The sequence below is a fragment of the Winogradskyella sp. genome (assembly GCF_013213835.1).
Taxonomy (GTDB): domain Bacteria; phylum Bacteroidota; class Bacteroidia; order Flavobacteriales; family Flavobacteriaceae; genus Winogradskyella.
This window is the reverse complement of record NZ_JABSSU010000001.1, coordinates 113,675-171,345: the sequence shown is the minus strand read 5'-3', so window position 1 is coordinate 171,345 and position 57,671 is coordinate 113,675. Positions and strand designations below refer to the sequence as shown.

The following is a 57,671-nucleotide window of genomic DNA, read 5'->3' as shown; positions in this document are numbered from 1 at the left end:
AAAGTCTGATTCCAAATACCACCAACGTTATTTCCCCATATATATTCAACCAATAATGGATGATCTATAAACGGATTTCTATTTTTCTGCCAATTATAAACCACATTATTTCGATTCATTTCATAATCATCTGGTGGATCATTTCTGTGCCAATCTAACAAGGTTGTTAAATCCCCTAACTGGCCTGTAGTACTAGGAAAACCATCTACAATCTCTAATCCATTGTATCTTATTTCTAAAAACAACACACTGCGTGCAACATCACCTCTAAAGCTACCTAAAGTACCTGATGGTCCTACATATTGTCCATAGTGTTGATTACCTCTTGAGCTATTTTCTAAAGCATCGGCAGCTCTAATGGCATGCGCATCGGAATTGGCGTGTCTTAAAGAATCTACCTCTGTGGTCCAAAAATTATCTATGCCATTTGCAAATTCATCAGCTTCTATATCATTAAATCCACCTCGTGATCTTGGAAAGGTGTGTTCCCTATTCCATTTACCAGTATTACTGCTACCGGATTGAATGTCTAATTTCGCTCTTCCTTCTTCAGAATATACTAACCAAACCTGGTTGCTATTCTCTGGGTTTTGATCCGCCTCTAACAATATATCTATAACATCAGCATAAGTTTGTGCTCTTACAACATTTGGATCAGCAATTAAGTCCTCCAAAGCCTGACGCAAAGCAAGATCTGAAAGGCCATCTAAACTATCATAATAATCGTTTGGTTGCGTACCTTGAACCAATCCATTAGTCGGATTGATAGGTGTTCCCCAAGCTGCCATTGTAAAATCATTATCTACTACTCTAACTTCAATAAAGTTGTTTCCAGCTACTACAGGCTCAACTAAATTTTCAAAATGAATTTGAATCACTTCATCACCTTCATCAAGCGTATCATCAACTAAAGTAATTGTTGTAGTTATTGAAGTTTGACCCGTTGGAATAGTTAAATTAATATTACCTGAGTAATCACTACCATCAAAACCTTCATTTTCTAAACTAAATGTGAAAGATACATCTGAAACCACAGTATTATCAGTAGTAAAAGTAATATCAAAGGAATCTCCTTCATTATATTGACTTTCTTGGACTGATATATAAATTGGAATAATTTCTATGCCAGAACCGTCATTTTCTCGTCTAGGTGTAGGCGTTGCTGCTGAATAGGTTTCCACTCCCATACCATCGACAAAACGCTGTATAGATTTTAAGTTTGAATTCGTTCCGTTATCGTTGTATTGATTGGTTTCACCTAATAACGCCATTAAGGCTGTGTCATCAGCGTCATTTGTATCATACACTAAGGCATCTATTAAATTTGTTTGAGTTGCAAGTGTACCTACCGGAAAATCCCATGTATTTGCTTGATAAATACCAACTGCATCGGCCCCATTCTGTATAACACTCTCTGCAAGTAAAACTTGTGGATATGGTGATACTTCAAGACCACCTAAGACTAATAGCCCGTTATTATCTGTAACATAACCATCTAAATCTATGGTCATGTAACTTGCGTCTCCACCACTACTCGATCCATTAAAAAATACAAGTATGTAACCGTCTGTTGAGAAATTTGGTGTCTGAGATTTCAGTTCGATAAACTCGGCAGTATCAGTACTTGGTGTATCAGGATCTAATTCATTAATCACTAAAACCTGAGAAGACAAGCAATAAGAGATTAAAAAAACGAATAAAAGTAAGGGTTTCTTCATTTTTTAAATTTTCAACAAATATACATGTAAAAAACGCTAATAAACTTATCTCAAATCAAATACAAAAATCATATCAAAAAAAACTATGATTTATATCATACTAATCTGTTGTTAAAAAGATGAAAAGTCGATTTTTAGCAAATTTATGAATGAAATCCCTCTACAATTTTAAAATCACTAGTCAAAACACCCTACAATTATTACATTTTATAACCTTTTAAAGTCATTTATATTATTTTTATTAACCTTAATGAAGAAAGGTCACAAATTATTGTAATACATACGATCTTTTTACTTATATATTCAAATTCAAATTCATAGAATTCAAATAATTTGTTTGGAAGAATATTTACTCTCGATATATATTGAAAACTCAATCAAACAAATAGTAGTAAATAATTAACCTCTAAACCAAAAAATTATGATGACATTAGCTAAACTGATCATTGAACTAATTGTTTCAATGTTCTAAAAAAACAATCAAAAAACAATCAATCAAAAAACAATCAATCATAAAGTAAGACTTAGTCTAGAATAAGTTTTACTTGTTTTTTAATCCTTTTCATTTGATATAGACTTGTATAAAAAAAGAGAGTCACTTCAATTGAGCAACTCTCCTTAATTTCTAATATATGTTTTAGTGTTCTTTAGACCTTTATCACCTCTTTAAGGTAAAATGAGCTTTAAACTCTTTCTGTTGGTTTGATACTGGGTCTACATACTCTATGGTGAACCAATAATCACTAGTTGGCATCAGATTACCATTGTAAGTACCGTCCCAACCTGCACCTAATGGACTAATCTGCTTGAGTAGTTTCCCATATCTGTCAAATATATAAATTTTAGCCGTGGATAGAAGGCCTCCTCCATAAATATTCCAAGTCTCATTCATACCATCACCATTTGGTGTAAAATACAATGGATAATCAATCACCGTTATCATGGCCGTTGCAATACCACAACCATTCTTATCTCTTGCCTCTACCGTATGCTCTCCTGCCGATACGTTACTAAACAAGCCACTGTCTTGCCAAGTACCGCCATCTAAACTATACTCATACTCTCCAATGCCTGTAGCCACTGCTTCTATAACGTGATTATCTGCAAATGCTTGTGTTAACCATGTTAAACTTAAGTCTGGACGTCGGCTCTCTATCACTGTCGTCTCTTGAGTAAACGTACAATTCGTCGCTGTAGAGGTCGTCTGGTCTGTTGCCGTTACACTATACACACCGCCTTGGGTTGGCATATAGCTTGATCCCGTGGCTCCTGCGATTACAGTACCGTCTAATGTCCACTCAAAGGTGTAATCTACCTCAGATAAGCCTGTCTCTAATATCAGCTCATCGGTAAAGGTCGTATCATCTCTGTCAATACATAAGATATATGTCTCTGCCAGACTAAAGTTTGGTAATGGGTTCACCTGTAAGGTCAACTCTGCAACTTCATAACAGATAGAACTGTCTTGTTGGTTATCTAAAGTACCATCGTTGTTTAAATCTACTGCATCTGCTTGTCCGTCTCCATCGATATCTATCGCTGTGATGATACCATCTATTGTCGTACTTAATACATCTGAGATATTGTCCCCATCTACGTCTACCAAATCAAACACTCCATCCATGTCTGTGTCATAGGTGTCTATCGTACCATCTGCATTTAAATCTAAGCCTGCAGTGATATCTAAAGCTGCTAAGTCTAAGTTAATGCCTATGACCTCTAAGGTATTGTTATCTACTCTAGCATAGATCACCTGTGGATTGGTTACATTCTCATAGGTGTCTGGTAATGGATTCACACCTAAGTCTGCATCTTCTGCCGTGGCGTAATAACTCACAATGTAATTCAATGGGTCTTGGCCATCTAACACCTCTGTATTCTGACTCGATAAGATAAATTGTGTACTGTCATTACTCGGATCAGCATCACCATCAATAGCATCATCACATTCCTCATATAGGATTGGCTCCATATCTGGGTTCGCCTGTGCCGCTTCTTGTACTTCGATATTAAAACGTTGTGTCGCTATATAACAGCCTGTTGTGTTGTTTGTGATTCTCACAAAGATCTCTTGTGGATTACTAATGTTCGTATATGGACTCACCAGTGCATTGATGTTGTTTGGATCTGCCGATGACGCATCTGCTAAACTCACATGATATGTTACTGTGAATAGTGTTGGATCTTGTCCATTCAATACTTCTGCATCCTTGGTCGTTAAATCAAAATTATCAAAACCATCTGTGTTTAATTCACATTGAATAAAGTCTGTCACTGCTACCACTTCTGGTAATGGATGGACTTGAATCGTGAAGTTTACTATAGCATAACAGCCCGTAACATCATTGGTCACTCGAACATAAATCTGCTCTATCGCTTCTGTATTGGTGTACTGTGTCTCATCTGCTATAGCATTTTCATTGGCATGAGCATCTTCCTCTGTCGTATGATAACTTGCACTTACTCCTAATTCACCATTTAATATCAATAACTCATTCTCTGTTAAATCAAACACCTCTTGCTCGTCACCTGGATTGTTATCATCACACAACTCTATCGCTGGGATGTTATCTGTCGTTGGTGTTGGGTTTGGTAACACTCTAATGGTCATAATCGTATAATCTACACAACCGGTATCTGTATCGGTAACCACAACATACAAGGTCTGTGGATTCGCCGGTAGATTGTTCACTGACGTATTGGTATAAGCTGTCGGATCTGGTATCGCATTCATCTGTGATTGTGCATCGGCATCTGTCTCATAATATGTCACTATCCAACTAGAATTACCTCCGGTGATCTCTACATCCTTAACCGTTAAGTCAAATACCGTTTGTTCATCACCTGGTACTTCACCAAAATCATCACACAGCTCTAATGGACTTGGTTGTATCGCTACTGGTGGTAAATTAACTTCTAAGTCAAACATACCCGTATCATAACACATTGTTGTTGGGTTATATAACCTTACATAAATGGTCTGTGGGTTGGATGTATTTGTGTAGTTCCCTTCATTAATGATAGGGTTATTGCCACTCTCTGCATCGGCTGCAGTAACGTGATAGGTTAAATCTAATGCTGTGGCATCTTGTGTCCCTAAGATCTCTGATTCCTTATCATTTAAGTTAAACTGTGTGATACCATCATTATCATCATCACATTCAACCAATGGCTCCATATCTGTTGGTACCTCTGGTGCTGGTACTACTATAAGTTCTAATGTGTTTTGTGTTAAACTAAAACAACCTGTATTGATATTCGTAGAACGTACGTAAATCACCTGAGTATTGGCTTCTATATTCGTATATAAGCCGGTAATAGCATTCTCTCCCTGTTCAGCCTCTTCCTCTGTCTCATGATAGGTAATCACAACATCTAATTCCCCATTGATAATATCTTGGGTACGCTCTTCTAAATCAAACACAGCAAAGCCATCATTGTCATCATCACAGACCTCAAGTGGCTCTGGATTTGGCTCTGGTGATGGGATAGGATTCACTCTCAAAGTTAACGTAATAGTACTGTAGCAGCCTGTTAGGTCATTCTCCCCTCTTACAAACACGGTTTGTGGGTTGCTAGTGTTTGTATATAAACTTACTATTGGGTTTGATGCAGCATCTGCATCAATCTGAGTCTCATAATACGTTAATGTAATACCATTCTGTCCTGCTAAAATCTCTGAGTTAGCCTCTTCTAAGGTAAAACCTTCTTGCTCATCTCCTGGATTATCTACATCACATAACTCTAATGGACTTGGTTGCGTCAATACTGGTAGTGGGTTAACAATCAATTCTAACTCAACAACCTTATAACAGCCTTCTACTGTATTACTATCTTCTACACGGATCCATATCGTTTGGTTAAAATCGTCTGTATTGAAGTAAGCTGCTGGATTAGCTATCGCATTGGCTGGTAAATCTGCATCTTCTGGGGTGACATAATACGTTACTGTATATTGTAACGGGTCTAATCCGTTCAATACTTCTTCTGCTTTTGTCGTTAAATCGAACATCGCAAATCCATCCGCTGAGATATCATCACAAACTTCTAATGGTGTTGGTGTTTCAATCTGTGGGCTTGGCTCTACAATTAATTGTAGTTCCACTATCGTTGCACAGTCCGTCGCTATGGTTGAACTCTCTACTCTTGCATAAAGCGTTTGGGTGTTCACTACAATATTACTGTATAATACACTCGTATCTATAGCATCTACATTATTATCTGCATTGACAAAGGTCTCATGGTAAGTCACACTTAAATCTGCAATGCCTCCAGTGATCTCTGCGTCTCTTGCGGTTAAATCAAAAATCCCAAATCCATCATTGTCAGGATCACAAAAACGTAGCGGCTCTGGATCAAAAGCTACAGGTGCTTGCTCTACAGATAACTCTAAAGTGGTCACATCAAAACAGCCCGTATTGATGTCTTCTACTCTCACATGTACTGTTTGTGGATTACTCACATTAGTATATGGAATCGCCAGTGGATTAGTGCCTGCTATGGCTTCTGCTGCATCAAAATAATAACTCACCGAATAACTCGGGTTATTGCCACTAATCTCTATATTCTTAATGCTTAAATCTATCTCAGTTAATCCGTCTGGTGTACCATCGTCACACACTTCTAATGGTGTTGGTACTACTAAAGCTGGTAATGGATTGACCGTAAAGGTCACATCTGTAGAACTTGGACAAGTGCCCGTAGTGGTATGGGTAACCGTATAAGTCGCTCCTGGTTGACCTCCAGTAATCGTTCCTGTAACTGCATCTATAACCACACCATCCATAGGATCAGGATTAAAACTGAATATACCTCCAGGCGTAACTACCATGTCTACAAAACCACCTTCGCATGTAGGAACTATACTGAAGGTTGAGTCGTCGACCGGTAATGTTGTAAAAGACAACTCTAAAGACGCAGAACATATACCAGATGTTGTATAACTAATTGTGTAAGTCGTATTTGGATCTGCACCTGTTAACTCACCAGTTACAAGATCCACAGTACCTGCACCACCTGAAATAAGAACAAATTCGCCACCAGGTGTAGCAATATTACTTACAATAGCACCTGTACAATCAGGTGTAACTTGAAAACTCGGATCATCAGTTATAGTCACCGTTACATCTTGTAATAAACTTTGCTGACAATCACCATTAGTAGTATACTCTACTGTATAGGTAGCACCGGAAGTACCATTAGTTATGGTTCCAGAATTAACATCGATAACCGCTCCATCCATAGGATCTGGATTAAAAGCAAATGTTCCACCTAAATCCCCGTTGACATTAGCAGTCGCTCCATCACATGTTGGTGTTAACTGAAAACTAGGATCATCCAATGTTAAAACCGTTAAATCCTGGATGACAGAATCTGGACAAACCCCAGAAGTTGTATAATCAATACTATAAGTAGCGCCTGGTGTTGCACCTGTTACAGTACCTGTAGAAGGATCAATCACAGCCGCATCAACAGGTGTAGGATTAAAACTAAATGTTCCTCCAGATGTTCCAGTAATATTTATTGTTCCACCATCACAAGTTGGAGTTATTTCAAAAGTTGCAACATCTTGTGTAAGTACTGTAAATGTCTGAATTAATACATCTGGACAAACACCATTAGTCGTATATTGAATATCATATGGTAAACCTGAAACTGCCCCAGTTACCAAACCAGTTGCAGGATCAATTGTAACCCCAGGTCCAGGAAAAGCAGTAAACTCAAATGTTCCGCCCACAGTACCTGTAATATTCACTGTTGCACCATCACAAGTCGGTGTAATATCAAACGTAGGAATATCCCGATCTAAAACGACTAGATTAAACGCTGGGGTCGCTGAAGCATTGAAACAACTGGAATCACCAACACTTTCAATTCTCACATAAATTTCTTGAGGATTTACTGTATTAGTATATAAAACAGGTAAAACACCTGTTCCTGCAGTTGCATCAGCTGCACTTAAATGATAGGTCACATTAAATGCTGTTGGTGACTGAGCACCCAGAATACCAGCAGTTTGAGCACTTAAATCAAATTCTTCTACATCATCATTTGATGGGTCATCACATAGTTCTAAATCAAATACGGTATTTATATTAGGTTGTCCTGAAACATTAAGTGTAAAAGGTAGGACTTCATAACATCCAGAATTTAAATATTCTACTCTGATGTATATGATTTCTCCATCTGTCCCTGTATAACTGTCAAGCCCACCCAACGCACCTATATCTGCATCAGCATCAGCTTGTGTATTATGATATGTTACAACTAAATCTGCAACGTTTGTTGCCGAAGCAGTAACTATTGCTGTATTTGAGTCTAAGTCGAATAAATAAGGTGGAGAACCTGTATCGCAAACAAATAAATCATTAGGTAATTCAGTAACAATCTCAGGTAAAACATCTATACAAACTTCTTCAGTATACTCACAACCAAAATCATCTACAGCTCTATAGGTATAACAATACTGACCCGCATCTGGTGGTGTCACTGTTATTATATTACCTGTTGTATCTGTAATTGTTGGATCTGCATCCCAAGTTTCTGAGGTTATTGTTGGGGTAAAAGATAATTCTGGTGGTTGAATTGTTGGGTCAAAATTCAAAAACCATTCAAAAATATAACCATTATCAATCGATAAATTATCAACAATTCTAATACACCAATCACCATTTAAGGGGCTACCTACTAATCCATTAAAACTTTCAAAAGGTAAATAAGTTCCAGGCACCCATGAGTTATTCGGTGGATTGGTTCCATTAGTTTCTGTTGGGGCATTTGCTAATAACACGGCCGCAGACATAGAAAAACAATACTGCTCGCCAGTTCCTGGCGTGGTAGAACCATCATCATTAGCACCACCAAAATAAGTTCCTCCACCGGCTTGGTCAAATAATCTAATTTCTTGACCATTTGGACTTGCTATGAAAATATCTAAATCACCAGAATACGAATGTTCCATATTTACACAAACTTCAATCAACTGATTCGGATCAGTTAAAGTTTGGTTAGAATCAAAACAATCAACTGTTATACAAGTCGTATACTCAGCTCCTGAGCCATCTGGTAGAAAGGTTGTTCCACTGACAGGTGGTGTACAATCGTTAATAAAAGGTGTGGCGTTAACAACTCCTTCTATTGTTGTACTCTCACCATAACATAAAGTTGTCTCTGCTGCCTGAGTTCCAGTGAAATCTGCTGGTGTACCTACTTGAACCACTTGATTAATTAGGTTTGTGTTTGCACAACCTTCAGGGTCAATACTAAAATTAGCATCTCTAATATTTAAATTCACTATGTAAACACCAGGAGTATCATATGAAAAGGTAGCTGTCTGTCCGTCTACTGTAGTTCCATTACCTAAATCCCATTCATAAGTTGCGCCTGTGCCATCAAATTCAAAAATACCACTTCCCGTTAATGTAATATCTTCGTTAGGACAAACTCTAATATATCCTTCTGGTGTCGGCATAGGGTCGAATGTGTCTATTTGGGAATTGATAGTTTGACATGGTGTTAAACATGAGACTGTTGCAGCCCATCCAGATCCAGCACCTGAACCATCAGAAACAAACTCTATGGTTAGACAACCACTAGCGTTTTCAGTAGTAGCTTGGGCGAAGCCTGGACCTGCAGGTCCGGAAAATTGACCGAATGGTGGAGCAGCGGTTGAATCACCATTATATATTGTCATAATGTCGACATTCAATTGAGTAACGAATGATGTAAAGTCTAATTGAACCTTTTGGCCTGCTTCTTCAGGGCAAATGGTAATTACGAAGTTTTCATCATTACCATAATTTCCAAATTCGCCTCCTGAATCATAAAAGACACCGCCACATGCATTAACGGTAGTGTTATCCATAATAATTTCTTGCGCAAAAAGAACTGAAGAAAATACTAAGGCTACTGTAGTAAATAAATACTTCATATTTAGGGTAGTTTTTTTATTCATGTTGAGATTTTATAATGATATAATAATCTGTATTATCCACTTTTACCATGGATGCTTCTGTAGTGTAAAATTGGAAATTATATTTCAATGGATTAAAATTCTGTGGTTCAAAAACCTTATCTCTTTTTATTGTTGGAACATATTTGTTAAAAAGAGAAATTTCTGAAAGCAAAGGGCATTCCTTCATTTCGTTAGCATCCGTAATCCTTTTAAAAATAACTCTGTTTCTCAATATATGTTTTATTGCTCTAAGTCTATTTTCATTACTAAAAACATATTTGTTTGCGAATTCACCATAAACTTCAATGATCTGTGCTCTTTCCTTTGTAGTAAGAGGAAGATCAACATTATCGTCGTATTTGGCTAAAGGAATGGGTTGCTTTTTTATTTTCTGCTGCCCAAAAACAACAATAGGCATCATTATTACAACGAGAATAGTCAGTAATTTCTTCATGGCTTAACCGTAATTTTATAAGTTCGGAAAATTAAGAAAATTTTATAATAACCGCTGTTAATTTATCAATGATATTGGTTTTTCAACGGTTTTACTTATATAACAGATAGGATAATAAAACTCCTACCCTACACATACTGTTTTTATTACTTATCTTTGCAATTCTATTTTTATATGAACACATAAAATGTAAAAAAATGAAAAGCAATGGCACTTTAAATGATATTGATTTTATAGGCGATAATCATATTGGAACTTCTAGCGACACACCAATGCGAGAAGATGCTTTTGATTTATCTGACAAAGAAAAGATTAATATTATCATTGATGATATGAAGCATATAATGGAAACATTAGGTCTAGACTTAACGGATGACAGCCTCAGTGGTACACCGAAAAGAATAGCAAAAATGTTTGTTAACGAAATTTTTAGCGGTTTAGACCCTGAAAAAAAACCTAATGCCGCTAGTTTTGAAAACAAATATAAATACGGTGAAATGCTTGTTGAAAAAAACATCACTGTGTATTCAACCTGCGAACATCATTTTTTACCTATTGTTGGTAGAGCGCATGTTGCTTATATTTCTAATGGAACGGTTGTTGGTCTTTCTAAAATGAATCGTATTGTTGATTACTATGCAAGACGCCCGCAGGTTCAAGAAAGACTTACCATTCAAATTGTACGAGAACTTCAAGAAGCTCTAGGAACCGAAGATGTAGCATGTATAATCGACGCGAAGCATTTATGTGTGAATTCTCGAGGAATAAAAGATATAGAAAGCAGTACGGTGACTTCAGAGTTTGGCGGAAAATTCAAAGAAGATGAAACACGACGTGAACTGCTTGACTACATAAAATTAGACACAAAATTCAGCTAATTTTCATTCAATTATATCTAGTTTTGTAATGTAATTGTTATAGACTTATAAACAGACCAACAATGCCACTTTATAAAGATCAAATTATTAAAATCTACAACTCCTTAACAGGTGAAAAGGAAGTTTTTAAACCAATAACCGAAGGTAATATTGGTATGTACGTATGTGGCCCAACAGTATATAGTAATGTTCACCTTGGAAACGTAAGAACATTCATGTCTTTTGATGTTATCTTCAGATACTTAACCCATTTAGGTTTTAAAGTACGCTATGTGCGTAACATTACAGATGCCGGACATTTAGAAAATGACGCTGATGAAGGTGAGGATAAAATATCTAAAAAAGCGCGCTTAGAACAATTAGAACCTATGGAAGTTGTGCAGCGTTATACTGTGGACTTTCATAATGTGTTAAATACTTTAAATTTTTTACCACCAAGTATAGAACCTACTGCTACAGGACATTTAATTGAACAAATTGAAATTATTAAAATGATTATTGATAATGGGTTTGCTTATGTTGTAAATGGTTCGGTATATTTTGATGTGCATAAATACAACGAAACCCATGAGTATGGTGTATTAAGTAAAAGAAAATTAGAGGATTTAATTAATAACTCGCGTGAGTTACAAGGTCAAAGTGATAAAAAGAATCCGCAAGATTTTGCATTATGGAAAAAAGCAGATTCTAGACATATTATGAAGTGGCCTTCGCCATGGGGAGACGGTTTTCCTGGTTGGCATATCGAGTGTACAGCAATGAGTACAAAATACTTAGGTGAACATTTTGATATTCATGGTGGCGGAATCGACTTAAAATTTCCGCATCACGAAAGTGAAATTGCTCAAAATGTGGCAGCAAGAGGTATTGCCCCAGTAAATTATTGGGTACATACTAATATGCTACAACTTAATGGTCAGCGTATGTCTAAGAGTACAGGAAACACTGTTAATCCGCACGAGTTACTTTCTGGAAACAATACGTTTTTTAGCAAAGCTTATTCGCCAAGTGTAATTCGTTTTTTTAATGCACAATCTTCCTACAGAAGTATTTTAGACCTAACCGATGATGGCCTTAAAGCAAGTGAAAAAGGATACCATAGACTTATGGAGGCTATTAACACTTCAGATTCCTTAAAGGCTAGTAGCACATCTACATTTAATGTTTCGGAATGGAGACAAAAGTGTTATGACGCTATGAATGACGATTTTAATTCACCTATCTTGGTGGCACATCTATTTGAAGGAGCTAAATTGATTAATCAAATTAAAGACAATAAAGCATCGTTGACAGCTGAAGATTTAAATTTATTAAAAACTACCTTACACGATTTTAGTTTTGAGGTCCTCGGTTTAGTGAATGAAACTAAAGAAGATTCTAGCGCAGACAAACTATCTGGTGCTGTTGACATTTTAATAAAAATGAGAAATGAGGCACGCCAAAATAAAGATTTTGCTTTATCAGATAAAATAAGAGATGAACTAGCTGAAGCTGGAATTCAACTTAAAGACAGCAGAGAAGGCACAACCTTTACAACTAATTAATATTATATTTAGAAATAAAAGTCCTTTGAAAAATATCTTAACGTATCCTTTTGTACTACTTATTAAGTTTTATCAAAACTTTATTTCTCCCTTTACTCCTGCCACTTGCAGATACCAACCCACATGCTCTCATTATGCAAAAGAAGCATTAGAAGTTCATGGTTTATTAAAAGGTGGAAGACTGGCTATTAAAAGGATTTTTAGTTGTCATCCTTGGGGGGGCAAAGGTTATGATCCTGTACCTAAAAAGGATGACAACTAAAAATTTTCCCTCGCGCGCCAGCTCGCCCATTCTCTAAAAATGTACACCGTACATTTTCTTAACGCTCTGTCGCCTTGGGTGGCAAAGGTTATGATCCTGTACTAAATAAGGTCATTAATATTACGTTAACTTCATTTTCAATGCCATTCAAAATAGTATATTTACGACTTAATTGATTTTGACATGTTTTTACTAGAAATAGAGTGGAATCCTATTAAATATATTGATTTAGGTTTTTTCAAGCTTCACTTTTATAGCCTAATGTGGATCGTTGCCTTTGTAATTGGTTTTCAAATTATGAAACCTGTTTTTAAAAAAGAAGGAGAAAAAAACGATGCCTTAGATGCTTTGTTTATTTATTCAGTTTTAGGAATTATGATAGGTGCTAGATTAGGACATGTGATCTTTTACCAACCAGAACTTTTTAAAGATGATTTCTTTAGTGTGTTTTTACCATTCAGTTTTAAAGATGGTTTTAGGTTTACGGGATTTGCTGGTCTTGCAAGTCATGGAGCGGCAATTGGTATGATTATCTCTATGTATTTGTACAGAAAAAAACACCTAGCACATCGATCTTGGATTTGGATATTAGACAGAATCGTAATACCGGTTGCTATGGGAGCCGTATTTGTAAGAATTGGAAATTTCATCAACTCTGAAATTATTGGAAAGGCTACTGATTCTATTTTTGGGGTAAGATTTATTCAAGAACACTATAACGAATATGAAGTTTCTAAAATAACAGGCATCAAAAACACTCAAGACGCTTATAAAGCCTTGGAAAACAATCCGAAATATTCAGAATATATAGACGCTATTCCTTATTTACATCCTACCCAATTGTATGAGGCATTCTGCTATATTTTTGTGTTCCTCATTTTGCTATATTCCTATTGGAAAACTAACAAGGCTGAGCAAAGAGGATTTCTATTTGGATTATTCCTAGTACTACTTTGGACCGTTAGATTCTTTGTTGAATTTGTAAAAGAAGCTCAAGTTGAAGGAAGAGATGACTACGTTTGGTTTATGAATACAGGTCAAGTTCTTAGTGTACCATTTATACTCATAGGACTATATTTTATGTTTGTTTTTAAAACAAAACCAACCTCATGAAAGCATTATTTAGGTTTCTAATTATTATGATGGGACTAGTGGTCATCTTCAGCTGTAAAGATGAAACACCAACTAACACCATTACAGATAAAGTTGTACCTAAATTCACTAAAGAAGGTATTCTAACCTTAAGAACTGCTACTTCAGATTCTATTATCAAGATATTAGATATAGAAATAGCAGATAATGAATATGAGACCCAAACTGGCTTAATGTATAGAACAAGTCTTGCCACCAACCAAGGTATGCTATTTGTTTTCCCTGACGAACAAATGCGTAGCTTTTACATGAAAAACACAAAACTTCCACTTGATATTATTTACATCAATGCTGCTAAAGAAATTGTAAGTATTCAAAAAGATGCTAAACCATTTGATGAAACTTCTCTACCGTCAGACGCACCTGCAAAATATGTTTTAGAAGTTTACGCAGGTTTAACTGAAGAATGGCAGCTAAAAAAAGGTGATAAAATAATTTATGATGTATTGTAATGACTTTACCTATTACGCATTATGTAAAGACTAAATTAGGGCATGAGATTGGTGTCAAAATTTTCAAGCCAATCACACCAATCGATAAAAGCATCATTATTTCTTCTGCGACTGGAGTTCTTCAAAGATATTATTCAAAATTTGCTAATCATTTTTCAAGTTTAGGTTATACCGTTTATACCTTTGATTATTATGGTATCGGTGAATCCAAGAGGAAGCCTTTAAAGGAAATTGACACAGATCTTAAGTCTTGGGGCGAAAATGACCAAGCAGCAGTTGTTGACTATGCAAAACTAAAACATCCATACGATAAACTTATTTTAGTCACGCATAGTATTGGTGGTCAAATCCTAAGCTTTAACAAAAGTCTAGATAAAGTTGACGCCATTGTGACTGTAGCTTCTCAAAGCGGTTATTGGAAGCATTGGAAAGGCTTTGAACGATTTAAACTATATGTTTTTTGGAACGCCTTAATTCCCGTTTTTACGCCGATATTTGGATATTTTCCTGCTAAAAAATTGGGTCTGTTTGAGAGCTTACCAAAAAATATGGTGAAACAATGGAGTGCTTGGGGCAAAAAGCCAGATTACATATTAAGTGAGTTGAAACATGAAAACACCATGTTTGCTGTTTATGATAAACCAATGTTAATTCTTAGTGTACCTAAAGATGAGTATGCCTCCAAATCTGCAGTGGATTGGCTAGCTCAACAATTTATTAACGCTAAAATTGATCGACGTCATCTGGTTCCTGAAGAATTAGGTATTCCAAATATTGGACATTTTGGCTTTTTTAGAGAAGCATTTAAACCTTCGCTTTGGAAAATGACTGAAGAATGGATAGAAAACCATTCCTAAAAAGAAGGCATAAAAAAAGGGCATATCCCAAATATGCCCTTTTTTAAATTGTCTAATAATCCCATACTAATTTTTATACCGCTTATAAGAAGTATTTTATAGACAAGATAAAATTACACAACTTCTATTTGATAAAAGTTATCATATGTCAACAAAACTAATTTGACCTGTTTTTTTATGCACTATATTAACATACATCAATAATAATTATTCATTTCTAATACTTCCTAAAACAAAAAAGCCTTTCTTTTCAGAAAGGCCTTTATATTTAATCTGTCGTAACTGCTTAAGCTTCTTCCTCTTCTTCTTTCACTTTTTTCTTAAGCGATTCTGCAGCATCACCTTTTTTAGCTGTATCATACATTAAAGGCGTTGCAATGAACATAGAAGAATATGTACCTACAATTACACCTACGATTAATGCAAATAATAGACCTCTTAAAGACTCTGCACCAAATGCGAACATTGCTAACAATACCACTAATGTAGTTACAGAAGTATTTAATGTTCTACTTAAAGTACTGTTAAGCGATGTATTAATAGTTTTTCCAAATTCCCAAGATGTATGCTCATTTAAGAACTCTCTAATTCTATCAAATACAACCACGGTATCATTTAATGAGTAACCAATTACAGTTAAGATTGCTGCAATAAATGCTTGATCTATCTCCATACTAAATGGCATAAATTTCCATGCGATTGAGAAGATTCCTAATACGATTAATACATCATGGAATACTGCTGCAACTGCACCAAGTGAGAATTGCCACCTTTTAAATCTAAATAAGATATAAAGGAATACTACTACTAAAGACCCTAATACTGCCCAGAATGATGACTTTTTAATATCGTCAGCAATAGTTGGACTTACTTTACTAGATAACATTTTTCCAATCTTAGCATCACCAGAACCATCTTGGAACTCAGTATATGTCATTCCGCTTGGTAAATAAGGTTTTAATGCTTCAAAAAGTTTAGACTCTACTTCTTGATCAGCCTCAACCGAGTTATCATTTACTTTATACTTCGTAGAAATCTTTAATTGATTATCTGCTCCAATCGTTTTTACTTCAGCACTTCCAAATACTGACTTATCATTTAAAATACTTGTTATTTCTTCAGTACTTACTGCTTGCTCAAAACGCACTTGGTAGGTTCTACCTCCAACAAAATCGATACCTTGATCTAATCCTGTCGTAAATAAAGATCCTAAACTCGCTAAGATTAATGCTCCTGAGATTACATACGCAATCTTACGTTTCTTTAAGAAGTTGATGTTTACATTTTTAAATAAACCTTTAGTCATTGCTGTTGAGAAATCTAATTTCCCTCCTTTATTTACATACCAATCAATTAACAAACGTGTGATAAATATTGCTGTAAATAATGATGTTAAAATACCAATGATTAGAGTTGTAGCAAAACCTTTAATCGGACCAGTACCAAACACAAAAAGGATTAATGCCGTAAGACCAGTTGTAATATTTGCATCTAAGATTGAAGATAACGCATTAGAGAAACCATCTTTAATAGATTCCTTTTGCGACTTACCTTTTGCAATTTCTTCGCGTATACGCTCAAAAATAAGTACGTTAGCATCAACCGAAATACCGATTGTTAATACAATACCTGCAATACCTGGTAACGTTAATACTGCACCTAAACTTGCAAGTACACCAAATATTAATAAGATATTTAATAGTAAAGCGATATCTGCAGCAACACCTGCTTTACCGTAGTAGAATATCATCCATAATAATACAAATGCTAATGCAATAAGGAATGATTTCATACCACTATCAATCGCTTCTTGACCTAAAGATGGACCAACCTCATCAGCTTGAATTATCTCAGCGGATGCAGGTAATTTACCAGCTCTAAGTACGTTTGCTAAATCCACAGCTTCAGTCAATGAAAAGGCACCTGAAATTCTAGAATTTCCACCAGATATACCTCCAGCTTGACTTACACCTGGTGCAGAATACACAACATCATCAAGAACGATGGCAATATTTCCATTTTCTTGATTTGCCTTTTTAGTCATCTCCTCCCAGATTTTCGCACCTTTAGCATTCATTTGCATACTAACAGCCGGTCTACTGATTTCGTCATAATCTTGTCTAGCATCAGTAATAACAGAACCGCTTAACTGAGGCACACCATCTCTGTTTCCTTTAATAGCATACAACTCTGCAAACTCAGAATCTTTAACCTGAACTCCCCACACAAACTTAGCATAGCGCATTTCAGGAGCCATTGTAGCTCTATTTGAAGGTGCATTTAAAGCTTCTAAAACCTTCTTTTTATCTTTTGCTAAAAAGATTCCTATTACCGGACCATTACCAGGACCTTGAATACCTAATGGGTTTGCATCAGCAACATTTGTAGAATCACTTTCAATCTGACCAGTTAAATCATCAATAACGCTTGCTGCATCATCTTGCTCTTCAGTATCTGCTACTGTTTCTTCAGTTTGTTCAACGTCTTCATCAGCTTTAGCAGCCTCTACCATTGTTTGGTTCACCTGAATGATATAAGGAAACAATTCTTCAACCTTATAAGTCTCCCAGAATTGTAATTGTGCAGTTTTAGTGATGATATCTACCACACGCTTCTTATCCTTAGCACCTGGCAATTCTATTAAAATACGACCAGAATTCCCTAAACGTTGTATGTTTGGTGAGGATACACCAAAACCATCGATACGATTTCTTAATACTTCAAATGCCGAAACTATTGATTCGTCAATCTTTTTCTCTAAGACAACCTTTACCTCATCATCAGTCATATCAAACTTTACATCGTCACTCAAATCACGATTAGCAAAGATATCTGGGGACGCTAATTTTGTATCACCTTTAATTGCGTCAAACGCTCTAAAGAATGATTGTAAATATGATTCTTGCGCATCCTTTTGTAATTCTTCAGCATCATCTAATGCTTTATTGAAGACTGGATCTTTTGAATTATTAGCCAGACCTTTTAATATATCTTTTACAGATACTTGAATAATAGCATTAATACCACCTTTAAGATCTAGACCTAATTTCATGGCATTCTCCTCTACCTCAGAATACGTATATTGAGAAAAGCCTAAATTATATACCTCAATTGGTTCTAACTTATCGTCAACTTCTATTTTATCAGTTTTTAATGAATCGATATAATCTATCTCAAACTGAGTTCTTAAATCTTGATAATCTGCTACAGATTCATCATACTTAGCTACAGCTGCTTGCTTAGCCTCATCGTCAATTTGGTTAGCCTTAAAAGTAAAGGACAATTGGTAAATACTTACCAAACCAAATAATAACGCAAACAGTTTTACTATTCCTTTGTTTTGCATTGTTATAGTTATTTAATGTCTAAAAATTTAACGCGCAAATATATGTTTTACGCCTATATCAGACAATTGATTTATTTATTAAAATTAATTTGTGTTTTGCTTTTTTTGATTGAATGAAAAGCTATTTCGAAGTTTCTTGAATTATTTTAGATATAATTCAATTAAGATAAGGGTCCAGCTCGTATTTCTGGAATTTTATAGTGTAAATTATCACTTACGATCGAAGGATTATAGTTAGCTTTTAGAGCTACATGTTCAATAAGATTTGAAAGTTGAAGACTTATCGTTACCGCAAAAGTTTTTACTTTAGGTTTGTTAAATCTATCACTCTTTTGATTTAACTCCACAACCTGAACACCATCAAAATCCCAATCTGTATTGATGTCTTTTTGGATTTCAGAAATATTCAGTTTGTACTTTTTAAGCGTTTCTTTTGGAAGTCCTTCCGGTACTTGATCATTCTGATCTACACACACCTTATAACCTTCTTCATTTAAAAGCTGTGTCTGAATATATTGAACATCTGAATCGCTAAAGTAAACGATTTTCAACTTGCCTTCACTTGGCTGTTGAACTTGAATATTGGTAACACCTACATTTTCTAATCTCGATTGTATGACCTCAATCGCTCTATTAGTGTCTTGTTTTGATAAGTCTAATTCTGAAAACTCTAGAAGAATTTGCTGATTTGGTACAACTCTATTTTCTAACTGTCTCCCGAGGAAGATCAATAAGACAAGTAGAATACCAAAATACAATTTTGTTTTCATCGGGCAAATATAGAAAAAATAAAGACTGAAAGCATTAATTTACTTGTAATATCAATTATATACTATAACTCTTTGTAATCTTCAGGTGGTGTCATATCAAACTTATCATCAGAAACTTCGACAACTTCTAAATCTACCACCTCAGTAATTCTTTTCAATTCATTCCCAAATTGATTCATCTCCATTACCATATACATTGGAAAACCATCAATCTTTTTGTACAATTCTAATTGTTCTCCTGAAAAAACGGGTTCAATTTCTGGTGTCACAAACATTTCCATTCTAATCTTGTTACTGTCTTGGTCAATGGTGACTATATACTGTTGACATTCATAACCTAAAACGACTTTGGTCTCAGAACCTACTTCTACAGAAATATTTTTTAAAAGTTCATCAAGTCTGTCATTATCAAGCTCATTTTTTGTAAATAATTTACCCGACGGACCATTAATAAATGAAATAGACTTCATAGTATTAGCATCAACGATGCCAATAATATTGCCTACAATTGGACTTGTTATCTCCACTCTAGATTTTCCATTTTTAAAATAAGTCTTTATTGGCGTATTATCATACTTATCAAACTGCTCTTGAACTTCTGGAATACTACTGTAAATGGTTTGTTTCGAAGTTATAACACCTTCATTTGTGCGTGTTGGTTTATCATTACATGAGACAATGATTATTGAAATTAGATAAATGAATGTGAAATTTATTAGTTTCTTCATGAGTTGATAATATTTGCTCAAAATAATCATAAAAAAAGAGACCGTATAACTACGGTCTCTTTTTCTATTAAATGTTTAAGAAGTTATTAAAACTCCAACAAACTATTAGTCTTTTTAACGCCTTCAGCACTTTCTGCTAAGTGTGCTTTTTCTGCATTGCTTAATGGTACATCTACAATCTTCTCAATACCATTTTTACCAAGGATTACTGGCACACCAATACAAAGATCACTTAATCCGTATTCACCATCTAATAATGCAGAACATGGATACATTTTCTTTTGGTCGCATGCAATAGCTTGAACTAAACCAGATACTGCAGCACCAGGCGCATACCAAGCAGAAGTTCCTAATAACTTAGTTAATGTGGCACCACCAACTTTAGTATCTTCTTTTACTTGATTTAAACGCTCTTCTGAAATGAACTCAGATACATTTATACTGTTTCTTGTTGCATGAGATGTTAATGGCACCATACCTTTATCGCTATGTCCACCAATTACCATTCCGTCGATATCACTGATTGGCGCTTCTAAAGCTTCTGCTAATCTATACTTGAAACGCGCAGAATCTAAAGCTCCACCCATTCCAATAATCTTATGTTTAGGTAAATCTGTTGTTTTATGCACTAAATACGTCATGGTATCCATTGGGTTACTTACCACAATGATTATAGTGTTTGGCGAATGCTCAACTAAGCTAGCAGAAACAGACTTAACGATACCTGCATTGATACCGATTAACTCTTCACGTGTCATACCTGGTTTTCTTGGAATACCAGAAGTTATTACACAAATATCACTATTAGCTGTTTTAGAATAATCGTTTGTACTACCTGTAATTTTAGTATCAAAACCATTTAAGGATGCACATTGCATTAAATCCATGGCTTTACCTTCGGCATAGCCTTCTTTGATATCTAGGATTACAACTTCTGAAGCGAAGTTCTTAATAGCAATATACTCAGCACAACTTGCACCTACGGCTCCAGCGCCAACAACAGTTACTTTCATTTATATAAAATTTAATTAGTTTAAAAACGATTACAAAATTAAGGTTTTAAGCTTTAAATTCCATGATTTATGTCATACTAATAACAAATAAAAAAGCGTCCCAAATATGAAACGCTTTTTACTTTTATATGCCGTTGATTTAAGCATCAATATTGGCATAAATGGCATTCTTTTCTATAAATGCTCTACGTGGCGGTACTTCATCACCCATAAGCATTGAAAACACACGATCAGCTTCTCCACCATTTTCAATTTGAACTTGACGCATAGTTCTAAACTCAGGATTCATAGTTGTATCCCAAAGTTGTTCTGCGTTCATTTCTCCAAGACCTTTATAACGTTGAATTTTTGATCCATCTCCAAATTGCTCAATAATTCCATCACGTTCTTCATCTGACCACGCATATTGCTTTTTCGCTCCTTTTTTAACTAAATATAAAGGTGGTGTTGCAATGTAAACGTGACCTGCTTCAATTAATTCCTTCATATATCTGAAGAAAAATGTCAAAATTAACGTTGCAATGTGACTACCGTCAATATCGGCATCACACATAATCACAATCTTATGGTACCGTAATTTTGAAAGATTAAGAGCTTTACTATCTTCTTCTGTTCCAATTGTTACGCCAAGTGCAGTAAAAATATTTTTGATTTCTTCGTTTTCGAACACTTTATGCTGCATTGCTTTTTCAACATTAAGAATCTTACCTCTTAATGGCAAAATAGCTTGAAATGCTCTATCACGACCTTGCTTAGCAGTTCCACCTGCAGAATCTCCCTCAACAAGGAATACTTCACATTTTGCAGGATCTTGCTCAGAACAATCACTTAATTTCCCTGGCAAACCTCCAATGCTCATTACAGTTTTACGCTGCACCATTTCACGAGCTTTCTGAGCTGCGTGACGTGCTTGAGCTGCTAGAATCACTTTTTGAACTATCGTCTTAGCATCATCAGGATGTTCCTCTAAGTAATCCGTTAGCATTTCAGAAACTGCCTGACTTACAGATGCAGACACTTCTCTGTTTCCTAACTTGGTTTTTGTTTGGCCTTCAAACTGAGGTTCTGCAACTTTTACAGAAACAATAGCAGTTAATCCTTCACGGAAATCATCACCAGAAATATCAAACTTCAATTTGTCTAACATTCCTGAACCATCAGCATATTTCTTTAATGTATGTGTTAAACCACGACGGAAACCAGAAAGGTGTGTTCCACCTTCATGAGTATTAATATTATTTACGTAAGAATGTAAATTCTCAGCATAAGACGTGTTGTATATCATGGCTACCTCAACAGGAACACCATTTTTCTCTCCTTCAAACGCAATAACGTCTTTCATTAAAGGTTCTCTGTTACCATCAAGATACTTCACAAACTCAGTTAAACCTTCTTCAGAGTGGAATGTTTCAGTAATCACATTCCCTTCTTCATCTTTATTGCGCATATCAGTCATTACGATGGTAATACCCTTATTAAGGTATGCCAACTCACGCATACGACTTGCTAAAGTTTCATAGTTATACTCTAAAGTCTGCTGAAAAATCTGTGGATCTGGTTTAAATGTTACAACGGTACCTGTGATATCAGAATCACCAACAGTTTTAACAGGATATAAAGTCTTTCCTCTTTCGTATTCTTGTTCCCAAATTTTTCCTTCTCTATGAACCGTTGCCTTTAAGTGTTCAGAAAGTGCATTTACACAACTTACACCAACTCCGTGAAGTCCACCAGAAACTTTGTAAGAATCTTTATCAAACTTACCTCCAGCACCAATCTTGGTCATTACAACCTCAAGTGCAGATACGCCTTCTTTTTTATGTAATCCTACAGGAATACCACGACCATTATCTTCGGTAGTAATAGAATTATCTTCGTTAATGGTAACTTTTATAGTATCGCAATGACCCGCAAGTGCTTCATCGATAGAGTTATCTACAACCTCGTATACCAAGTGATGTAAACCTCTTACACCGACGTCTCCAATATACATTGAAGGACGCATGCGTACGTGCTCCATACCTTCTAAAGCCTGAATGCTATCTGCAGAATATTGCTTTTTATTTTCTTCGCTCATCTAAATAAATATTGATAATTTTAGTATTTCATAAAAAAAAGGTGCTTTATAGCAACCCTTTTTCGACTATTCAAAGATACGATTATTAAAACGCATTTTAAAGCGTTTTAAGCAAATTATCACATAATTATCAACAATTTTATTTAATTATTAAAATCGCTTAAACAAGCTAAAAACAGTTAAATTTTAAATTTTGACTATAAAAACTATTCCAGCCTAAATGATTTTTAACCAAAACGGCTTAAATCGTCTTATTTTGGGTTGAAGACTTTACTTTTTCATATTGATAAGCTGATTTAGACCAAGAAAAGTTGAAACTTTATCCCATTTCCCGATTAAAAGTATGATTAACACATAAAAAGTATTCCAAATTATAATTAAAGTAATGAACGAAGACCAAGTTTCAAACCTCACACTTTCTGGAATGAAAAAAATACTAGAACCATCATTAAGGTTTGATATTAAATGAATGGTAGCCCAATTATTTCCTAAATGTAATCCTATCGGAAAATAGATTGTTTTCGATTTTAGTAGTGCTGTTGCAAATAACAAATGACCAATTGGAATAGTTATTCCTAAAAAAACAATCATAGGTATGTTTTGAAGAATAGTTCTATCTAGAATATGAACTAACATAAATATTATTCCGAAAACAACATTGGCAATTACCACATTTGACACCTCAATTGTTTTCTTAAAAAGGTAACCTCTAAATAGAAACTCTTCTATAGCTACAGTTGGTAAAAGTGTGTATAACCCATAAAGCAATGCATTATAATTGATTTCAGAAGTTGTTAATTCAAAGACTTCACCTGTATATAAAGCTCTCAAATACTTCACTAATAAAAATGCCACAGCACCTATAATAATGCCTAATGGCAGAAAAAGTAGATTGCGAATAGACAAATTAAAACCTAACACATTTAAGGACTCATTATCAGTTTTAAATAAAATCCATGTGACAGTAATCAATAAAATAATTGAAACGTAAGGAAAGTAACGTTTTAAAAAAGGAGTATCTATAAATCCGCTAACAAATAGAGCTAAAAAGAATAACACTACAGCAAGAATATACTTAGATGTATTAGGGTATTTGGTAAAAACTGATTTCATAATAGACAGTATTTAGCTTAGCTAATGTTGCATTAGCTATATATTAAAGTTGAAATAATTGAGTAATAAGCCTACTTAGACTTTAAAAAAGCAATAGACAATGGATAATGACAAGTATGAGCACTTATGGCAGACATTACATTTTTTATTGTAAGTACAATACCAAATAGAAAAATTGCACCTGTTAGGAAATAATTATAACCAGGAATGACAAAAAACAAAAGCAATGACACCACAATCATGAGATTTAGCGTACAATGAAAGTTAAAAACCTTTCTGCTATGTTCTTCATAGATAGAACTATCATCTGATTTACTCGTCCAGACAAATAATGGAATTAAAACATTAGCAAATGGTATAATGAATCCAAAGAAAGGTGCGCCATGAATCCAAAGCATCCAATTCCGAGAAACCTTTTCTTCTTTTGGATTATCTAGTACAATTAAATCTTCTACTTCAATATCTAAACCTTCAGCCAATAATTTTACGGTTTGCAAATGCGGATTAACTTCACCCTTTTCTATACGCTGAATCGTACGAACACCAACAGTTGTTTTTTCTGAAAGTTCATCTTGCGTGTACCCTTTTAGCTTTCTATGGTAAACTAAATTTTCTTTAAGTGTTTGTTGTTTCATATTTCACCATTTTTGTTGGCACAAATCTAAAGCGTAATCTTGGTTTTCTTCACGCCACTTAAATGTCACCTATCTGTCACTTGCAGGCTTTACAAGGGTTTAGAAATACTTTAAGCCAAAGATATTGATTTACTTCTTAAATTTCTGAAAACAAAAAAGGTTAGCATAACGCTAACCTTTTTTTCAGAATTAAAATCTATTTATTAAAAATAGTAAGTTTTAAGATGACGCTATGCAGCGGTATTAATTCGACTTACAATATCTACTTCGACTGCGTCTCGCAGAGATTGAGTCTCATTAATAGGCATCTTCATGCACTTTGGCAACTGCACGACCTGATGGATCGTTCATGTTTTTAAATGCTTCATCCCATTCTAAAGCGATTTTAGTACTACATGCCACACTTGGTTCTTGCGGTACACTTAATGCAGCTGCATCACTAGGGAAATGTCCTTCGAAAATGGTTCTATAATAATATTCTTCTTTGTTTTGTGGTGTTTGTATTGGGAAACGGAAATGTGCATTTGCCATTTGTTCATCCGTTACTTCTTTTTCAACAACTTCTTTTAAAGTATCTATCCAAGAATATCCAACACCATCACTAAATTGTTCTTTTTGTCTCCAAGCTACGCTTTCTGGCAAGTAGTCTTCAAAGGCTTTACGAACTACCCATTTTTCCATACGTTCTGGAGTAATCATTTTATCTTTTGGGTTAATGCGCATCGCCACATCCATAAATTCTTTATCTAAAAATGGTACACGACCTTCAATTCCCCAAGCAGCTAAACTCTTGTTAGCTCTAAGACAATCGTACATATGTAGTTTGCTCAACTTACGCACTGTTTCTTCATGAAATTCTTTATCGTTTGGTGCTTTATGGAAATATAAATAACCACCAAATAATTCGTCTGCGCCTTCACCAGAAAGTACCATCTTAATTCCCATAGACTTTATAACTCTAGCCATAAGATACATTGGTGTACTTGCTCTTACTGTTGTAATATCATAAGTTTCTAACTGGTAGATTACATCTTTAATAGCATCTAATCCTTCTTGAATGGTAAACTTAATTTCGTGATGTACTGTACCAATATGATCTGCTACTTTTTGTGCGGCAGCTAAATCTGGCGAACCTTCTAAACCAACAGAAAAACTGTGTAATTGCGGCCACCAAGCTTGTTCTTTATCGTTAGCTTCTACACGCATTTGCGAATATTTTTTTGCGATAGCAGAAGTTACTGAAGAATCTAATCCACCAGATAATAAAACGCCATAAGGTACATCACTCATTAGTTGTCTGTGTACAGCATCTTCTAAAGCTTGCTGTAATTCTAAAATGCTTGTTTCGTTATCTTTTACAGCATCGTAATCTTCCCAATCTCGTTTATACCATTTTACAAACTCTCCATCTTTACTTGATAGATAATGTCCTGGAGGAAATAATTCAATTTTTGTACAATAGCCTTCTAATGCTTTTAATTCTGAAGCCACATAAAATGTCCCATGTTGATCCCAACCTATATATAAAGGAATAATTCCCATATGATCGCGAGAAATGAAATATTCATCTTTTTCGACATCATAAATTGCAAAACCAAAGATTCCGTTTAGGTCATCTACAAAGTCCACACCTTTTTCCTTATACAAAGCCAAAATAACTTCGCAATCACTTTGTGTTTGAAACGCATAACCATCTTTATAATTTTCTCTAATCTCTCTATGGTTATAGATTTCGCCGTTAGCAGCTAAGACTAATTTTTTATCTTCTGAAAATAAAGGTTGCTTACCCGAAGCTGGATCTACAATTGCTAAACGCTCATGAGCCATTACAACTTTGTCATCTGAATATATACCACTCCAATCTGGACCTCTATGTCTTATCTTTCTAGACATTTCTAATATTTGAGGTCTTAAGTCTTCACTTTTTTGTTTTAAATCAAACGCACATACAATTCCGCACATAATATTTTCTTTTTAATAATAGTTCTAATTCTGAGGCAAATATGGAACCAAAGTTTCATATTTAAAACATTAAATATTGTTTTAATTATATTTTTAAACATATACTAAATATTTAATGAAATATTGAAACTTAAAATAGATTGAATATATAGTTTTGATTCTAAATTGTAAAAGGAAACATGAAACCGTCTTTATTCAATTATTTAGAACATATCTCATCATTGAACATTTTAATGTAAATTCACATATTACTAAAGGATAAATTTACGGCATGAAAACATCAATTTCACCATGCGTTACAGTGTTAACTGCTTTAGCTTTAGTATTTAACGTTACACTGTCTTATTCGCAAAAACTGATAGCACACTATAATTCTGCAAAAAAAGAAAACTTTAGAATTGGCACCGACAAAAACGATGTATTACCATACATTCAAAGTGGGTATACTTTAATGCTCCCAGATGACAGTTACGTTAAAGGAGTTTTAATTTTTCTAGAGGATTCTGGCTTTGACAAAAGAAATGATAGTGCAAAAAAGATTTATAAAAAAGCATTAAAAAAGGATTTTGCTGTTTTATCAGTATCAACTGATATCCCTTTTGATTTTTACTTTTCTGAAACCTCCATTTTGACGGCTCATCAACTCATAGAGAATGTGTTTTTAAAACATAACTTGCCAAATAAAAATATTTTCTTTTTAGGTGCTAGTCTTACTGGTCATAGAGCAATGAGATATATAAAGCACATTAAAGAAACTGAAGACGACTTTCAACTTAATATAAAGGGTATTGTAGTTTGTAATTTTACAATGGATTGGACCAGAAAATGGCACCAAAACAGACGCGACCTAAAAATTAGTAAAGTGGACTTTTGGGAACCAAAGTTTATAAATTATATGCTTGAAACCTATTTACAAGGCACGCCGATAACAAACCCTGAAGCTTATCATAGCTTTTCTCCTTACAGTTATTTTGATGAGGAAAATAGGAATATTGAAGTATATAAAGCGTATGCAATAAGAGCCTACATAGAACCTGCAATAAAATACAGACTTAAAAAGCATCATAGAACGCTATATGAAAATAACGCGACAGATATCGTCGGTTTTTTATCTGAATTACAACTTGCAGGAAATGACAACACAGACTTAATTGTTATGCAACCCAAAGATAATCCGGCTGAAAATAAAAATGCACAATCTACCTGGGATGCTATTGACAAAAAAGAACTAATTCATTGGATTAATGACCAATCAGATTAATTGTTTGAATAAATATTAAGGAATATTTAAGTACTTATGTGTTTGTAGAGACACTTTCCATTTAGGATTGTTCATTACATAATCTACAATTTGAGGCATCATTTTTTCGCGCTTACTCCATTCTGGTTGTAAATACAAAATACAATTATCATTAACTTTAGCAGCTTGTTCTTCTGCAAATCTAAAATCATCTTTATTGTAAATGATACATTTCAACTCGTGTGCCTTTGCATAAATCTCATCTGTGGGTAATTTCATCTTTTTAGGCGATAGACAGATCCAATCCCAAGTACCCGTTAATTTATAAGCTCCAGACGTTTCAATATGTGTTTGAACGCCTTTTGACTTTAATTGTTTGGTTAAAGGCCCCATATCCCAAGTTAATGGTTCACCGCCAGTAACAACAATGGTATTACTATACTTTACTGCGTTCTCTACAATCTGAGATGTTTCTGTTGGCGGATGCAATTCTGCTAACCAACTTTCTTTAACATCGCACCAATGACAACCCACATCACAACCGCCAATCCTCACAAAATAGGCTGCAGTACCTTTGTGATAACCTTCTCCTTGAATGGTATAAAACTCTTCCATTAAAGGTAATAACAAACCTTTATCTACTAACTCTTGTTGTTCGCGTCTCGTCATAAGACCGCAAAGATAAGACTTAAACTCATAAGTAAGAAGTTAGAACTATTACGTAATAATTTGAGTTTTAATCTTGACTAAAATTGCAGTATTTTTACGGAAAATATACCACATGGAAAGACAAGATTCTTTTTTAAGCCACATTGAAGAAGGAAACACATTTAAAGGTGATTATATTACCTTAGGTTCTGCAATGTTAGATGGCGAAACCATGACAAATGCTTTCGTTAACGTGCCTCTGAAGACGATGAACCGACACGGTTTAATTGCTGGAGCTACTGGTACCGGAAAAACAAAAACACTTCAAGTTTTAGCTGAGAATCTTTCAGAAAAAGGTGTTCCTGTATTATTAATGGATATAAAAGGTGATTTGAGTGGTTTGGCAAAAGCTAGTCCTGGTCATCCAAAAATTGATGAGCGTCACGAAAAAATAGGATTACCTTTTGATGCTAAAGCTTTTCCGGTTGAAATTATGACACTTTCTGAACAAGATGGTGTTAGACTTAGAGCTACAATCAGTGAATTTGGTCCAGTCTTAATCTCTAGAATTCTTGGTGTTACTGAAACACAAGCTGGTATTATTTCTGTAATCTTTAAATATTGTGATGACAATAAACTTCCACTTTTAGACCTTAAAGACTTCAAGAAAATTCTACAATATGCTACTGGTGAAGGAAAAAAAGAGTTTGCAGAAATTTATGGTAGAATTTCAACAGCCTCTACAGGTGCTATTTTAAGAAAGATTATTGAAATTGAGCAGCAAGGTGGAGATTTATTCTTTGGTGAAACCTCTTTTGATACTCAAGATTTATTGCGCATAGATGAAAATGGTCGCGGTTATATCAATATTATTCGATTGACTGACATCCAAGACAAGCCAAAAATATTCTCTACATTTATGTTGAGTTTATTGGCTGAAATATATTCTACATTTCCAGAACAAGGTGACAGCGGTAGACCAGAATTAGTTATGTTTATTGATGAAGCACATTTAATTTTTAATGAAGCTTCTGATGCGTTACTTAATCAGATTGAAAGTATTGTTAAACTTATTCGTAGTAAAGGAGTTGGTTTATATTTTGTAACTCAAAATCCTACTGATGTTCCAGAAGAAGTTTTAGGTCAATTAGGTCTTAAAGTGCAACATGCGCTTAGAGCTTTTACTGCAAAAGACAGAAAAGCGATTAAACTGACTGCTCAAAATTATCCTGATACAGATTACTATGACACTACCGAAGTTTTAACATCGCTTGGTATAGGTGAAGCCTTAGTATCTGCATTAAATGAGAAAGGAAAACCTACACCATTGGCTGCAACTATGATGCGTGCACCAATGAGTAGAATGGATATATTAACAGAATCTGAACTCAGCAATTTATTAGCCCAATCTCAGTTAGCGAGGAAGTACAACAAAGAAGTTGACAGAGAAAGTGCTTACGAATTACTTAACGAGAAGATTAAAAAAGCTGAGGCTGAAGAGGCGAAACAGAAAGCTAAGGAAGAAAAAGAAGCCATTGAACGCGAAGAGCGTAAAAGAAAATCGTCTGCATCTCGAAGAAGAAGCTCGAGACAAAACCCTATTGTTAAAGTCTTATCAAGTCCAACCGTGATACGAAGTGTATTAGGTATATTGTCTAAAATGCTGAAATAAAAATTAAAAACCTCAAACTATAAACTATAAACTATGAAGAAAACACTTTTAAAAGTGCTTATATGCGCAATTCTCATGACTAGTTGTTCTAGTGATAAAGTAGATCCATTTTTAATTCAAAAACAGAATATTGGTTTACTTACAGATTCTACTATGGTAAAAGATTTAGAAACCATTTTTATAAATGACTCTGTTGTAAAACTAATTGCTGGCGATGAATTTGCTGGGAGCGTAAACTCTGTTGAAATCTTTGAAAAAGGCGGAAAAAAATTACTTAACCTAACACCTAGAGAAGCTTTAGATTCTACCTCAGTGATAACAAGTATTAGAATTTTTGATGATCGTTATCATACCGAAAAGCAAATTTCTAATTTAAGCACATTTAAAGACATCAAAGAAGCTTATAAAATTTCTAGTATTGATAATTTAATCAACTCAGTTGTAGTCTCAGTAGATGAAATTAATACTTCATTTACCATTGATAAAAAAGAGCTTCCGAGTGGTTTAAGATTTGACATGGATACTAAAATTGATCCTATTCAAATTCCGGGTAAAGCTAAAATCAAGTATTTTATCATTCATTGGTAAACCTTAGAGTTAAGTAACTAGTCATAAGTAAATAGTATCTCATATGTCAGTAAAAAGGTATAAAATACAGAATTCACCATTTGTAGTACCAACAGACGATGGTAAAGTAATTAAAGAGCACTTTGGATTAGCTAGTGATGGTAATTCTGAGATTAGTATTGCACATATGGTTGCACCAGCGGGTTGGTCAGAGCCTTTTCAAACTCCAGAATTTGATGAATATACTTTTATCATTAAAGGTAAAAAGCAATTTATCATTAATGAAGACACTATAATTTTAGAAGCTGGACAATCTATTATAGTTGAAAAAAACACAAGACTTCAATACTCAAATCCATTTGATGAACCTTGTGAATATCTAGCTATATGTTTACCAGCATTTTCAATAGATAGCGTAAACAGAGAAAACGAATAACCATGAGTAGTTTTGTAATAAAATCTGTCGGAAAGACGTTAAACGCAACAAGCTTAATTTCTTCAAAATACGCAGCAAAAAAAGCATTAAACTTATTTGCTTCGCCAAGAAAAGGTCGGTACACTGACAAGCAAAAAGAAATTGTTCGTGAAGCTAGTTATAAAGAACTCAATTTAGATGGACTTGATATTTCTGTGTATCATTGGAAAGGCAACGGAAAAACCATTCTACTCGCTCATGGTTGGGAAAGCAATGCGTCTCGCTGGAGCTACATCTTAGAAGACCTAAAATCTCAAGATTATAATATTTTTGCGCTTGATGCGCCTGCTCATGGTCAATCTAGTGGTAAACAATTTAATGCACTCTTATATTCTGAAGCCATAAACATTGTTGCAAAAGCATATCAACCTAAAGCTTTTATTGGACATTCCGTTGGTGGCATGGCAAGTGTATTTTGCTTGCATAATCACGATATACCTTCAGTAAATAGATTAGTACTTTTAGGTGCGCCTGCACATTTTACTGGTGTATTTTCCCGATATAAATCTATGATGGGTTATAACCGGAAAATTTCTAACGGTTTAGACAATATTGTTTTAGAGCGTTTTGGCAAACCTGTTGACTATTTCTCTGCTGCTAATTTTACGAAATCAATTGAAGCTAAGGGATTAATCATTCATGATAAAAAGGATAAAATCATCCCTTATGAAGATGCTTTACTATTTGCTAATCGTTATTCTAATTCTGAATTAATAACAACTACAGGATTTGGACATGGTCTTAAAGATGTATCTCTAACACCTAAAATTATTGAATTTTTAAATAGTTAAAATGTCAGAAAACCTAACTCGACTAAATAAATTCTTAAGCGAAGCTGGTTATTGCTCTCGTCGCGAGGCTGACCGTTTAATTGACGCTGGCCGTGTTACGATTAATGATGCTATTCCAGAAATGGGAACAAAGGTTGCACCTGATGACGTTGTTAAGGTTGATGGTGAAATTATAGGTGAACGCAAAAAAGACTTTGTGTATTTAGCTTTCAATAAACCTGTTGGTATTGTGTGCACTACTGATACACGAGTTGAAAAAGACAATATTATTGATTACATCAATTACCCAAAACGTATTTTCCCGATAGGACGTTTAGATAAACCTAGTGAAGGTTTAATATTGTTAACCGACGATGGTGATATTGTCAACAAGATTTTAAGAGCAAGTAATAATCACGAAAAAGAATATGTGGTTACAGTTGACAAACCTATTTCTCAGACGTTTGTTGAACGAATGGCTGGCGGCATTTATATAGAAGAATTAGGGCAACGCACCAAAAAATGTAAAGTTAAGAAAGTTGATAAATTCACTTTTAATATTGTACTTACACAAGGTTTAAATCGCCAAATCAGAAGAATGTGCACTTACCTCAACTATGAGGTACAAACGCTAAAGCGTGTTAGAATAATGAACATAAAACTCGATATGCCAATTGGTAAATATCGGGAATTAACAAAAGAGGAATTTAAAGCACTTAGTGAACTTATAAGTCATTCAAAAAAAACACATCAAACCAATAGAAGTCATCCAAGAAAAAACAGAAGACAATGAGCACAATTTCACCTTTTCATTTAGCTATTCCTGTTCACAACCTTAAAGATTGCAGAGACTTTTATACGAACATTTTAAATTTTGAAGAAGGCCGAAGCAGTGATCATTGGGTTGATTATAATTTTTTTGGCCACCAGTTAGTCATTCACTACAAACCAAAAAACGAAGAAAATACGCATACAAACTTAGTTGATGGTAAAGATGTTCCAGTACCCCATTTCGGAGTTGTCTTACCATGGAATGAATTTCAAGAGTTTGCAGAATTACTTCAATCTAAAGGCATAACATTCATAATCGAGCCTTACATCAGATTCGAAGGACAAGTCGGTGAACAAGCCACGATGTTTTTTAAAGATCCTTCTGGTAATGCCTTAGAATTTAAAGCATTTAAAGACATGAGTCAGTTGTTTGCTAAGTAACTTATGACTTTCTATGACGTTCTCTTGCTATTAATGTATTCTTCAATAGCATTGCAATAGTCATTGGTCCTACGCCACCAGGTACTGGTGTAATAAAACTTGACTTTTTACTTACGTTTTCAAAGTCAACATCACCTGTGATATAATACCCTTTTTCAGAATCATTTGGTACTCGAGTAATACCAACATCTATAATGACAGCATCATCTTTTACCATTTCTGCTTTTAAGAAACCTGGTACTCCTAGCGCCGTGATAATGATATCTGCCTGAGATGTAATTTGTGTAATATTCTTTGTGTGACTATGCGTTAACGTTACCGTTGAATTCCCAGGAAAACCCTTACGACCCATTAAAATACTCATTGGGCGACCTACAATATGAGAACGTCCTATTACCACAGTGTGCTTGCCTTTTGTTTCAACACCATAACGGTCTAACAACTCTAAAATACCAAATGGAGTTGCAGGGATAAATGTTGACATATCTAAAGCCATTTTCCCAAAGTTTGTAGGATGGAATCCATCTACATCTTTATCTGGATCTACGGCTAATAAGACTTTTTGAGTGTTGATTTGCGGTGGTAATGGCAACTGAATAATAAAACCATCGATATCATCATTGTTATTTAATTCATCAATAGTATCTAATAATTCTATTTCGCTTGTTGTATTTGGTAAACGCACCATTGTAGATTCAAAACCTACACGTTCACACGCTCTTACTTTACTTCCTACATATGTTAAACTCGCGCCATCATTACCAACAATAACTGCTGCAAGGTGAGGTACTTTTTCACCATTAGCTTTCATTTTATCAACTTCAACTTTGATCTCGTTCTTTATATCCTTGCTGGTCTTTTTTCCGTCTAGTATTGTCATTTTAATAGTATTCAGTAATTAGTAGTATTCAGTAAGCAGTAACTAACGTGGCATATTTTTCATCATTTGCATCATACGCTTTCCGCCGCCACTTTGCATCATCTTCATCATTTTGCTCATCTGGTTGAATTGCTTCAATAATTGATTCACTTCTTGCACAGAAGTTCCGGAACCTTTACCAATTCTTTTCTTACGACTTGCATTAATAATTGCAGGGTTTGAACGTTCCGCAGGAGTCATTGAATGTATAATAGCTTCAATACCTTTAAATGCATCATCATCGATATCAACATCTTTCATCATTTTTCCAGCCCCAGGTATCATTCCGATTAAATCTTTCATGTTACCCATTTTCTTAATCTGCTGAATCTGCTTTAAGAAATCATCAAAACCAAACTGATTTTTAGCAATTTTCTTTTGAAGTTTTCTCGCTTCTTGCTCATCAAACTGCTCCTGGGCTCTTTCAACAAGAGACACAACATCTCCCATTCCCAAAATACGATCTGCCATACGTGAAGGATAGAACACATCAATCGCTTCCATCTTCTCACCAGTACCAATAAACTTAATTGGTTTATTTACAACAGATTTAATAGATATTGCGGCTCCACCTCTAGTATCACCATCTAACTTAGTAAGTATAACACCATCAAAATTAAGTACATCATTAAAAGCCTTAGCTGTATTTACAGCATCTTGACCTGTCATAGAATCTACAACAAATAAGGTTTCTTGAGGGTTAATTGCACTATGAATATTTGAGATTTCGGTCATCATAGCCTCATCAACTGCTAAACGACCAGCGGTATCTATTATAACTACATTATGTCCGTTTGCTTTTGCATGAGCAATACCTGCTTCAGCAATAGCTACAGGATCATTATTACCTTTATCGCTATAAACATCTACATCTATTTGTCCACCAACAACATGCAACTGATCAATCGCCGCAGGTCTGTAAACATCACAGGCAACCAATAATGGCTTTTTAGTCTTTTTACGTTTTAAATAATTTGCAAGCTTACCTGAAAAGGTTGTTTTACCAGATCCCTGAAGACCAGACATTAAGATAACACTTGGATTTCCAGAAAGGTTAACACCTTCTGCGTCACCACCCATTAATTCTGTAAGTTCGTCTTTAACGATCTTTACCATTAATTGCCCTGGTTGTAATGTCGTTAATACATTTTGACCAAGCGCCTTCTCTTTAACCCTATTGGTAAACTCTTTAGCAATTTTGAAGTTAACATCGGCATCTAAAAGCGCTCTTCTAACTTCCTTTAATGTTTCAGCAACATTGACCTCGGTTATACTACCGTGACCTTTAAGAACGTGTAACGCTTTATCTAACTTCTCACTTAAATTATTAAACATAATTAGTTGTCTTTTTTGGAAGTTGCAAATTTAGTAATTTGATATGTATTTATGAAGTCTGAAGTCCTTTAAAATAAAAAGGATTGCTATGGCAGGCAATCCTTTTTGTCAACTTAAAAAAACTTAAACATTGTAGTTGAAAGTTCATGAATTAATCACAATCTCGCTCTAAAATCAAAGTGTCGTTAGAGTTTAAAGCCTGAAGATATAATTCTTCTTCATCACATTCTACAACCAGCCAATCGCCATTTATAGCTTGAATATTTGGTCCTGAAACACTACTAAAGGTAATTACCACTCCATCAGCTATCTCTGATGTAGACCAATTTGCGTCAATATTTAACCCTTGACCTTCAATTAATAAATCCTGTCCATTTTGAAACAGCATGTAGAAATCATCTAAATTATCACTACCATTATAACTATCTATGGTCCACGCACACTCGTGTAAAATATTATCAATATCAACTTCCGAACAACCTGCCTCATCACACTGCTCTACAACAAGCTCGTGTTCAAATATTTCGTATACTGAAGGGTTACCTGCTAATGCTACTCTTGAATAAATAACTTGAGGATTTGACGTATTAGTAAATGGACTTGGCAGAGGCGCAACTTCTGCTTCAGCATCTTGTAGTGTCAAATAAAAACTATATTCCACTTCATCAGTAGCGCAATCTTCAAAAATTAAATTTAAATCAAAGGTTGCGAAACCGTCTACAACTCCATCGGCTTCATCGCACGCCTCAAGTTCTTCGGCGTCTTCAAAACATTCAAAATAATCTTCATCATCATCCTCTTCTTCACATTCTAAATAGATGGAGTAATCATTATTTGCAAACTTTAATTCATCATCGCACTCTACAAGTGTCCAAGTACCGTTTAACTGAGCAAAAGATTGCAATCCATCTATCATTAACTTAATGTCCTCCTCAATTTCAACAACGCTCCAAGTTCCTACTTCTGTGATAGTAATATCACCTGTAACAGCAATTTCATTTCCATCATTAAAATTCACATAGAACTGATTAACCTCTTCCTCATTATGATTTTCCATGTCAATTTCATGGAAATCACAAGCTATCAACTCATTTGAGATTTCTTCAGCACTTAAATCACAATCATAGTCGTCATCATCGTCATCGTCATCTTGGCATTGAAGTTTAATGAAGTTGTTACCATCAGTAAACCATAGATAGTCATCTTCACATGACACAAACTCCCAAATGCCATTGAGCGCAGTATGTGTTTGTAAACCTTCTATAATTAATTGTAAATCTTCATCATCGGTTTCTACAACGGACCAATCTCCTTCATCAGTTACTGCAGGTATACCATTTACAAAAACAGTCTCTTCATTAAACTCAGCTGTTAACTCACCAATTTCTTCGTAGTCTGCATCTAATATCTTAACCTCACTTATACATTCTTGAAGTTCTTCTTCAAGCTCTTCTGCATCAATATCACAATCTTCATCGTCATCATCGTCATCATCGTCATCTTCTTCACATAATTCTTCAGCAACTTCAAACGCATCCTCTAATTCTTCATTAGAATTGACCTCAACAGTTTCGCCATTTACGTAGATAAGACTTATTGGGTAATTAATCCCAGCAATAATTGCATTTTCGTCATCCTCTAAATCTTCAATGAAGTCATACAAATCTTCATCATTTTCAACCGTTACGGTTTCAGCAATTAAAAAATCGATATTAAAAATTGAGAACGTTATTGGATATACAAAGTCAACACATTCTATAATTTCATCATCTTCAAAATCATCATTATCATCATCATCGTCATCGTCATCACCACAATCTTCAATAAAACCTTCAAGTTGGTCTTCATTCTGAATAACCACTTGAGTATAATCACTAAAAATGATTGTTATAGGGAAAACAAAATCGAAGAAATCATCGTCTTCTTCATAATCATCAAAAATATCCTCTAAATCTTCTATGTCATCTTCATTTTCAACAACGATAGTAGTATTGTCAATGATAACAGTAATAGGAAGTTCTATTGAAAAACAATCCGCACCATCTAAAAAATCATCATAAGATCCGTTATTAGCACTCATAGCACTAATTAAATTGGCTAATTCAGAATCACCTGAAAGTACTTCCTGTTCATCTGGATTGTCAACTGCTATTTCCTCATCTTGACAAGATTGAAAGGAGATAAACATCAGTAAGAATACAACTAGATATTCATTGAATTTAATTCTCATAACTTAAAAAGTTTTAGGGCATTTAGTTATACAACAAGATATACTGTGTTTTTCCTACCCTATTTTTTAAAAAATTTATTTATAATTTCGAGGTCATAAAATTATGAATAAATCCCTACAAGATAATATTTGCCAACAGACTTTATTTGAGCGTTTCTACAAAAAGCATTCAAAAAATCTGCATGATTTCTTGTATTATAAGTATGGATCAGAACTTAACCCTGAAGACAAAGTACAAGAAGCTTTCATAAAACTTTGGCAAAATTGTAAAAAGGTCACACCCAACAAAGCTAAAAGCTTCTTATTTACGACCGCAAATAACCTCATGCTTAATGCTGTTGCACATCGTAAAGTCGTATTGAAATATGAAAAAACACCTCAACAATCAGTTACAACCGAGACACCCGAATTTGTAATTGAAGAAAAAGAATACCATCAAAAACTGCAAAATGCGCTAGCAAATCTAACTGAAGCTCAACGTGTCGCATTTTTAATGAATCGTGTTGAAGGTAAACGTTTTAAAGAAATTGCAGAACTTTTAGATATATCTGTTAAAGCTGTAGAAAAACGTATTTATGGTGCATTAAAAAAACTAAGAAAAGACATTAAAGAACTGTAATTTTTTAAACTAAGGTAGGAGTTTTATAAACTTAACTGTTTTATAGTCGAATATGAATAGAGAAGAACTCATAAAAAAATGGTTAGACAATAACCTAAATACTGAAGAGCTGAAGGCTTTTGAGCAGTTAGAGGATTATAGAGATTTAATCCAAATGGATGGTACTCTTAAGTCTTTTAAAGCTCCGGAGTTCTCTGTTGAGAATAATTACAACAAATTAAAGAGCAAATTAAATACTCAAAAATCGACAAGCTGGTTAAAGCCATTAGTTAGAGTCGCTGCAGTTTTAGCTATATGTTTTTGCGTGTATTACTACACCACAACATTAGATTCTGAAGTCAATACTTTAATTGCACAACAAACTGAAGTCGTACTTCCAGATTACTCGGTGATTGAACTCAACTCTAATTCAAAGATTAGTTTTAATAGAAGTTCCTGGGATGATGATAGAATTGTTCATCTAGATGGTGAGGCATTTTTTAGAGTTGAAAAAGGTCAAAAATTTGATGTTATCACTAAACAAGGAGTTATTAGCGTGTTAGGCACTCAATTTAACGTAAAGCACAGAGAAGACTACTTTGAAGTGATATGCTTTGAAGGATCTGTAAAAGTTGTGTCCAATGCTATAGAAGCCATATTAAAACCAGGTGATACATTTCAATATGTAGATGGGAAATTAATTGCAAATGAAAAAGAACAATCCGTGCATCCTGATTGGATGCGCGGTGAAAGCAATTTCAAAAATATTGCTCTTAAACATGTGTTTAGAGAATTACAAAATCAGTATGACATTACCATTTCTGCTAAAAATATAGATGTTTCTAGATCATTCACAGGAAGTTTTACACATAAAAACTTAAAACTTGCATTGCAGTCTATAACAATACCACTAAATTTAACTTACACTAAGACTGATAACACAATAGTGCTAAGGAGTGAATAAAAAATTACTGCGTTTAATCATTTTAATTTTTCTTTTAATGACTTCGCTTACTGCAATTTGCCAAAGCGAAGACAAAACTCCTGTTGAAGATATTTTATCTCATCTTGAAAATAAATTCGAGGTTAAGTTTTCTTATGAACCAAAAATCTTGAAGCATTTAAAAATTGATGAATTAGATGACAATCTTTCTTTAAATGAAGCTCTAGATTACATTACACTTATCACCAAACTAAACTTTGTAAGACTCAATGATAGGTTTATCGCTATAAAACTCAACACTGAAAATATTCAATATCTAGAAGAAGTTGTTGTAACCAACTTCCTAACTAAAGGTATTTTTAAAACCAATACAGGTGCCGTAAGTGTTAAAACTAAAGCATTCGATATTTTACCTGGATTAATAGAACCTGATGTTTTGCAAATCATTCAAAATTTACCAGGAATTTTGAGTGTTGATGAGCGCATTTCAAATATTAATGTTAGAGGAGGCACTAACGATCAGAACCTCATTTTATATGAAGGCATAAGAATGTACCAATCTGGCCATTTCTTCGGATTAATTTCGGCCTTTAATCCTTACTTGACAGATGATATTAAAATTTCAAAAAACGGTACAAGTGCTATTTATGGTAATGGTGTTTCGAGCACATTTGAAATTAACAATACCAATGACCTTAGCAATAACCTCAATGGCGGAATAGGCACTAATCTATTGAATGTTGACGGGTTTGCAAGAATTCCTTTAAGTAAAAAAACTGAAGTTCAATTATCCGCTCGGCGATCATTTACAGATCTTTTTGCGTCCGCAACCTACGACTCCTATTTTGAGCGTATTTTTAGCGATTCACAATTAAACGCTGCCAATAACAACAATAGGCTGTTCGCACTTAACGAGAGATTTCTGTTCTATGACTTTAATTTAAAGTTTCTGTACGATATAGATAACTCATCAAACTTAAGAGTGAATCTATTAAACATATACAATAACCTAAACTATAATCAAACCTTTACAAATTCTAGTAATAATTTTCAAGAAACAAGAAGCAGGCTTAATCAAGTCAGTTATGGTGCGAGTATTAAATACTCGAAGGCGTTTAAAAACAACATGTTCGGATCGGTAGAAGCTTATTATTCTAATTACGATTTAGACGCACAAAATAATGACATCAGTAATGCTCAATCATTACAGCAAGAGAATAAAGTCGAAGATTACGGACTCAGATTTGATATCTCAAAAAGAACTAATGACAATACAACCGTTAGAAGCGGCTACCAATTTAATGAAGTTGGGGTTACCAATTTAGAAAATGTATTAAACCCGGACTTTACAAGTCTAACTAAAGAAATTGTACGGACACATGCCATTTTTGGTGAAACTGAGCACTTTTCGGAATCTAGAAACACCTATTTAAGATTGGGTGCAAGAATTAGTTATTTTGAAAAGCTAAAAGAATTAGTACTCGAACCTCGTTTTGCATTTAATCAAAAACTAACAGACGCCTTTAGACTAGAAATATTGGGCGAATTAAAGAGCCAAACCATTTCACAAATCATAGATTTACAACAAGATTTTTTAGGTATAGAAAAACGACGTTGGCGATTGTCTAATGGTGAAGATTTGCCATTAATAAAAAGCCAACAAATATCTTTAGGCTTGAGTTATAACAAAAATGACTTATTAATTTCATTAGAAGGTTATTACAAAAATGTTGAAAATATCTCAGCCCGAAGTCAAGGTTTTCAAAATCAATTTCAATTTTCAAATGATATTGGTTCATTTACAATTACCGGAATAGATTTTCTAATTAACAAACGCTTCAATAATTTAAGCACTTGGTTTAGTTATACACTGAGTAACAACGATTACATATTTGAAAATCTAAATAGCAGTTCTAAGTTTCCTAATGTGGTAGACTTAACTCATGTCGCCAATCTTTCTTTAAATTATAATCATAAAAACCTAAAGGTCGGTTTAGCTGTTAATTGGCATTCCGGAAGACCATACACGTCACCTTCAGAAAATCAACAGAACATTAACATTATAGCTTATGACAGACCTAACAATGCAAGGCTCAATGATTACCTTAGGACTGACATCTCAGCGATTTACAGTTTTAAAATTTCAAATAAAATTAAAGCAGAAGCTGGCGCTTCTATTTGGAATCTCTTTGACCAAAATAATATCATAAACAGATATTATACCTTAGATAACGGAATTATTAACGAAATTGATAATAAAGCACTTGATTTTACCCCAAATTTGAGTTTTAGAGTAAAATTCTAATTGAGAAAACATTAATAATTTATAAGGATGACAGAAAAAGAATTATACAGATTAAGGTTTCCTGTAGGTGAATTTAACACACCTGAAAGTATTACTAAAGTACATTTACAAGATTGGATTCAATCCATTGAGAGCCTACCTCAACGCATACAAGAGCTATCAAAAAATCTGAGTGAGGATGAACTGAATTACAAATACAGACCTGATGGTTGGACTATAAAACAAGTTATTCATCATTGTGCTGACAGCCATATGAATAGTATTATTAGATTCAAACTTGCACTCACAGAAGAATCACCAACCATAAGACCTTATTTTGAAGATAGATTTGCCAAATTAGAAGACTACAATCATTCTATTGAAGATGCTATCTCTATTTTGAAAGGCATACATAAAAAACTAGGAATCATTTTAAAAAATCTGAATGAAGACGAACTACAACGAGAGTTTATTCATCCAGAACATAACAAACGATTTTCTATAGCCGCAACAATTGGTGTTTATGCATGGCATAGCAACCATCATTGTGCGCATATTGAGCAAGCTCTAAAATTTGAAGGAAAATTTAACAGTTAAGGATTTCCGTTTTCAGACTTATCTTCTTTCTGCTGTTGTTTTTTAAAGTTTCTTTGAATTTTCTGAATAGCGGACTCTATAGATTTATCTGGTTCAATAAGATTATATTCACCCCAGAAATTAGGATCTGAAAAACCGGAAATAGCATCCGTTATTATTACTGATGGACTCAGTCTATCTCGTCCTCTTATCTTTTTACCTTCAGTATTAACTTCCCAGTCAGTTACCGCCATTTCACTATTTAACGAATATACTTTATTGAACAGTTCTCGCTTCTTATTAACCTTAAATTTTAAAAAGAGGTTGGAGTAACTGTAATACCATCTACCATCTTTTTCCTTGTAATTCACCTTGTAACTAGCTTGTAAAGGATGTACCTCTATGCTACTTGGTTTTCTTTTAACCAATAAATTTTTACTTCTTGCCTTATTGCTTAAGTCTAAATTATAATTAGCACTTACTAACGCCAATGATTCAGAGTCTATATATAACTTACCAATGTAGCTATAATTTAAAGCTTGATTTTTAGGTACAAAATTTACAACATAAACCTTTTTGTTATTGATAGTTGTAGGTTGACTAAACGAGAACTTATAACTTGGTATGGTCTCTTTAGTAAATATATATTCAGGATATTTCATTACATCTAAAAATATAGCCGAAAAAGGCCCACCTTGTAGTTTCACGGAAACTGTATCTAGCCTTTTGTAGTCCGTTCGCTTTCTGGCTTTACCTAACTGAATAATATCTCTAACTTGAGATGTATTAGATTGTTTCAATATATTAACTACTGCTTCAGTTAAAGAAACATTTCTATTACGACGCTTTATTGTTTCTCTATAGAATGCCGTCATATAAACAGAAGCGCCAGGTTCATGTTTATTTTTTTCATTGAAAACTTTATTGATTAACGACTCTGCGTTTTTATATGCGGACAAGCTCACCTCGCTAAGTTCTGTTACAGACTCATACAGTTTTAAAATATTACCCTCTTTAGTTAATTCAGAAACCGGAACAACATAGGTATTATAACCTAATAGATTGACAACTACTTTTGAATCTAAATACTGATTAGGAACCTTTAACAAAAACTCACCTTCAGAATTAGTAATTGTACTAATATTAGTTGCATTGACGCTCAAACTTGCGGCATCTAAGGCTTTTTTTGTTTTCCCATCTATAACTTTACCACTAAACTCCGAGAAATTATTTTGTGCGTTTAACACAAAACTAGCCAGTAAAATGAGCATGAATGTACTGGCAAATGACTTAATATTTTTCATTGCTTTTTATTTGACTTTACCGTCCACTAAAATACGCAAAAGTCATGATTTCATCACGAAACAAAACGTTAAAAGAAACCTGTGAAAGGTTTATACTACATACGTTCAGGCACATTAATTCCTAAAACACTAAATGCATTTTTAATGGTTTGACCAACACTTTTAGACAACTGTACCCTAAAGGTTTTTTCTGAATCAGAGTCAGCCCCTAAAATGGATACATTTTGATAGAACGAATTAAAATCTTTTACTAAGTCGTACGTATAATTAGCAATTAATGCTGGACTATGTTGTGAGGCCGCATTTTGAATTACTTCTGGGAATAACTCTAACTGCTTTAATAATTCTCTCTCTTTATCATGAAGAGACACTTCGACTGCGCTCAGTGTGACATTGTTATTGTTTTCGGATTTTCTGAGTATAGACTGAATTCTAGCATATGTGTACTGAATGAATGGCCCAGTATTTCCTTGAAAATCTATAGACTCTTTTGGATCAAAAAGAATACGTTTTTTAGGGTCAACTTTTAAGATAAAATATTTTAAAGCACCTAGACCAATGGTTTTATAAAGCGCTTTTTTCTCTTCTTCATTGTAACCATCAAGTTTTCCTAACTCTTTAGAAATTTCTTCAGCAGTATCTGCCATTTCTCGGATAAGGTCATCTGCATCAACAACAGTTCCTTCTCTACTCTTCATTTTTCCACTTGGCAAGTCTACCATTCCATAACTTAAATGATATAGATTCTCCGCCCAATCAAATCCGAGTTTCTTTAAGATTAAAAATAATACTTTAAAGTGATAATCTTGTTCGTTACCAACCGTATAAACCATACCGCCAACGTCTGGATAGTCTTTAAGACGTTGTATTGCAGTACCAATATCTTGTGTCATATACACAGCAGTACCATCACTTCTAAGCACGATTTTTTCGTCCAATCCATCTTCTGTGAGGTCACACCAAACCGAACCATCTTCTTTTTTAAAAAAGACACCTGTTTTTAAACCTTCAGCAATAAATTCTTTACCTAAAAGATACGTATCACTTTCGTAATAATAAGCATCAAAATCTACACCAATAGATTTGTATGTCTCTTCAAAACCATCGTAAACCCATTGGTTCATAGTTTTCCAAAGCGACACAACCTCATCATCACCAGCTTCCCATTTTCTTAGCATTTTTTGGGCTTCTAATAATATTGGCGCGTTCTTTTTGGCATCATCCTCAGTTTGGCCTTGATCTACTAATTTTGAAATTTCAGTTTTGTAAGCTCTGTCAAACTCAACATAATAATTACCAACAAGCTTATCACCTTTTAATCCAGTGGATTCTGGTGTTTCTCCGTTTCCGAAACGTTGCCAAGCCAACATACTTTTACAAATATGAATACCTCTATCGTTTATAATCTGAGTCTTATAAACTTTTTTTCCTGAGGCCTTTAAAATTTCTGAAACACTATAACCTAACAACACATTTCTTACGTGTCCTAAATGCAATGGCTTGTTTGTGTTAGGAGAAGAATACTCCACCATAACTGCTTTATCACCTTTTACATTTGCAAAACCGTATGATTCGTTGTCTTTAATACTATTGAAGAAATCTACATAATAAGAATCATCAATCTCAATATTTAAAAAGCCTTTAACAACATTAAATCCTTTTACCAACGCTACATTGTCCTGAAGATATTGTCCAATTTGTTCACCTATAACGGCAGGATTTCCTTTGACTACTCGCAACAATGGAAACACAACAACTGTAATATCTCCAGCAAACTCTTTGCGTGTTGCTTGAAATTCTACAGATTCTAATTCAGCTTTAAATAAAGTACTAACAGCTTCCTTTACATGTAATTCTAATGTGCTTTGAAGTTTCATTTGGCTTTCTATTATGCTTTAAAACGCCTGCAAAGATAGAAGTTTTAATCACTTTATTAAAGAGAAAACAACAATGAGGTTAAGAACAAAATTCATTAAATTTGATAAAAAGATTTTTTAGCTAAAACCGATGTTATGAAAAGGTTTGTATTATTCCTTACGGTATTCTCTTTTGTTGCTTGCACAAAAAGTGATGACTCATCAGAAAATAATGAGACTACCACTTTTTACAAAGGCATGGATTTGTCATTTCAAAGTGAATTAGAAGATTACAATATTGACTACAAAGATGAGAATGGCAATTCTGTTGAATTTTTAGACTTTGTTCAATCTAAAGGTACAAACCTTGTAAGGTTGAAACTTTGGCATACACCACAAGATGGTGAAAATGGTATTGAAGATGTAAAGGCTTATGCCCAACGTATTAAAGCCAAAAACATGGATTTCCTCTTAAACTTTCACTATAGCGACTATTGGGCCGATCCCGGCACTCAAACTCCACCTGCTGCTTGGCAAAACATGACCTTTGAACAAGTTAAAGTTGCAATCTACATCTACACTAAAAATGTTATTCAGCAATTAAAAGGACAAAACACACTACCAGAAATTATTCAAATTGGCAATGAAACAGATAGTGGTTTTTTATGGGATTATGGCAGAGTTTGGAATCAATTTAATGATAATTGGGAAAATTATGCTGCACTCGTGTCGGAAGCCATAAGAGCATTAAAAGAAGTTGATACTGAAAATAAAGTACGTATAATGCTGCACCATTCTAGTGTAGAAAATGCCATCTTTTTCTTTAATGAATTACAAGCGTTTAATTTAGATTTTGATATTATTGGTTTGTCCTATTATCCACAATTTCAAATAAAAGATTTAGACCTTGTCACATCAAAACTCAATGAACTTGCAAATACTTTTAATAAGGATATTTTAATGGTTGAAGTTGCTTATCCATTTACTTTACTATGGAACGATAATCAAACAAATTATATTGGGAGTTTAGATCAGACTTTAGTAGAATTTCCACCAACACCACAAGGTCAGAAATCTTATTTTGAATGGTTAATACAAACGATTAAAAACATACCTAACAATCATGGTATCGGATTTTGTTATTGGGCACCAGATTGGGTAGCTTTTAACGGTAACGAAAGTACATCTACGCAAGGTACATCTTGGGAGAATCAATGCCTCTTTGATTTTCAACTAAAAGCTTTACCAGCTTTAGATATTTACAACACAACTAATTGATAAACTGATTGTTACATTAATGGTGCATTTTATCGATAAAACAACAGTTATTCTATGTTTTCTGTCGTTAATCGATATGTAAAGAAGATGAAATTTTTACTCACAACACTTCAACTAAAATATTAGCATTAAAACCTAATTTTTAGTGTATGTAGCGATATTATGGCATTTTTGATATGCTATTAACAATGTCCCAAACATTAACAATGCTTAAAGATCAAACATTAACCACGTTGTTACTGTTTTGTGTTGACTTACTCTTGGATTCCCTCTATACAAGTTTTGGTTACCAAAACAAAATACTTCGTCCTATTACGATTAAAAGATGAAGCAGTCGCTCTTAATAACTGCTTTGTTGATGTCATTCTTCGTTTTTTCGCAAAACGATAGAATAGATGATCTTACAATTAAGTTAGCGTATCAAGAGCAAGACTCTACCAAAGTCGATTTGTCATTAGAACTTATAGAAGAGCTTTGTAATATTAAAGAATACAAAAAGGCACTACAATACATAAATCAAACAGCAAAACTATCTGAAACTTTAAATTATATTAAAGGACTTGCAGAGACCACATATTATAGAGGTTTGGTATACAGTAGCAGTAATGACTACTATAACGCTATAGACAATTACAACAGATCAAGGAGTTATTATTTACAAATTAGTGATACGCTTGGCGTAGCTAAAGTCAGTAACAGCATAGGACTTATAGAAATAAGAAGAGGAAACTATAGTGTTGGATTAGAAAATTCTTTATCTGCCATTGATATTTTTGAAGAAAGAGATTTAGTAGATGAATTAAGTTCTGCCTACAACAATCTAGCAGAAGCATATTTTAAAACCAATCAGATAGATAAAGCCATAGATTTTAATTTTAAGGCTTTACTGATTAGAAGACAAATAGACGATACTGATGGTATTATTTCTAGCACTAAAAATATTGCTGATCTTTATGGCCTTAGAAAGGAACATCGAAAATCTATAGAGTATTACGAAAAAGTTCTACGTCTTTTAGACCCTGAAAAAGACCAAGCCATTAGAGGTGAAATCTTACCAAAACTTGGGACACAATATCTTGCCTTTCGTGAATACGAAAAGGCAGCTCAATTTTTAGTAGAAGGTTTAAAATACAATAGAAAAGCTGGTAATGATGAAGGTGTAATGAGTGCTTTAAATGCTATAGGAAATCTCAATCTTCAAAGAAGAAAAGTCAAACTAGCATCTATTCAGCTAGGAGAAGCACAAGCAATAGCTAAAAAGTTAGATGATAAGAAAGCACTTCTAGAGAATTATAAACTGCACATTGCATTAGATTCTACTCGAGGCTTTTTTCAAAATGCATTTTTTTGGCAAAATAAATACTACGACCTTAAAGAAAAACTAACAACTAAAGAACAACCTGTATTCCTTACAGATGCAGAACCTTTAGACTTGTTTAACTCTAATATTGAAAATGATACTCCAACAAATGCGGCCGCAAATAAAACAGATAAAAATGGAGAATCGACAGAATCACCAGATTCTAATTCGAAGTCTAAATTAAATAATCCACTAGTTTTATTTGGTAGTTTAGGTGTTCTTGCCTTATTAGTAACGCTTTTACTTTTCAACTATCTAAAAAGTAAAAAATACAAAGACACTATACAAAGTCAAAAAGAACAACTCGCCCAAGAACAAGTTAGAACCGAAACTATTTTAGAGCAAACACATCATTTAGAAGAAGTTAATAAAGTAAAAGATAAGTTGTTTTCAATAGTTTCTCATGATCTTAAGGATTCTATCACTTCAATAAAAGCATTTATAGATTTATTAAAAGAAAAAAATATATCACAAGAGGAATTTAAAGAACTAATTCCAGAATTAAGTGAAAATGCAAATAATGCAACATCCCTATTACTGAATTTATTAAACTGGTCTAAATCACAAATGCAAAGTTTAGAACCAAAACCAGAACTTTTTAACATTCAGGAAGTATTTCAATCTAAAATCTCTCTTGTAGAGCAAAAAGTTGAAGACAAACGAATTGTTCTTATTGACGAATCTAGAAGAGATTTTGTGTATGCTGACCGAAGTATGATAGAAATTGTAATACAAAACCTTATTACTAATGCTGTTAAATTTACTAGTACAGGTGATGTCATAACTGTTTCTAATGAAGATGTTGATGGTAAAGCTCTCATTTGTATTGAAGATACTGGTGTAGGCATCTCGAGAGAAAATATAGAAAAATTATTTATTCCTAATATGGCCTTTACTACAGTGGGAACTAAAAATGAAAAAGGCACAGGACTTGGTCTAACGATCGCGAAAGATTTAGTAGAACTAAATGGCGGAAGAATTTGGGTAGAAAGTACTGAAAATATAGGCAGTAAATTCTATGTTGAACTTCCAAAAGCTAGTCCTCAAATCTAATTTTATTTATATTTAGCCTTTCAACACCATGATATGAAACGTATAATTCCATTATTTTTAATTGTTACAATTTTATTGGGCTGCAAGTCGGTTAAGACTAATTCTAAAGAGGATAGGCAACTAGAAGAGCTTTTTAGTTTAATGCAAGGTTCTTTTAATTCAGAAAAACAGGCCAAAGCAGATTCCACATATTATAATATCTCATTACACATGTATCCTATCTGGAAAGATAAAGGTCATTTCTTATATGTAGAACAAGCACTAAACAGTATGCAAAATAGACCTTACCGCCAACGTATTTATGAAGTAACTAGAACTTCTGATGGTAATTTTAGCTCTGCAGTTTACAAACTTAATGTGGATTCGTTATGGATTGGCAAATGGGAAACACCTAAAGATTTTGATGCAATAAGTTTAGAAGACATCGCTTTAAAAGAAGGCTGTGAAGTTGTACTAAAGCGTTTAGGCGATAAACACTTTAAAGGAAAAACTGGTGATGACACATGCATAAGCACCATGCGTGGAGCATCTTATGCTCGTAGTGAAGTAGAAATTACCGAGAACAAAGTTATTTCTTGGGATCGTGGTTTTGACGCTGATGGTAACTATGTTTGGGGAGCAGAATTTGGCCCTTATATTTTTGATAAATTAGATTAATGTTTTGGCAAAAACACCTCTGCCATCATACAACGTGCGCTACCACCACCACACGTTTCAATAGTTTCTAAAGAACTTGATAAGATTTGACAATGCTTTTCAATCTTATTGACTTGATCTTTGTTTAAACTATTATGAGCTGAGGCACTCATCACCAAATAACGCTGATTATCTTCTCCTCTGACCTGAAGCATATTACCCGCAAATTGATGCATTTGAATTTCAGTAATTGAAATGACTTCTTTCCCGTCTTGCTTTAAATGCTTAATGACATTTTTGCGTTCCTTTTTGTCATCTATGGTATCCAAACATATCACTGCGAAATTCTCAGCAACACACATCATCACATTAGTATGATATATTGCTAAACGCTCATCTTTAACTGACTGATTAGCTGTAAAAATTATAGGAGTGTATTCAAAATCTTCACAAAACTCAATAAACAACTCTTCATCGGCTCTTGGAGATAATGCACAATAAGCTTTTCTGTTAACTCTATCTAATATAACACTACCAGTACCTTCTAAAAATACACCTTCGTCTTCTGCAGATGTATAATCTATAATGTTTTCAATCTTATGTCCTGCATTTTCTATTGTGATAAAGACATCTTCACGTCTCTCTTGTCTTCTGTTTTCGGCAAACATAGGATATATTACAACATCACCATTATCATGAAAACTTACCCAATTATTAGGAAAAATAGAGTCTGGTGTATCCGCAGTTTCATCATCATTCACAACAATAACATGAACGCCTACTGCTCTTAATTTCTCAACAAAAGTATCAAATTCTTGTTGCGCCTTTTTATTAATCTGAGCGTTTTCCGTCGCAATATCTTCTTGAAAATAGTTATTCACAGCAGTTTGCTCATTCATCCTAAAATTCACTGGACGAATCATTAAAATAGTATCTGTTGTTTGTCGCATTTTAGTTATTTTGAAGGGACGTAAAATTAACCATTTTTATTATCTGAAACTTCCTTAAAAGAAAGATTTTAAAGATTAAAATCTTTAAGTTTGACATACAATCAATTAGTCATGAAAAAACTATTTATCATATTACTTCTACTAAGTTCATGTTCAGAATCTAACAAGAAAAATAAATCAGAGGTTGACTTCATCACCGTGTTTGAAAAAAGTGAAGGTCTAGAAACTGCCACGTATCAACAAACGATTCAATACTACAAGGATTTAGCTCATAATTACGATGAAATTTCAATAAAGGTAATGGGACTAACCGATTCTGGGGAGCCTTTACATTTAGTTATTTACAATCCTACAAATACTAAAAACGATTTTGAATCATTACGAAAGAATCATAGGATTTTACTCATTAATAATGGAATTCATCCTGGGGAATCTGATGGTATAGATGCTACAATGATGCTTTACAGAGATCTTGTTCAAGGAAAAATTGAAGCACCAAAAAATACAATTCTGACTACTATTCCTATATATAATATTGGCGGTAGTCTAAACAGAAATTCAACGACACGTACCAATCAAAATGGTCCGAAAGAATATGGTTTTAGAGGTAATGCGCGTAATTATGATCTAAATAGGGATTTTATTAAATCAGACACCAGAAATGCACGTGCCTTTGCAGAAATTTTTCATTTGGTTAAACCAGACATATTTATTGATAATCATGTGAGTAATGGTGCCGACTATCAATATACTTTAACTCATTTATTTACACAGCATAATAAATTAGGCGGCAACCTTGGTAACTTTCTTCACAATGAAATGATGCCTCAATTAGAATTGAAACTACAAGAAAAATCATGGGACATCACACCTTATGTCAATGTTTTTAATCGTACACCAGACAATGGTTTTTCCCAGTTTATGGATTCACCAAGATATTCAACCGGCTACACAACCTTATTTAATACGCTTGGTATTATGGTAGAAACTCACATGCTTAAGCCATACAAACAAAGAGTTGAAGGCACTTATGAACTCATGACGAGCATGATTGAAATTACTGAAGAACAAGGTCGAAAAATTTCAGAATTAAGAGAATCTCAACAGCATACATGGTCTCATGGTGATTCTTATCCTTTAACTTGGACTATCGACACATCCCAAACCTCAATATTAAAATTTAAAGGTTTTGAAGGAAAAATGATTAAGAGTGAATTGACAGGTGCTCAAAGATTAAAGTATGATAAGAGTAAACCATTTGTAAAAGATGTAGTTTATAAGAATTATTTTAAACCAAAGCAGAACGTTACCATCCCAAAAGCTTATGTAATTCCTCAAGGTTGGTATAATATTATTGATTTACTTAAATTGAACAATATTCAACTTAAAAAACTAGAGAATGACACTATTCTAACAGTACAGTCTTACAGAATCAAGGATTATCAAACTAGAAAAAATCCTTATGAAGGGCATTATTTGCATTATGACACAAAAGTTGAATCTTCTCAAGTAAAGCTAAAGTTTAAATCTGGAGATTTTATGGTAAACACTGATCAGGAAGGCATGAGATATCTGCTAGAAACTTTAGAACCACAAGCTCCGGATTCTTTTTTTAATTGGAATTTTTTTGATACGATTCTTCAGCAGAAAGAAGGATTTTCTCCTTACGTATGGGAAGATAAAGCCAAGTTATGGCTTAAAGCAAACCCAAAGCTTCAAATTGAATACAACATTAAGGTAAGCTACGATGAAGAATTTGCTAATAGTTGGTACGCTCAATTAGATTGGATCCACAAAAACAGTCCTTCATATGAAAAGGCACATCTTCAATACCCAGTTTTTAGAATAGACTAAAAAAAGCCACCACTATTGTGGTGACTTTAGATACATTGATTATTTACTCATACCTTATTCTACTTGAATCTTCGTAGTGAAGTTTCTATACTTAGAATTCAAATTCACAATGTATGTTCCACTGCTCAAATTATTCATATCTATTTGATGTTTGTCATCAGATAATGTTGATATAATTCCGCGTTTTAATAATCTACCTTGCATATCAGCTATAGTGTAGTTTATAATTTCATTCTCTAAAACGACAGTCTTTATATTTAATTCAGTTCTCACTGGATTAGGATATACCGAAGTATGTGTTAATTCATTTAACATAGATTCTTCAAATGTTTCATAACTATTGAATTCACTTGCCCAATCATTAACATCATTGGTTGCCTCTCCTCTACTAAAGAAATTATTAAAGAAGCTACAAAAGAATCCAGGTACTACCAGACTAACTGGTGCATGTATCTCTAATGATGCACATATTTGACCTCCACCTTGAATCAATAAACTATTGACATCAAAGCCTGTCGTTACTCCGAACTGTACAATACTTAAATCTAATGTACTTGGATCATATACTAAACTATGAATTCTATAAAATCCAGAATGATTTATGGTAAACTCTGGTATTGTATTCACATTCAAAATGGTTAAATCAAAAGCGTCTGTCAAGACATATAACTGTACATAACCAATAGGAACTGAAGGAGCTTCATCAATTACTGCAGAAATTGTTGCTACACCATTATATAAACATTGTAACGGATGTTCTGTAAAAAGTGTACCAGCTTGTGCAGTACATTTTTCGTGTTCCACAGTTATCGGTGCCCCAGCTACATCTAAAGATGCACATACTGATCCACCACCTTGTACTAATAAACTATTGACATCAAAGCCTGTTGTTACACCTAACTGTACAATGCTTAAGTCTAAATCACTTGGATATACTAACGTATGAATCGTGTAATCTCCTGCCTCAGTTACTGTGAAGTCTGGTGTACCACCTACTTGTTCTATCACTAAACCATCTCCTTGGGTTAATACAAATAATGTACTGTAACCATTTGGTTGATTTGCATCACCATTTGGTGTTGCTGATATCATTGCTGACCCTCCATCTAGTGTTACAGTAGATGATGTCGCTGTTAAGGTACCCGCGTCTGGATTAGTGATATGGATCGGTGCTCCTGCTACATCTAACGATGCACATAACTCTCCACCGCCTTGAATCAATAAACTATTGACATCAAAGCCTGTCGTTACCCCTAATTCTACAATGCTTAAGTCTAAACCATTTGGGTAAACTAACGTATGAATCGTGTAATCGCCCCCACCTTGTACTGTAAAGTCTGGTGTAGCACTTACCTGTTGGATTACTAATCCATCCCCTTGAGTTAATACATATAATACACTGTAATCTGATGGTACTACTGCATCACCATTAGCTTGGGCGGATATCATAACCTCGCCCGTCGAACATACACTACTCGATGTCGCTGTTAATGTCCCTGCTTCAGCCAAACATGGCGGATCAGTAATTGTAAATTTGATTGACTTTTTGTCACAAATCCAACCTCTTCCACCGTTTCTAAAATACAGTCTCGCCGTAACTTTAAATGTTCCAGTTCCTAAATCCCACTCATTTCCACCTGCTGGGTAAGTATATGGCAAAAAATTCTCGATAATATTATAAATTTCACCAGTATCAAGATTTTTAACCCTATATCTGAGACTCTGGGAATAACCGTCAATTAAGGAATTGACATAAAAACCATGAGGTAATTCATTTATGTCATAAGTAGCATTATTCTCGATTGTTACTGACTCATTACCATTACTGAATTCAAATTCATGAATGTTACCACACCATCCTGAACTTTTTTGAGCATAGCTAATAGAAAATAAACTGAGAATAAAAACAAATAGGCTAATCTTCAGATTTGGGGATCGGAAGTGTAAAATTTTACTCATTGCTTTTTGTTTAAATTTATTCATTCAAAGTTAAACAATATGAGTATTGAGAAAGCTCTTTCCTTTAAAATTTAAGAAACATTAACAAAAAAATAGATGGTTTGTTTAATTTTAGGTAAGAATACCTACATAAGAAGTTTGATATTCGCATAACTATTTTCTAGCGCTTCAAGAGAAGCTTTTTCATTAAGCCATTCTACTTTTGTTATGCCTTCTTTAATTTGAGGATAAAGCTTTCCATTATACTTAGTTTCCATTTCAAACCAATAAGTTATTTTAATCTTATGCTTTCCATTACGTTTAAAAATATGGTAAGTAGTTGGCAATGGCTTTGTAATTCTCAGACCGTTTACTCCTGTTTCCTCTTCCACTTCTCTAATTGAGGTGTTTTCTATTGTTTCATTATTTTCAATTTTACCTTTTGGTAAATCCCATTTATTATTTCTGTAAATAAATAAAACTTCTTTTTTATCATTATAAACTTTACCTCCACCTGCTACTACATTGGGCAACAGATTCAAAAATAATTTTAGAAGTTTATCTTTATGTTTATCTACTAAACAAACACCTTTTAAGTCTGTGCTAACTAGCAGTTTTATCACTTTTCCAATATTGACAGATTTAAGAAGAAAGGTCTTATAATTTATCTCTTTCTCAATTTTTGTAGTAAGTATTATGGGTTTTTGACCTACGAAAATGGTATACATCGAAATTATAATCTAATCAAGCATTAATGTTGTAAAAATATCATTTTTTAGAAGATAGTCAGTTGTTAAAAACTTAAATTGAAATTAAACTTTTTAGCCTTTAAAATTCATTAATTTTATCCCATGATTTTTAATAAAGATACTGCAAAAAAGACAGCAGAACTATTGCTTCAAATTAACGCGATAAAACTGCAACCTAATGAACCATTTACATGGGCATCTGGCTGGAAATCACCAATTTATTGTGATAATAGAATTGTACTTTCCTATCCGCTTATAAGAAATTATATTAGAGAGACCATGGCCAAGCACATCGAAAATACCTATGGAAAACCAGATGTTATAGCTGGTGTTGCAACAGGAGCAATTGGAATAGGTGCATTAGTAGCTGAATATTTAAATCTTCCCTTTGTTTATGTTAGACCAGAAGCAAAAAAACATGGTAGACAAAACCAAATTGAAGGTCACATTAGTAAAGGACAAACTGTAGTTGTTGTAGAAGATCTTATTAGTACAGGAAAAAGTAGTCTTAATGCAGTAAAGGCTCTTAAGGAAGCCGAAGTTACCATTAAAGGTATGGTTGCTATTTTTTCTTATGGATTTGACGTAGCTAAAGAAAATTTTGAAGCAGCCAACATAGACTTACACACCTTGGGCAATTATGAAAGTCTGCTCGAACAAGCTTTAGAAACAAAATATATAACAGAGAAACAACAAGACATTTTAGCACAATGGAATGCCAACCCAAGCGAATGGAATGTTATTTGATATTGCTTTTTTGAATAAAAAATAAAATTATGAATTTAGAATCACCTAAGGTTACCTTGGATAAGTCGGCAGAAGAAACTTTTAACTTTTTGTCTGATGTTAAGAATTTTGAAAATCTAATGCCAGAAAACATTAGCAAATTTGAAGTTCTCGATAATGACAAATTTCTTTTTGCCTTAAAAGGAATGCCAGAAATCATCTTAAAGAAAAAAGAAGCTATTCCTAATAGTAAAGTTGTTTTGGGTGCAGCTGGCGGAAAATTAGATTTCTCCTTAATAGGTAATATTCAAGAAATAGACACAAACAAGACTGAAGTTCAACTATCGTTTACTGCTCAATTTAACGCAATGATGGCAATGATGGTTAAAGGTCCAATTACCAAATTCATTGAGACACTGGTTGAAAATATGAAAACGGCAGTTTAGTATAACAACTCAATTTCTTTTAGGTCGAAAGACTGTATAATATCATCCTCTAACCAAACGTTTAACTTTCCATCTTTAGACACTCCTTTAATGATACCAGTAATTATGCTATCGTTAGAAAGTTTAAAGGTTGAAGGTTTTTCTTTTCTAAAGAGTAGCGATTCATACTTTATTTGAATAATATCATATTCACCATTCTTTAATGAATTAAAGTACCACTTTAGTTTCGATAGAATTTCAGAAAGAATTTCATCTTTATTATAAATAACACCGGTAATTAAGCTTAATGAAGATGCCTTTGGTAATCCTTCGAAATTCTTTTGATTTACATTAAGACCTATCCCAATTACAGTTCCTTGAATGCTATTGTTTTTAATGACATTTTCAATAAGAATACCACATATTTTCTTGTTTTCTGACAAAATGTCGTTTGGCCATTTGATAGATAATCTCGGTATGTTAAAGCTCAATAAAGCATCATGAACAGCCAAAGCAACTACCATGCTAATGTAATATTGGGAATCAACTTTAAATTTAGAAACGATCTTGAAGACGCTCATTGTAAGGTTTTTACCATCTTCGGCATTCCAAACAGTCCCCATTTGACCTCTACCTTGAGTTTGATGTTCCGCAACTACAACAGTATAATCCTTAGGTATTTTTGTTGCAGTCATGTCTTTAAGAAAAGAATTTGTTGACTCAATGGCACCAAGTTTGATTATATACATGAGAATGTGGTAGTTTTTATGGTTTTCTTATGAAAAATAAGACTTACAAGAACTAAAAAAATAATAACTTTGCACAAATTTAATTCAATTTAATGACGAAAGAAAAAACCAATGTAGACCAACTCATTACGTTAATTATAGCTGGTATAGAAGAGGTAAAAGGAAAAGAAATAACAATTCTAGATTTAAGAGAAATAGAAAATACTGTATGTGATTATTTTATCGTTTGTGAAGGTACTTCAAATACACAGGTTAATGCTATCGTTAATTCCATTCAAAAACAAGTAAGTAAAAATTCTAAAGATAAGCCTTGGCATATAGAAGGAACGGATAATGCGGAATGGGTGCTTTTGGATTATGTCAATGTTGTTGTGCATGTTTTTCAAAAACACATAAGAGAGTATTACGA

Annotated in this window: 45 protein-coding genes (2 of these 45 running past the window's edge); 24 read left to right on the top strand and 21 right to left on the bottom strand. The window is 33.9% G+C overall.

Features of this window, described 5'->3' with window-relative positions; translation table 11 throughout:
• The 3 genes from HRU50_RS00830 to HRU50_RS00820 all read right to left on the bottom strand — a co-directional run.
• Positions 1 to 1,718 carry the 5' portion of an endonuclease gene (locus HRU50_RS00830; protein ID WP_296347123.1) on the bottom strand. The gene continues 241 nt to the left of window position 1, outside the view, so the window shows 1,718 of its 1,959 coding nt (coding positions 1-1,718); its start codon is at positions 1,716 to 1,718; the stop codon falls past the left edge of the window.
• A 658-nt stretch (positions 1,719 to 2,376) separates the two neighbouring features.
• On the bottom strand, positions 2,377 to 9,648 hold the full coding sequence (locus HRU50_RS00825; RefSeq protein WP_296347120.1) for a T9SS type B sorting domain-containing protein: 7,272 nt from the start codon (positions 9,646 to 9,648) through the stop codon (positions 2,377 to 2,379).
• A gap of 16 nt (positions 9,649 to 9,664) precedes the next feature.
• Entirely contained in the window at positions 9,665 to 10,126 is a 462-nt protein-coding gene (locus tag HRU50_RS00820) for a hypothetical protein (protein ID WP_296347119.1), read from the bottom strand.
• 197 nt (positions 10,127 to 10,323) lie between these two features.
• Here HRU50_RS00820 and folE point away from each other — a divergent pair, with 197 nt between their 5' ends.
• From folE to HRU50_RS00790, 6 genes are all read left to right on the top strand, one after another.
• A complete protein-coding gene (gene folE / locus HRU50_RS00815) occupies positions 10,324 to 11,004 on the top strand; it encodes a GTP cyclohydrolase I FolE (RefSeq protein ID WP_296347117.1) in 681 nt (226 codons plus the stop codon).
• 62 nt (positions 11,005 to 11,066) lie between these two features.
• Positions 11,067 to 12,548 (top strand): cysteine--tRNA ligase, encoded by a 1,482-nt coding sequence (gene cysS, locus HRU50_RS00810; protein ID WP_296347115.1) that lies wholly within the window; start codon positions 11,067 to 11,069, stop codon positions 12,546 to 12,548.
• Between the two features lie 25 nt (positions 12,549 to 12,573).
• Positions 12,574 to 12,810 (top strand): membrane protein insertion efficiency factor YidD, encoded by a 237-nt coding sequence (gene yidD / locus HRU50_RS00805; protein WP_296347113.1) that lies wholly within the window; start codon positions 12,574 to 12,576, stop codon positions 12,808 to 12,810.
• 183 nt (positions 12,811 to 12,993) lie between these two features.
• Positions 12,994 to 13,923 (top strand): prolipoprotein diacylglyceryl transferase, encoded by a 930-nt coding sequence (lgt, locus tag HRU50_RS00800; protein ID WP_296347111.1) that lies wholly within the window; start codon positions 12,994 to 12,996, stop codon positions 13,921 to 13,923.
• Positions 13,920 to 14,414, top strand: coding sequence for a DUF192 domain-containing protein (locus HRU50_RS00795; protein ID WP_296347109.1), 495 nt, complete (start codon positions 13,920 to 13,922; stop codon positions 14,412 to 14,414). Before lgt ends, HRU50_RS00795 begins: the two co-directional genes overlap by 4 nt.
• Positions 14,414 to 15,271 carry an alpha/beta fold hydrolase gene (locus HRU50_RS00790; protein WP_296347108.1) on the top strand — a complete coding sequence of 286 codons (858 nt, stop codon included), beginning with the start codon at positions 14,414 to 14,416 and terminating at the stop codon, positions 15,269 to 15,271. The genes HRU50_RS00795 and HRU50_RS00790 overlap by 1 nt, the downstream gene beginning before the upstream one ends.
• A 286-nt stretch (positions 15,272 to 15,557) precedes the next feature.
• Here HRU50_RS00790 and secDF read toward each other — a convergent pair whose 3' ends face one another.
• From secDF to asnB, 8 genes are all read right to left on the bottom strand, one after another.
• Entirely contained in the window at positions 15,558 to 18,617 is a 3,060-nt protein-coding gene (gene secDF, locus HRU50_RS00785; RefSeq protein WP_296347106.1) for a protein translocase subunit SecDF, read from the bottom strand.
• 161 nt (positions 18,618 to 18,778) lie between these two features.
• Positions 18,779 to 19,387, bottom strand: coding sequence for a hypothetical protein (locus HRU50_RS00780; RefSeq protein WP_296347104.1), 609 nt, complete (start codon positions 19,385 to 19,387; stop codon positions 18,779 to 18,781).
• Between the two features lie 62 nt (positions 19,388 to 19,449).
• A complete protein-coding gene (locus tag HRU50_RS00775; RefSeq protein ID WP_296347102.1) occupies positions 19,450 to 20,115 on the bottom strand; it encodes a DUF4412 domain-containing protein in 666 nt (221 codons plus the stop codon).
• Between the two features lie 86 nt (positions 20,116 to 20,201).
• A complete protein-coding gene (mdh, locus tag HRU50_RS00770) occupies positions 20,202 to 21,128 on the bottom strand; it encodes a malate dehydrogenase (protein WP_296347100.1) in 927 nt (308 codons plus the stop codon).
• 139 nt (positions 21,129 to 21,267) lie between these two features.
• Positions 21,268 to 23,205 (bottom strand): DNA topoisomerase (ATP-hydrolyzing) subunit B, encoded by a 1,938-nt coding sequence (gyrB, locus tag HRU50_RS00765; RefSeq protein ID WP_296347097.1) that lies wholly within the window; start codon positions 23,203 to 23,205, stop codon positions 21,268 to 21,270.
• A gap of 270 nt (positions 23,206 to 23,475) precedes the next feature.
• Positions 23,476 to 24,318, bottom strand: coding sequence for a type II CAAX endopeptidase family protein (locus tag HRU50_RS00760; protein ID WP_296347095.1), 843 nt, complete (start codon positions 24,316 to 24,318; stop codon positions 23,476 to 23,478).
• A gap of 71 nt (positions 24,319 to 24,389) precedes the next feature.
• Entirely contained in the window at positions 24,390 to 24,953 is a 564-nt protein-coding gene (locus HRU50_RS00755; RefSeq protein ID WP_296347093.1) for a helix-turn-helix domain-containing protein, read from the bottom strand.
• A gap of 297 nt (positions 24,954 to 25,250) precedes the next feature.
• Positions 25,251 to 26,915 carry an asparagine synthase B gene (gene asnB, locus HRU50_RS00750; RefSeq protein ID WP_296347091.1) on the bottom strand — a complete coding sequence of 555 codons (1,665 nt, stop codon included), beginning with the start codon at positions 26,913 to 26,915 and terminating at the stop codon, positions 25,251 to 25,253.
• Between the two features lie 271 nt (positions 26,916 to 27,186).
• On the opposite strand from asnB, the gene HRU50_RS00745 reads away from it, so the two are divergent.
• Entirely contained in the window at positions 27,187 to 28,176 is a 990-nt protein-coding gene (locus tag HRU50_RS00745; RefSeq protein WP_296347089.1) for a hypothetical protein, read from the top strand.
• Positions 28,177 to 28,191: 15 nt separating this feature from the next.
• Here the strand turns inward: HRU50_RS00745 and HRU50_RS00740 are convergent, their stop codons facing one another.
• Complete coding sequence (locus HRU50_RS00740; protein ID WP_296347087.1) at positions 28,192 to 28,824, bottom strand: 7-carboxy-7-deazaguanine synthase QueE; 633 nt, start codon at positions 28,822 to 28,824, stop codon at positions 28,192 to 28,194.
• A gap of 112 nt (positions 28,825 to 28,936) precedes the next feature.
• On the opposite strand from HRU50_RS00740, the gene HRU50_RS00735 reads away from it, so the two are divergent.
• The 6 genes from HRU50_RS00735 to HRU50_RS00710 are packed head-to-tail and all read left to right on the top strand — an operon-like array spanning position 28,937 to position 33,499.
• Complete coding sequence (locus HRU50_RS00735; protein WP_296347085.1) at positions 28,937 to 30,475, top strand: helicase HerA-like domain-containing protein; 1,539 nt, start codon at positions 28,937 to 28,939, stop codon at positions 30,473 to 30,475.
• Positions 30,476 to 30,508: 33 nt separating this feature from the next.
• The gene (locus HRU50_RS00730) at positions 30,509 to 31,063 is read left to right on the top strand and encodes a hypothetical protein (RefSeq protein ID WP_296347084.1); all 555 of its coding nucleotides are present in this window, start codon (positions 30,509 to 30,511) and stop codon (positions 31,061 to 31,063) included.
• A gap of 43 nt (positions 31,064 to 31,106) precedes the next feature.
• Positions 31,107 to 31,478: a cupin domain-containing protein gene (locus HRU50_RS00725; RefSeq protein WP_296347082.1), complete on the top strand. Its 372-nt coding sequence runs from the start codon at positions 31,107 to 31,109 to the stop codon at positions 31,476 to 31,478.
• 2 nt (positions 31,479 to 31,480) lie between these two features.
• On the top strand, positions 31,481 to 32,308 hold the full coding sequence (locus HRU50_RS00720; RefSeq protein WP_296347080.1) for an alpha/beta hydrolase: 828 nt from the start codon (positions 31,481 to 31,483) through the stop codon (positions 32,306 to 32,308).
• A gap of 1 nt (position 32,309) precedes the next feature.
• Complete coding sequence (gene rluF, locus HRU50_RS00715) at positions 32,310 to 33,080, top strand: 23S rRNA pseudouridine(2604) synthase RluF (RefSeq protein ID WP_296347078.1); 771 nt, start codon at positions 32,310 to 32,312, stop codon at positions 33,078 to 33,080.
• The gene (locus HRU50_RS00710) at positions 33,077 to 33,499 is read left to right on the top strand and encodes a VOC family protein (RefSeq protein WP_296347075.1); all 423 of its coding nucleotides are present in this window, start codon (positions 33,077 to 33,079) and stop codon (positions 33,497 to 33,499) included. Before rluF ends, HRU50_RS00710 begins: the two co-directional genes overlap by 4 nt.
• Before the next feature lies 1 nt (position 33,500).
• Here HRU50_RS00710 and HRU50_RS00705 read toward each other — a convergent pair whose 3' ends face one another.
• The 3 genes from HRU50_RS00705 to HRU50_RS00695 form a co-directional block, all read right to left on the bottom strand.
• Positions 33,501 to 34,379: a bifunctional 5,10-methylenetetrahydrofolate dehydrogenase/5,10-methenyltetrahydrofolate cyclohydrolase gene (locus HRU50_RS00705; RefSeq protein ID WP_296347073.1), complete on the bottom strand. Its 879-nt coding sequence runs from the start codon at positions 34,377 to 34,379 to the stop codon at positions 33,501 to 33,503.
• 42 nt (positions 34,380 to 34,421) lie between these two features.
• The gene (gene ffh / locus HRU50_RS00700; RefSeq protein WP_296347071.1) at positions 34,422 to 35,753 is read right to left on the bottom strand and encodes a signal recognition particle protein; all 1,332 of its coding nucleotides are present in this window, start codon (positions 35,751 to 35,753) and stop codon (positions 34,422 to 34,424) included.
• Positions 35,754 to 35,904: 151 nt separating this feature from the next.
• On the bottom strand, positions 35,905 to 37,983 hold the full coding sequence (locus HRU50_RS00695) for a hypothetical protein (RefSeq protein WP_296347069.1): 2,079 nt from the start codon (positions 37,981 to 37,983) through the stop codon (positions 35,905 to 35,907).
• A gap of 103 nt (positions 37,984 to 38,086) precedes the next feature.
• Here HRU50_RS00695 and HRU50_RS00690 point away from each other — a divergent pair, with 103 nt between their 5' ends.
• The 4 genes from HRU50_RS00690 to HRU50_RS00675 are packed head-to-tail and all read left to right on the top strand — an operon-like array spanning position 38,087 to position 42,405.
• Positions 38,087 to 38,602, top strand: coding sequence for a sigma-70 family RNA polymerase sigma factor (locus tag HRU50_RS00690; protein ID WP_296347067.1), 516 nt, complete (start codon positions 38,087 to 38,089; stop codon positions 38,600 to 38,602).
• Between the two features lie 52 nt (positions 38,603 to 38,654).
• Positions 38,655 to 39,545, top strand: a complete 891-nt coding sequence (locus HRU50_RS00685; RefSeq protein WP_296347064.1) for a FecR family protein — start codon at positions 38,655 to 38,657, stop codon at positions 39,543 to 39,545.
• 37 nt (positions 39,546 to 39,582) lie between these two features.
• Positions 39,583 to 41,829, top strand: coding sequence for a TonB-dependent receptor plug domain-containing protein (locus HRU50_RS00680; RefSeq protein WP_296347063.1), 2,247 nt, complete (start codon positions 39,583 to 39,585; stop codon positions 41,827 to 41,829).
• A 27-nt stretch (positions 41,830 to 41,856) separates the two neighbouring features.
• The gene (locus HRU50_RS00675) at positions 41,857 to 42,405 is read left to right on the top strand and encodes a YfiT family bacillithiol transferase (protein ID WP_296347061.1); all 549 of its coding nucleotides are present in this window, start codon (positions 41,857 to 41,859) and stop codon (positions 42,403 to 42,405) included.
• Here the strand turns inward: HRU50_RS00675 and HRU50_RS00670 are convergent.
• The gene (locus tag HRU50_RS00670) at positions 42,402 to 43,688 is read right to left on the bottom strand and encodes a carboxypeptidase-like regulatory domain-containing protein (RefSeq protein ID WP_296347059.1); all 1,287 of its coding nucleotides are present in this window, start codon (positions 43,686 to 43,688) and stop codon (positions 42,402 to 42,404) included. The two genes, HRU50_RS00675 and HRU50_RS00670, sit on opposite strands and share 4 nt — an antisense overlap.
• 95 nt (positions 43,689 to 43,783) lie before the next feature.
• Positions 43,784 to 45,565 carry an arginine--tRNA ligase gene (gene argS / locus HRU50_RS00665; RefSeq protein WP_296347057.1) on the bottom strand — a complete coding sequence of 594 codons (1,782 nt, stop codon included), beginning with the start codon at positions 45,563 to 45,565 and terminating at the stop codon, positions 43,784 to 43,786.
• A 135-nt stretch (positions 45,566 to 45,700) separates the two neighbouring features.
• On the opposite strand from argS, the gene HRU50_RS00660 reads away from it, so the two are divergent.
• The 3 genes from HRU50_RS00660 to HRU50_RS00650 all read left to right on the top strand — a co-directional run bounded on the left by HRU50_RS00660 (position 45,701) and on the right by HRU50_RS00650 (position 49,892).
• Positions 45,701 to 46,822: a glycosyl hydrolase 53 family protein gene (locus tag HRU50_RS00660; protein WP_296347055.1), complete on the top strand. Its 1,122-nt coding sequence runs from the start codon at positions 45,701 to 45,703 to the stop codon at positions 46,820 to 46,822.
• Between the two features lie 325 nt (positions 46,823 to 47,147).
• Entirely contained in the window at positions 47,148 to 49,235 is a 2,088-nt protein-coding gene (locus HRU50_RS00655; RefSeq protein ID WP_296347053.1) for a tetratricopeptide repeat-containing sensor histidine kinase, read from the top strand.
• A 33-nt stretch (positions 49,236 to 49,268) separates the two neighbouring features.
• Complete coding sequence (locus HRU50_RS00650; RefSeq protein ID WP_296347050.1) at positions 49,269 to 49,892, top strand: chromophore lyase CpcT/CpeT; 624 nt, start codon at positions 49,269 to 49,271, stop codon at positions 49,890 to 49,892.
• Here HRU50_RS00650 and ctlX read toward each other — a convergent pair.
• Positions 49,889 to 50,821 (bottom strand): citrulline utilization hydrolase CtlX, encoded by a 933-nt coding sequence (gene ctlX / locus HRU50_RS00645; RefSeq protein ID WP_296347048.1) that lies wholly within the window; start codon positions 50,819 to 50,821, stop codon positions 49,889 to 49,891. The two genes, HRU50_RS00650 and ctlX, sit on opposite strands and share 4 nt — an antisense overlap.
• 111 nt (positions 50,822 to 50,932) lie before the next feature.
• Here ctlX and HRU50_RS00640 point away from each other — a divergent pair, with 111 nt between their 5' ends.
• The gene (locus tag HRU50_RS00640; protein WP_296347046.1) at positions 50,933 to 52,675 is read left to right on the top strand and encodes a M14 family metallopeptidase; all 1,743 of its coding nucleotides are present in this window, start codon (positions 50,933 to 50,935) and stop codon (positions 52,673 to 52,675) included.
• 54 nt (positions 52,676 to 52,729) lie between these two features.
• On the opposite strand, the gene HRU50_RS00635 is transcribed toward HRU50_RS00640, so the two are convergent.
• On the bottom strand, positions 52,730 to 54,634 hold the full coding sequence (locus HRU50_RS00635) for a T9SS type A sorting domain-containing protein (RefSeq protein ID WP_296347044.1): 1,905 nt from the start codon (positions 54,632 to 54,634) through the stop codon (positions 52,730 to 52,732).
• A 125-nt stretch (positions 54,635 to 54,759) separates the two neighbouring features.
• Positions 54,760 to 55,341: an NUDIX domain-containing protein gene (locus HRU50_RS00630; RefSeq protein ID WP_296347043.1), complete on the bottom strand. Its 582-nt coding sequence runs from the start codon at positions 55,339 to 55,341 to the stop codon at positions 54,760 to 54,762.
• Between the two features lie 123 nt (positions 55,342 to 55,464).
• On the opposite strand from HRU50_RS00630, the gene pyrE reads away from it, so the two are divergent.
• Together pyrE and HRU50_RS00620 are read left to right on the top strand one after the other, a co-directional pair.
• Positions 55,465 to 56,109, top strand: a complete 645-nt coding sequence (gene pyrE / locus HRU50_RS00625) for an orotate phosphoribosyltransferase (RefSeq protein WP_296347041.1) — start codon at positions 55,465 to 55,467, stop codon at positions 56,107 to 56,109.
• 29 nt (positions 56,110 to 56,138) lie between these two features.
• Entirely contained in the window at positions 56,139 to 56,534 is a 396-nt protein-coding gene (locus HRU50_RS00620) for an SRPBCC family protein (RefSeq protein WP_296347038.1), read from the top strand.
• Here the strand turns inward: HRU50_RS00620 and HRU50_RS00615 are convergent.
• Entirely contained in the window at positions 56,531 to 57,262 is a 732-nt protein-coding gene (locus tag HRU50_RS00615; protein WP_296347036.1) for a biotin--[acetyl-CoA-carboxylase] ligase, read from the bottom strand. The genes HRU50_RS00620 and HRU50_RS00615 overlap by 4 nt on opposite strands.
• Before the next feature lie 92 nt (positions 57,263 to 57,354).
• On the opposite strand from HRU50_RS00615, the gene rsfS reads away from it, so the two are divergent.
• On the top strand, positions 57,355 to 57,671 hold the 5' portion of the coding sequence (gene rsfS, locus HRU50_RS00610) for a ribosome silencing factor (protein WP_296347034.1). 55 nt of this gene lie beyond the right edge of the window; 317 of the gene's 372 nt are visible here — the first part of the coding sequence; its start codon is at positions 57,355 to 57,357; its stop codon lies off the right edge, out of view.

Excerpts from the sequence above, each read along its gene's own strand:
- HRU50_RS00825 (WP_296347120.1), bottom strand. The coding sequence starts at position 9,648 with ATGAAGTATTTATTTACTACAGTAGCCTTAGTATTTTCTTCAGTTCTT.
- HRU50_RS00820 (WP_296347119.1), bottom strand. The coding sequence starts at position 10,126 with ATGAAGAAATTACTGACTATTCTCGTTGTAATAATGATGCCTATTGTT.
- folE (WP_296347117.1), top strand. The coding sequence starts at position 10,324 with ATGAAAAGCAATGGCACTTTAAATGATATTGATTTTATAGGCGATAAT.
- cysS (WP_296347115.1), top strand. The coding sequence starts at position 11,067 with ATGCCACTTTATAAAGATCAAATTATTAAAATCTACAACTCCTTAACA.
- lgt (WP_296347111.1), top strand. The coding sequence starts at position 12,994 with ATGTTTTTACTAGAAATAGAGTGGAATCCTATTAAATATATTGATTTA.
- HRU50_RS00795 (WP_296347109.1), top strand. The coding sequence starts at position 13,920 with ATGAAAGCATTATTTAGGTTTCTAATTATTATGATGGGACTAGTGGTC.
- HRU50_RS00790 (WP_296347108.1), top strand. The coding sequence starts at position 14,414 with ATGACTTTACCTATTACGCATTATGTAAAGACTAAATTAGGGCATGAG.
- secDF (WP_296347106.1), bottom strand. The coding sequence starts at position 18,617 with ATGCAAAACAAAGGAATAGTAAAACTGTTTGCGTTATTATTTGGTTTG.
- HRU50_RS00780 (WP_296347104.1), bottom strand. The coding sequence starts at position 19,387 with ATGAAAACAAAATTGTATTTTGGTATTCTACTTGTCTTATTGATCTTC.
- HRU50_RS00775 (WP_296347102.1), bottom strand. The coding sequence starts at position 20,115 with ATGAAGAAACTAATAAATTTCACATTCATTTATCTAATTTCAATAATC.
- mdh (WP_296347100.1), bottom strand. The coding sequence starts at position 21,128 with ATGAAAGTAACTGTTGTTGGCGCTGGAGCCGTAGGTGCAAGTTGTGCT.
- gyrB (WP_296347097.1), bottom strand. The coding sequence starts at position 23,205 with ATGAGCGAAGAAAATAAAAAGCAATATTCTGCAGATAGCATTCAGGCT.
- HRU50_RS00760 (WP_296347095.1), bottom strand. The coding sequence starts at position 24,318 with ATGAAATCAGTTTTTACCAAATACCCTAATACATCTAAGTATATTCTT.
- HRU50_RS00755 (WP_296347093.1), bottom strand. The coding sequence starts at position 24,953 with ATGAAACAACAAACACTTAAAGAAAATTTAGTTTACCATAGAAAGCTA.
- asnB (WP_296347091.1), bottom strand. The coding sequence starts at position 26,915 with ATGTGCGGAATTGTATGTGCGTTTGATTTAAAACAAAAAAGTGAAGAC.
- HRU50_RS00745 (WP_296347089.1), top strand. The coding sequence starts at position 27,187 with ATGAAAACATCAATTTCACCATGCGTTACAGTGTTAACTGCTTTAGCT.
- HRU50_RS00740 (WP_296347087.1), bottom strand. The coding sequence starts at position 28,824 with ATGACGAGACGCGAACAACAAGAGTTAGTAGATAAAGGTTTGTTATTA.
- HRU50_RS00735 (WP_296347085.1), top strand. The coding sequence starts at position 28,937 with ATGGAAAGACAAGATTCTTTTTTAAGCCACATTGAAGAAGGAAACACA.
- HRU50_RS00730 (WP_296347084.1), top strand. The coding sequence starts at position 30,509 with ATGAAGAAAACACTTTTAAAAGTGCTTATATGCGCAATTCTCATGACT.
- HRU50_RS00725 (WP_296347082.1), top strand. The coding sequence starts at position 31,107 with ATGTCAGTAAAAAGGTATAAAATACAGAATTCACCATTTGTAGTACCA.
- HRU50_RS00720 (WP_296347080.1), top strand. The coding sequence starts at position 31,481 with ATGAGTAGTTTTGTAATAAAATCTGTCGGAAAGACGTTAAACGCAACA.
- rluF (WP_296347078.1), top strand. The coding sequence starts at position 32,310 with ATGTCAGAAAACCTAACTCGACTAAATAAATTCTTAAGCGAAGCTGGT.
- HRU50_RS00710 (WP_296347075.1), top strand. The coding sequence starts at position 33,077 with ATGAGCACAATTTCACCTTTTCATTTAGCTATTCCTGTTCACAACCTT.
- HRU50_RS00705 (WP_296347073.1), bottom strand. The coding sequence starts at position 34,379 with ATGACAATACTAGACGGAAAAAAGACCAGCAAGGATATAAAGAACGAG.
- ffh (WP_296347071.1), bottom strand. The coding sequence starts at position 35,753 with ATGTTTAATAATTTAAGTGAGAAGTTAGATAAAGCGTTACACGTTCTT.
- HRU50_RS00695 (WP_296347069.1), bottom strand. The coding sequence starts at position 37,983 with ATGAGAATTAAATTCAATGAATATCTAGTTGTATTCTTACTGATGTTT.
- HRU50_RS00690 (WP_296347067.1), top strand. The coding sequence starts at position 38,087 with ATGAATAAATCCCTACAAGATAATATTTGCCAACAGACTTTATTTGAG.
- HRU50_RS00685 (WP_296347064.1), top strand. The coding sequence starts at position 38,655 with ATGAATAGAGAAGAACTCATAAAAAAATGGTTAGACAATAACCTAAAT.
- HRU50_RS00680 (WP_296347063.1), top strand. The coding sequence starts at position 39,583 with ATGACTTCGCTTACTGCAATTTGCCAAAGCGAAGACAAAACTCCTGTT.
- HRU50_RS00675 (WP_296347061.1), top strand. The coding sequence starts at position 41,857 with ATGACAGAAAAAGAATTATACAGATTAAGGTTTCCTGTAGGTGAATTT.
- HRU50_RS00670 (WP_296347059.1), bottom strand. The coding sequence starts at position 43,688 with ATGAAAAATATTAAGTCATTTGCCAGTACATTCATGCTCATTTTACTG.
- argS (WP_296347057.1), bottom strand. The coding sequence starts at position 45,565 with ATGAAACTTCAAAGCACATTAGAATTACATGTAAAGGAAGCTGTTAGT.
- HRU50_RS00660 (WP_296347055.1), top strand. The coding sequence starts at position 45,701 with ATGAAAAGGTTTGTATTATTCCTTACGGTATTCTCTTTTGTTGCTTGC.
- HRU50_RS00655 (WP_296347053.1), top strand. The coding sequence starts at position 47,148 with ATGAAGCAGTCGCTCTTAATAACTGCTTTGTTGATGTCATTCTTCGTT.
- HRU50_RS00650 (WP_296347050.1), top strand. The coding sequence starts at position 49,269 with ATGAAACGTATAATTCCATTATTTTTAATTGTTACAATTTTATTGGGC.
- ctlX (WP_296347048.1), bottom strand. The coding sequence starts at position 50,821 with ATGCGACAAACAACAGATACTATTTTAATGATTCGTCCAGTGAATTTT.
- HRU50_RS00640 (WP_296347046.1), top strand. The coding sequence starts at position 50,933 with ATGAAAAAACTATTTATCATATTACTTCTACTAAGTTCATGTTCAGAA.
- HRU50_RS00635 (WP_296347044.1), bottom strand. The coding sequence starts at position 54,634 with ATGAGTAAAATTTTACACTTCCGATCCCCAAATCTGAAGATTAGCCTA.
- HRU50_RS00630 (WP_296347043.1), bottom strand. The coding sequence starts at position 55,341 with ATGTATACCATTTTCGTAGGTCAAAAACCCATAATACTTACTACAAAA.
- pyrE (WP_296347041.1), top strand. The coding sequence starts at position 55,465 with ATGATTTTTAATAAAGATACTGCAAAAAAGACAGCAGAACTATTGCTT.
- HRU50_RS00620 (WP_296347038.1), top strand. The coding sequence starts at position 56,139 with ATGAATTTAGAATCACCTAAGGTTACCTTGGATAAGTCGGCAGAAGAA.
- HRU50_RS00615 (WP_296347036.1), bottom strand. The coding sequence starts at position 57,262 with ATGTATATAATCAAACTTGGTGCCATTGAGTCAACAAATTCTTTTCTT.